This is a genomic window from Yoonia sp. (assembly GCF_017854565.1).
In the GTDB taxonomy this organism is placed as follows: domain Bacteria; phylum Pseudomonadota; class Alphaproteobacteria; order Rhodobacterales; family Rhodobacteraceae; genus Yoonia.
The window spans coordinates 1-46,369 of sequence record NZ_JAFMHJ010000027.1; the positions used below are offsets into that span (position 1 = coordinate 1).

The 46,369-nt window shown below is 60.6% G+C and carries 49 protein-coding genes; 32 read left to right on the top strand and 17 right to left on the bottom strand.

Going from position 1 to position 46,369, the window contains the following annotated elements:
- Positions 1 to 773, top strand: a 773-nt coding sequence (locus QZ196_RS11495) for a zinc ribbon domain-containing protein (RefSeq protein WP_296426542.1), incomplete at its 5' end; no start/stop codon positions are given.
- A gap of 43 nt (positions 774 to 816) precedes the next feature.
- On the opposite strand, the gene QZ196_RS11500 is transcribed toward QZ196_RS11495, so the two are convergent.
- The 5 genes from QZ196_RS11500 to QZ196_RS11520 form a co-directional block, all read right to left on the bottom strand.
- Positions 817 to 1,137 carry a hypothetical protein gene (locus QZ196_RS11500; RefSeq protein WP_296426543.1) on the bottom strand — a complete coding sequence of 107 codons (321 nt, stop codon included), beginning with the start codon at positions 1,135 to 1,137 and terminating at the stop codon, positions 817 to 819.
- Between the two features lie 52 nt (positions 1,138 to 1,189).
- Positions 1,190 to 2,545 (bottom strand): hypothetical protein, encoded by a 1,356-nt coding sequence (locus tag QZ196_RS11505; RefSeq protein ID WP_296426544.1) that lies wholly within the window; start codon positions 2,543 to 2,545, stop codon positions 1,190 to 1,192.
- An 8-nt stretch (positions 2,546 to 2,553) separates the two neighbouring features.
- Positions 2,554 to 3,702 (bottom strand): AAA family ATPase, encoded by a 1,149-nt coding sequence (locus QZ196_RS11510; RefSeq protein ID WP_296426545.1) that lies wholly within the window; start codon positions 3,700 to 3,702, stop codon positions 2,554 to 2,556.
- A gap of 2 nt (positions 3,703 to 3,704) precedes the next feature.
- Entirely contained in the window at positions 3,705 to 5,087 is a 1,383-nt protein-coding gene (locus QZ196_RS11515; protein WP_296426547.1) for a protein kinase, read from the bottom strand.
- A gap of 302 nt (positions 5,088 to 5,389) precedes the next feature.
- Positions 5,390 to 5,821 (bottom strand): hypothetical protein, encoded by a 432-nt coding sequence (locus tag QZ196_RS11520; protein WP_296426620.1) that lies wholly within the window; start codon positions 5,819 to 5,821, stop codon positions 5,390 to 5,392.
- 226 nt (positions 5,822 to 6,047) lie between these two features.
- Here QZ196_RS11520 and QZ196_RS11525 point away from each other — a divergent pair, with 226 nt between their 5' ends.
- Positions 6,048 to 7,307: a site-specific integrase gene (locus tag QZ196_RS11525; protein WP_296426549.1), complete on the top strand. Its 1,260-nt coding sequence runs from the start codon at positions 6,048 to 6,050 to the stop codon at positions 7,305 to 7,307.
- Positions 7,308 to 7,334: 27 nt separating this feature from the next.
- On the opposite strand, the gene QZ196_RS11530 is transcribed toward QZ196_RS11525, so the two are convergent.
- Positions 7,335 to 7,931, bottom strand: a complete 597-nt coding sequence (locus QZ196_RS11530; protein WP_296426551.1) for a hypothetical protein — start codon at positions 7,929 to 7,931, stop codon at positions 7,335 to 7,337.
- 443 nt (positions 7,932 to 8,374) lie between these two features.
- Between QZ196_RS11530 and QZ196_RS11535 the strand changes: the two genes are divergently transcribed.
- The 6 genes from QZ196_RS11535 (at position 8,375) to QZ196_RS11560 (ending at position 13,327) form a co-directional block, all read left to right on the top strand.
- Positions 8,375 to 8,620 carry a transcriptional regulator gene (locus tag QZ196_RS11535; RefSeq protein WP_296426553.1) on the top strand — a complete coding sequence of 82 codons (246 nt, stop codon included), beginning with the start codon at positions 8,375 to 8,377 and terminating at the stop codon, positions 8,618 to 8,620.
- A complete protein-coding gene (locus QZ196_RS11540; protein ID WP_366510972.1) occupies positions 8,617 to 8,898 on the top strand; it encodes a hypothetical protein in 282 nt (93 codons plus the stop codon). Before QZ196_RS11535 ends, QZ196_RS11540 begins: the two co-directional genes overlap by 4 nt.
- On the top strand, positions 8,895 to 9,290 hold the full coding sequence (locus tag QZ196_RS11545; RefSeq protein WP_296426555.1) for a VRR-NUC domain-containing protein: 396 nt from the start codon (positions 8,895 to 8,897) through the stop codon (positions 9,288 to 9,290). The genes QZ196_RS11540 and QZ196_RS11545 overlap by 4 nt, the downstream gene beginning before the upstream one ends.
- On the top strand, positions 9,287 to 10,303 hold the full coding sequence (locus QZ196_RS11550; protein ID WP_296426556.1) for a helix-turn-helix domain-containing protein: 1,017 nt from the start codon (positions 9,287 to 9,289) through the stop codon (positions 10,301 to 10,303). The genes QZ196_RS11545 and QZ196_RS11550 overlap by 4 nt, the downstream gene beginning before the upstream one ends.
- Positions 10,300 to 10,950 carry a hypothetical protein gene (locus QZ196_RS11555; RefSeq protein WP_296426559.1) on the top strand — a complete coding sequence of 217 codons (651 nt, stop codon included), beginning with the start codon at positions 10,300 to 10,302 and terminating at the stop codon, positions 10,948 to 10,950. Before QZ196_RS11550 ends, QZ196_RS11555 begins: the two co-directional genes overlap by 4 nt.
- Positions 10,951 to 11,245: 295 nt before the next feature.
- Entirely contained in the window at positions 11,246 to 13,327 is a 2,082-nt protein-coding gene (locus QZ196_RS11560; RefSeq protein WP_296426560.1) for an AIPR family protein, read from the top strand.
- A gap of 9 nt (positions 13,328 to 13,336) precedes the next feature.
- On the opposite strand, the gene QZ196_RS11565 is transcribed toward QZ196_RS11560, so the two are convergent.
- Genes QZ196_RS11565 through dcm form a run of 6 tightly spaced genes read right to left on the bottom strand, consistent with a single transcriptional unit; the run spans position 13,337 to position 19,566 of the window.
- Positions 13,337 to 13,768: an EcoRII N-terminal effector-binding domain-containing protein gene (locus QZ196_RS11565; protein WP_296426561.1), complete on the bottom strand. Its 432-nt coding sequence runs from the start codon at positions 13,766 to 13,768 to the stop codon at positions 13,337 to 13,339.
- Entirely contained in the window at positions 13,765 to 15,576 is a 1,812-nt protein-coding gene (locus QZ196_RS11570) for a DEAD/DEAH box helicase (protein WP_296426563.1), read from the bottom strand. Before QZ196_RS11570 ends, QZ196_RS11565 begins: the two co-directional genes overlap by 4 nt.
- On the bottom strand, positions 15,569 to 16,393 hold the full coding sequence (locus QZ196_RS11575; protein WP_296426564.1) for an HNH endonuclease: 825 nt from the start codon (positions 16,391 to 16,393) through the stop codon (positions 15,569 to 15,571). The genes QZ196_RS11570 and QZ196_RS11575 overlap by 8 nt, the downstream gene beginning before the upstream one ends.
- Positions 16,393 to 18,024 (bottom strand): ATP-binding protein, encoded by a 1,632-nt coding sequence (locus QZ196_RS11580; protein WP_296426565.1) that lies wholly within the window; start codon positions 18,022 to 18,024, stop codon positions 16,393 to 16,395. The genes QZ196_RS11575 and QZ196_RS11580 overlap by 1 nt, the downstream gene beginning before the upstream one ends.
- Positions 18,021 to 18,500 (bottom strand): very short patch repair endonuclease, encoded by a 480-nt coding sequence (locus tag QZ196_RS11585; protein ID WP_296426566.1) that lies wholly within the window; start codon positions 18,498 to 18,500, stop codon positions 18,021 to 18,023. Before QZ196_RS11585 ends, QZ196_RS11580 begins: the two co-directional genes overlap by 4 nt.
- Positions 18,493 to 19,566 (bottom strand): DNA (cytosine-5-)-methyltransferase, encoded by a 1,074-nt coding sequence (dcm, locus tag QZ196_RS11590; RefSeq protein ID WP_296426567.1) that lies wholly within the window; start codon positions 19,564 to 19,566, stop codon positions 18,493 to 18,495. Before dcm ends, QZ196_RS11585 begins: the two co-directional genes overlap by 8 nt.
- 809 nt (positions 19,567 to 20,375) lie before the next feature.
- On the opposite strand from dcm, the gene QZ196_RS11595 reads away from it, so the two are divergent.
- A complete protein-coding gene (locus tag QZ196_RS11595; protein ID WP_296426569.1) occupies positions 20,376 to 21,635 on the top strand; it encodes a site-specific DNA-methyltransferase in 1,260 nt (419 codons plus the stop codon).
- A gap of 143 nt (positions 21,636 to 21,778) precedes the next feature.
- Here the strand turns inward: QZ196_RS11595 and QZ196_RS11600 are convergent, their stop codons facing one another.
- The 4 genes from QZ196_RS11600 to QZ196_RS11615 all read right to left on the bottom strand — a co-directional run bounded on the left by QZ196_RS11600 (position 21,779) and on the right by QZ196_RS11615 (position 23,187).
- Positions 21,779 to 22,309 carry a DUF3489 domain-containing protein gene (locus QZ196_RS11600; protein WP_296426570.1) on the bottom strand — a complete coding sequence of 177 codons (531 nt, stop codon included), beginning with the start codon at positions 22,307 to 22,309 and terminating at the stop codon, positions 21,779 to 21,781.
- Between the two features lie 129 nt (positions 22,310 to 22,438).
- Positions 22,439 to 22,738: a hypothetical protein gene (locus QZ196_RS11605; RefSeq protein ID WP_296426572.1), complete on the bottom strand. Its 300-nt coding sequence runs from the start codon at positions 22,736 to 22,738 to the stop codon at positions 22,439 to 22,441.
- 9 nt (positions 22,739 to 22,747) lie between these two features.
- Positions 22,748 to 22,969: a hypothetical protein gene (locus QZ196_RS11610; protein ID WP_296426575.1), complete on the bottom strand. Its 222-nt coding sequence runs from the start codon at positions 22,967 to 22,969 to the stop codon at positions 22,748 to 22,750.
- Positions 22,970 to 22,983: 14 nt separating this feature from the next.
- Complete coding sequence (locus QZ196_RS11615) at positions 22,984 to 23,187, bottom strand: hypothetical protein (protein ID WP_296426577.1); 204 nt, start codon at positions 23,185 to 23,187, stop codon at positions 22,984 to 22,986.
- Positions 23,188 to 23,315: 128 nt separating this feature from the next.
- Between QZ196_RS11615 and QZ196_RS11620 the strand changes: the two genes are divergently transcribed.
- Genes QZ196_RS11620 through QZ196_RS11660 form a run of 9 tightly spaced genes read left to right on the top strand, consistent with a single transcriptional unit; the run spans position 23,316 to position 31,360 of the window.
- Complete coding sequence (locus tag QZ196_RS11620; protein ID WP_296426579.1) at positions 23,316 to 23,879, top strand: hypothetical protein; 564 nt, start codon at positions 23,316 to 23,318, stop codon at positions 23,877 to 23,879.
- A complete protein-coding gene (locus QZ196_RS11625; RefSeq protein WP_296426580.1) occupies positions 23,827 to 25,881 on the top strand; it encodes a phage terminase large subunit family protein in 2,055 nt (684 codons plus the stop codon). Before QZ196_RS11620 ends, QZ196_RS11625 begins: the two co-directional genes overlap by 53 nt.
- Before the next feature lies 1 nt (position 25,882).
- A complete protein-coding gene (locus QZ196_RS11630) occupies positions 25,883 to 26,098 on the top strand; it encodes a hypothetical protein (RefSeq protein WP_296426582.1) in 216 nt (71 codons plus the stop codon).
- A gap of 3 nt (positions 26,099 to 26,101) precedes the next feature.
- Positions 26,102 to 27,601, top strand: coding sequence for a phage portal protein (locus tag QZ196_RS11635; protein ID WP_296426584.1), 1,500 nt, complete (start codon positions 26,102 to 26,104; stop codon positions 27,599 to 27,601).
- Positions 27,601 to 28,932, top strand: a complete 1,332-nt coding sequence (locus tag QZ196_RS11640; protein ID WP_296426619.1) for a S49 family peptidase — start codon at positions 27,601 to 27,603, stop codon at positions 28,930 to 28,932. The genes QZ196_RS11635 and QZ196_RS11640 overlap by 1 nt, the downstream gene beginning before the upstream one ends.
- A gap of 42 nt (positions 28,933 to 28,974) precedes the next feature.
- Entirely contained in the window at positions 28,975 to 29,355 is a 381-nt protein-coding gene (locus QZ196_RS11645; protein WP_296426586.1) for a head decoration protein, read from the top strand.
- A gap of 32 nt (positions 29,356 to 29,387) precedes the next feature.
- On the top strand, positions 29,388 to 30,410 hold the full coding sequence (locus tag QZ196_RS11650) for a major capsid protein (RefSeq protein ID WP_296426588.1): 1,023 nt from the start codon (positions 29,388 to 29,390) through the stop codon (positions 30,408 to 30,410).
- A gap of 6 nt (positions 30,411 to 30,416) precedes the next feature.
- Positions 30,417 to 30,731 carry a hypothetical protein gene (locus QZ196_RS11655; protein ID WP_296426590.1) on the top strand — a complete coding sequence of 105 codons (315 nt, stop codon included), beginning with the start codon at positions 30,417 to 30,419 and terminating at the stop codon, positions 30,729 to 30,731.
- Entirely contained in the window at positions 30,728 to 31,360 is a 633-nt protein-coding gene (locus tag QZ196_RS11660) for a DUF6441 family protein (RefSeq protein WP_296426591.1), read from the top strand. Before QZ196_RS11655 ends, QZ196_RS11660 begins: the two co-directional genes overlap by 4 nt.
- A gap of 51 nt (positions 31,361 to 31,411) precedes the next feature.
- Here QZ196_RS11660 and QZ196_RS11665 read toward each other — a convergent pair whose 3' ends face one another.
- Positions 31,412 to 32,215, bottom strand: coding sequence for an abortive infection family protein (locus tag QZ196_RS11665; RefSeq protein ID WP_296426594.1), 804 nt, complete (start codon positions 32,213 to 32,215; stop codon positions 31,412 to 31,414).
- A 145-nt stretch (positions 32,216 to 32,360) separates the two neighbouring features.
- Between QZ196_RS11665 and QZ196_RS11670 the strand changes: the two genes are divergently transcribed.
- The 14 genes from QZ196_RS11670 (at position 32,361) to QZ196_RS17585 (ending at position 46,198) form a co-directional block, all read left to right on the top strand.
- A complete protein-coding gene (locus tag QZ196_RS11670; protein WP_296426596.1) occupies positions 32,361 to 32,783 on the top strand; it encodes an acyl-CoA transferase in 423 nt (140 codons plus the stop codon).
- Between the two features lie 23 nt (positions 32,784 to 32,806).
- Positions 32,807 to 33,745 (top strand): phage tail tube protein, encoded by a 939-nt coding sequence (locus tag QZ196_RS11675; RefSeq protein ID WP_296426597.1) that lies wholly within the window; start codon positions 32,807 to 32,809, stop codon positions 33,743 to 33,745.
- Positions 33,746 to 33,747: 2 nt separating this feature from the next.
- The gene (locus tag QZ196_RS11680) at positions 33,748 to 34,185 is read left to right on the top strand and encodes a hypothetical protein (RefSeq protein WP_296426599.1); all 438 of its coding nucleotides are present in this window, start codon (positions 33,748 to 33,750) and stop codon (positions 34,183 to 34,185) included.
- Between the two features lie 86 nt (positions 34,186 to 34,271).
- Positions 34,272 to 34,415, top strand: coding sequence for a hypothetical protein (locus tag QZ196_RS11685; protein ID WP_296426601.1), 144 nt, complete (start codon positions 34,272 to 34,274; stop codon positions 34,413 to 34,415).
- A complete protein-coding gene (locus QZ196_RS11690; RefSeq protein WP_296426602.1) occupies positions 34,408 to 36,855 on the top strand; it encodes a phage tail tape measure C-terminal domain-containing protein in 2,448 nt (815 codons plus the stop codon). Before QZ196_RS11685 ends, QZ196_RS11690 begins: the two co-directional genes overlap by 8 nt.
- Positions 36,855 to 37,481: a DUF2460 domain-containing protein gene (locus QZ196_RS11695; RefSeq protein WP_296426603.1), complete on the top strand. Its 627-nt coding sequence runs from the start codon at positions 36,855 to 36,857 to the stop codon at positions 37,479 to 37,481. Before QZ196_RS11690 ends, QZ196_RS11695 begins: the two co-directional genes overlap by 1 nt.
- Entirely contained in the window at positions 37,478 to 38,362 is an 885-nt protein-coding gene (locus QZ196_RS11700; protein ID WP_296426605.1) for a DUF2163 domain-containing protein, read from the top strand. The genes QZ196_RS11695 and QZ196_RS11700 overlap by 4 nt, the downstream gene beginning before the upstream one ends.
- Positions 38,359 to 38,805 (top strand): NlpC/P60 family protein, encoded by a 447-nt coding sequence (locus tag QZ196_RS11705; RefSeq protein ID WP_296426607.1) that lies wholly within the window; start codon positions 38,359 to 38,361, stop codon positions 38,803 to 38,805. Before QZ196_RS11700 ends, QZ196_RS11705 begins: the two co-directional genes overlap by 4 nt.
- Before the next feature lie 10 nt (positions 38,806 to 38,815).
- Complete coding sequence (locus QZ196_RS11710; RefSeq protein ID WP_296426609.1) at positions 38,816 to 42,787, top strand: glycoside hydrolase TIM-barrel-like domain-containing protein; 3,972 nt, start codon at positions 38,816 to 38,818, stop codon at positions 42,785 to 42,787.
- 10 nt (positions 42,788 to 42,797) lie between these two features.
- Positions 42,798 to 44,723: a DUF2793 domain-containing protein gene (locus QZ196_RS11715; RefSeq protein ID WP_296426611.1), complete on the top strand. Its 1,926-nt coding sequence runs from the start codon at positions 42,798 to 42,800 to the stop codon at positions 44,721 to 44,723.
- Between the two features lie 11 nt (positions 44,724 to 44,734).
- Positions 44,735 to 45,043, top strand: coding sequence for a hypothetical protein (locus tag QZ196_RS11720; RefSeq protein ID WP_296426612.1), 309 nt, complete (start codon positions 44,735 to 44,737; stop codon positions 45,041 to 45,043).
- Positions 45,044 to 45,118: 75 nt separating this feature from the next.
- A complete protein-coding gene (locus QZ196_RS11725; protein WP_296426613.1) occupies positions 45,119 to 45,793 on the top strand; it encodes a D-Ala-D-Ala carboxypeptidase family metallohydrolase in 675 nt (224 codons plus the stop codon).
- Entirely contained in the window at positions 45,793 to 46,044 is a 252-nt protein-coding gene (locus QZ196_RS11730; RefSeq protein WP_296426615.1) for a hypothetical protein, read from the top strand. The genes QZ196_RS11725 and QZ196_RS11730 overlap by 1 nt, the downstream gene beginning before the upstream one ends.
- A gap of 22 nt (positions 46,045 to 46,066) precedes the next feature.
- Positions 46,067 to 46,198, top strand: coding sequence for a hypothetical protein (locus QZ196_RS17585; RefSeq protein WP_366510973.1), 132 nt, complete (start codon positions 46,067 to 46,069; stop codon positions 46,196 to 46,198).
- Positions 46,199 to 46,369 lie beyond the last annotated feature (171 nt).

A 46,369-nucleotide genomic window follows, 5' to 3' on the forward strand; every position in this document is an offset into this window, starting at 1 on the left:
CAGGCCCGCGCCGCCCCGAGAACGCGCGGCGCCCGAGCTATCTGTTTTCAGGGTTGCTGAAGTGTGACTGCTGCGGGACCAGTTATACGCTGATCAACAAGACGCGCTATGGCTGCGTCGCAGCACGCAATAAAGGTGCTGCGATCTGCACCAACCGCGCCACCATCACCCGCGAGGTTGTCGAGGACCGCGTCCTGACCGGCCTGCGCGACAGCCTGCTGCATCCGGATCTGATCACCACTTTCGTCGAGGAATATCGCCGCGCCTTCAACGCCGAAGCCGCCGGTGCGGATGCCGCGCGCGAGAAAGCACGCCGCGACCTCGCACAGATTGACAAGAAGATCAGCAGCATCATGGCGGCGATCGAAGACGGCATGTATCAGCCGAGCATGAAGGAGCGGATGACAGAGCTTGAGAACGACAAGCGCAAGCTCGACGCGTTCCTCGCGCAAAGCCCCGAGCCTCCTGCGCTACGGCTGCATCCGAGCTTGTCGGAGGTCTACCGAACCAAGATCCGCAATCTGTCTTCAGCGCTGCAGGATCCGGGCCTCAAGACCGAAGCGACAGAAGCGCTGCGGGGGCTGGTTTCCGAGATCCGCATGGTGCCTGACACGGAGGCACCGAACGGCCATCATATTGAACTTGTTGGGGAATTGGCGGGGATTCTGGCATTGGGAGATGCGGAAACGACAAAACCCGCGCGATTAGCACGGGTCGGGTCGGTTACGGTGGTTGCGGGAGTAGGATTTGAACCTACGACCTTCAGGTTATGAGCCAAAACATTGGCGATTCCAATAACTTACTCATTTCAACAACTTACACGCCAAGCCTTTGATTTGGCGCGTTTTCCATTCCGGCAACGCCGGATGTTGACCTGTTTTCACCGTCACAGACCGCGCCAAAACGGCGTCTGAGGGTTGAGGTGGCGTTGATGTAGACAACTCCAATACTTCGAATAATCATGATCGCGTAGTGCCCAAAGTAGAAATTCATCTGCTCGGCCAGCGCCGCGCTGCAGCTTTCAGAAAGTGGGCTGCTTGGCTTCGCGCAGCAACTTACAGCTATCGACGTCCGATGGGCGAACACAGCGACCGTTTGCTCAAGTTGGGCCAAAGACCAGTATCGCTCGGCAGTCATTCAACTGATGGGCTGATTTATGTTATTTTCATCCAGTAAAGCTTTATATCTTTCATCTTCGTTTTGTGTATTTTGAGCTATCGTCAAACAAGTCACGCTGCGAAGACGGCTGTAAGTTTCTGAGGACTCTGTTTGCTCTATCTAGCAAGAACCTAAGCTCCTCAAACTCTTTTAAGTTGATCTTGGCTTGCTCTCTAGAGACTTGAGCATCGATCTCTTGCCTTTTCGATTTAGGATTTCTGAATGATGACGCTACAGTGCCGTATAACGCGACAGATATGACGCCGCTATGTGCTGTTCTGAAGCTATCCGCCTTAAGTGTTTCTTCCCCTAAAATCATGAGCTCTTCGAAAGATATATCGCTTTCCGGAGGCGCAAAAATTTCCACTGATTTCTTGACATCTCTAGCAACTCTGCGTCCAAGGCAGTTGCCAGCCGTCAATACGTCGGAGCGCTTTTGTAAAGACGAGATAACACCGAACCACAGTGCTGCTTTGGGAAAGTCTCGTAAGATCTCGTCGAGTAGTTTTAGCTGATCAAATGATCCGTTTCCGACCATTGATAACAGTCCGCCAACCACAAATTCCTTCAGTAAAGGATCGGTGTTCGATTGGCGCAAAGAGTTCAAAGCCATAGGTAGTGTTCTTACCCTTTCTTCGCGTGCAAGCGTCATGTTACGCACTGCTTCTCCAAGTTCGGGAATGCTATTCGTGAGTGGAAAAAACCACTTTTCCAATGATGAATTTTCAACTAGAGCACCCTTAAGTGCTGAAGAAATTTCAGCCCTTGCGTCTCGTGCTTTGCTTGCCTTCGCAGAGGTTAGAGCTCTGCCTATCGTCGTCCATACATCTAGTATCATCTCTGAACTAAGAACTAGGGATGTATCCGAAGAGCTATTTCGTATCGCAGCCCATTTTTCCGCGATGCCGTTCATATCTTTCAGGTCACCTCCGCGAATAAGAAATTCCAGCAAGGTCGCAGACAGAGTCGCTTGGATACCTTGGACAGACAGCTCGTTCAAAGACCGTATCTTGCCGCGTGATTGCGCGTAGGCCTCAGCTATAGCTACACCGATTAGCTCATCAGGTATGTTAACTGCGGGAGAGCTGCTTTCCTGTAGGCAGGCCATCGTCGCAGCGCTTTCGTACGGAACGACATGAAAAAACGCCGAGAATGGACAATAAGTAGATACGTAAGTACTTACAAAAGCGTAAAACTCTCTCAAGCCTTGCTGCTTGACTAAGATCACTGGCACTGCTGATTTCGATGGCTCCCCTTTCCATAGCAGAGCAACCTCCGCATCAAGAGGTTTGCTGAACTGCCGATCCTTAAAAGCCAGCGTTTTCGGGACATAACTACCAGCCAACCACTCTAGGAAGGCTTCTCGACTAAGCATAGAAATTTGCATAAGGGCCCCTAACCAAACAGATCATCTATTGTTGGTTCCTTTGGTGGAGAACCACAGGCTTGGATCCCGCTTTCAAAATAGCCAGGTAGATCTTGCTCATGATACACTGAAAGCGACGTTTTACACCGTGTTACGGCAGTATAACTCATCTTTCTCTGAAGTCTGAAATTCTTAACGAAGTCGGCACCCAGAACATGACCTGCTCTGAACTCTAGGCCCTTCGCGCCATGAATCGTGGTAACAATAACGCGTCTATCAAGTGTTTGCGGTTCATATTCACCATGCTGCACATGAACGTGGTCGCCAATTTCTGATTGGATAAGTGCTTGACCCACTTGGCCGAGTTCTTGAGCTCGCGGGCAAAGGACTCCGATATACTCATCTGGATACGCTTGAAGTTGGGTCTTGATCTCATCAACTGCAATCTCAACCTGTTCATTCAATGAAATGCCCGATAATACTTTAACCGTAGAGGGATAGGCATCTTCATCATAATTTGATCGCGCTTCCAGCCCGTCTTCGCTATCAATCTGGCCTTGAATACCATCCGCAACTCGGCAGATTTTTAATCCATTACGGTAGTGAAAGCTAAGAGTAGATAAAGTCACGCCTTCAGCGATCAGCCCATCCAAGACATCTTCTTCTTCGGACTGGATGCGTTGTTTGCTATCACCAACTGCGAAAAGTCTTGACGTAAAACAGCGTAAAACAGCGATTTCATCCGAAGTATAATCTTGTGCTTCATCAAGCAGAATGCAGTCCAACATATTTTCAGGAAGATTTTTGCTTGCCAGCTTCTGTAAGGCGTCGAGTAGACTTGCCCGTCTTGCAGTAAAATCATCTGAATCTTCTAAATTCACACCATTCTCAGCAAGCAATGCCATCCCCCAACGCATATAGGTCTGTATCTTATCGCTGGAGAATGAATAGTGTTCCGCTCCTGATGCCAAAAACTCCCTGAGAGTCCGTGCGAAGGTCAATACAGCAATTTTCTTGAGACCTTTTTTGTGAAGGTATGATGCCCGAAGGAGAAGCAGGTTCGTCTTACCACAACCTGGCGGGCCAATCACAAGATGATGTCCATCATCTTTAAGTGAAACGACCTGTTTCTGATCAGCATCCAGTTCTGAAGGATTTGTCCACCAAGTAGCGCCCATTACTAGTCCTCAATACAAATTTCTTTAAATGAAATCAGAGATTTATCATTATCTGGCGACCATTGCTGTGCTTGGTCAATTGCAGAGTAAATGCAATTTTCCAGCGTTGCCACGATATTGTCGCCTGCTGATATGCCTCGATACACCACATGGTCATGCGCGTCTTTGAAGTCCTGATGCTCGCAAAAGAAAGGAGATGCAACAAGCTGAATTGCACCAATTGCAGGATCAATAACTTCGATTTTTAACAGAATTTTTACGTCGCAAAGCAGAGCATGCTCGTTCGATCTCTTGAAAAATATGCAAACTGTATTGTGCTTACGCGTAATGACCACTGGTGGAACTGCTGACCTGTTGGAATTTCGAATGCTACGAACTTTAACTTTTAAGTGAGAAATGACATCTTCCAACAATGCGTTGGTGATCTCGGCGGTATCTTGATCATCAGCTTTGAGCCCTTCAACCATGTGAGACCTCGCTGCAACCCTTTTCTTCATGGCTGATAACGCCTCTCCAGAGTCTGCCGGTGGGGCGAAAGAAGCCCAACTGAGAAGCTCAACACGAACTTTTGGATCTTTGCTAAGGCATAATCTTGCGGTTTCGATAAGGTAGTTGGGCAGCGAACCGTTGTGAATTGTTGGCGTGTCATTTTGTACGGCCATAACTAGCCGCGCATATGGTTCGGCACTTTCAGAAAATATCTCCTTACGCATTATCAAGTCATGCATGACTGCCCCGATCTGATAAAATGTCAATGCACGCCAGCCCTCGACACTGTCCTCTTCGTTTCGGAGTAAGAATTCAGGAGAGCTATATTGTAGCGTTCCGACGAATGATTGGACTCCGTCACCGTCGGTTATACCTCCATCACCAACAGGTCGAAGCACGCCAAAATCCAACAAGATCAGGCGACTAAAGTCTTCAATAATAACGATATTTTCAGGTTTTATGTCTCGGTGGGTAAGACCCAAGCTCTCGAGGAATTCGCAGCAAGACGATAGTTGTGAGACCAGATCACCCACCGAGCCTATTGGAATATCGCCCAAGCATTGCTTGAGGTTAGGCCCATCTAAAAATTCCATTAGTAAGAAGTGGTTTCCTGTGATGGCGTCAACGCCGCCAGCCAGGATCTTGACCATATTTGGATGCGACTTTCCGACCAAGCTCAGTTCACGCTCGATTCTGGCTATCTGCGCATGATCACCATATTTCTCAATTAACTCATCATCAAAGACCTTTAGAGCACCAGATTCCCCTGTGGCACTCTTTTTCGCTTTAAATACAGCGGCCGACTTTCCAAAGTTGATCAGTTCCTCGACACACCAGCCGTTAATTTCTTTTCCAGATAACTTCTCGTACAACTCTTGCGCCTTAACTTTGTCCATCAAATTTCCTAGCAAAATATCAGTGTAAGAGAGTAGCGCTTTAAGTCTTTAGTTCTCAAGGGTTAGTTTGCGGATCCCGGCAGGTAGTATGGCTTCTTCCTGAACATCTCGAGTTTGATTTTGTGCCATTCTTTCATCGCCTGCAAGGGCGTCTTGCAACCCAAGGCTCATTGAGGAAACTGCTGGTTGTAGAGCCCGACATAGCGTTGGAGCGTTGTTTTCAGCTCTTCGCCAGGTCGGAAATGATGGCTTTTCTGCACTGCCCCGATGCGACCGTTGAACCGCTCAACGATGCCGTTAGTTCAGGGTGGCTTTGGTTGTGTTAGTTTATGGTCGATCCTGAAGGCCGCGCTGAGTGTTTCGAACTGTTGTTCACCAGTAGCGGCACGTTTGCGCGGGCCGATGAGCCGATCTCTGAATTCCTTGATCTTATGGGTTAAAATGGTGCGGAAAGGGACCGCGCAGACGCGATCCAGATCCCTCAAGAAGCGCCGGTCGCGAGCTGCAATCCTGGCCTTGAATGCGCGGATAAGGACCCACCGTGTGGTTGGGTCAATGGCTACGAAAGTGGATCGGCAGCGGATATCGCTGCAGAACTCTACAAGACATCGGCGGATGCCGATCAGATCGACAAACCGATCAATCGATCCTAGCAGATGATCTTGCGGGACGTGATTTTCCAGCGAGAACTCATAAGACAGCGCCGCCTGCGCTTCCTGCTTCGATCCCATCATCGCTTGTTGCCCCAATCAATATGGGAATTGAATCAGCGATATCGCCCGCGCCTAAGTCTGAGCTTTTAAACAGAATTTTGCGTTTTTTCCTATCAATGGCTGGAGGGTGGCACCCCCTCATCATATGACCGCCACCCTGCGCCACCCCGCCACCCCTTCCGGCATGCTTCACTTGCTAGCGGCGCGAATCTACGCGTCATGGGGTGACGACTGGAGGGTGAGTTGCATGGTCAACCGATTGCGATTGAATGAGAAATGCGTTCGCGATGCCGAACCGGCGGCGGGGCGTGATTACCAGATTTTTGACACGGATGTGCGGGGCTTTGCAGTCTGCATATACCGGTCGGGGAATCGGGCATTCACGATCGACTATCGCCATGCAGGGCGGCAACGGCGGATGACCATCGGGCGCTGGCCCGAATGGTCGACGACGTCCGCCCGCGACCGGGCGAAGGAATTGCGACGTGAGATCGACGCTGGTGGCGATCCATTGGGCCAGAAGGAAAGCGGGCGAGAGGCCCCAAGGTTCAAAGATCTGATCGAGCGCTACACCGAAGTTCACCTGCCGCACCTTTCCCCAACCAACGCCTCAGACCAAAAATCGATGCTGGCGAAACTTGTGGCACCGGAATGGGGCAACCGGCTGGTAACGGAGATCACGCCCTATGATGTGGAAAAACTGCTGAACAAGGTCGCTGCTGGCCGTGCCCGCCCGTCAAAGGCCAAGCCTAATAACCGGGCGCGGAAACTGCAGGGGGCCAAGCCGACCCCGGTGCGCGCCAACCGGACCGGCGAGGTCCTGCGCAAGATGTTCACCTACGCCGTGGGTTGGGGGTGGCGCGAGGATAATCCGGCTTCGAGTTTCCGCCGCCGGATCGAAAACCCGCGCGAACGTTTTTTGTGCCATGAGGAAATCCGCAAACTGGCCGAGGCGCTGGACGCGGCCGATGATCGCCGCGCGGCCGACATTATCCGGATGTGCATGTTGACGGGTGCGCGCGTTGGCGAGGTGCGTCAGGCGCGGTTTGAACATTTCAACCTGGAGCATCTGAGTTGGTCAAAGCCCGCAAGTATGACCAAGCAGCGCAAGGTTCACCGCCTGCCGATTTCTGATGAAGCGGCAGCCATCGTGCGACAGCGCCAGCTGCTGGTACCGCGGGGATGCCAATTGCTGTTTCCGGGTGATGTGCCGGGGCAGCCGGTAAAGGAAATCAGACGCTTCTGGTCCAATATCCAGAGGCAGGTTGGCATCCCGGACGTACGCATCCACGATCTGCGACACACCTTTGCGTCCCTGCTGGTCAGCGGCGGCGCATCGCTGGAAATGATCGGCAAGCTCTTGGGCCATAGCCAGATGCAGACGACCCAGCGCTATGCCCATCTCATGGACTCACCGCTGCGCGCGGGCGTCGATGCCGTGGCCATCGCCTTCAGGCCTCGGCCGAAACTGGTGCATGACGCGGACGAGGCGCAGAAGTTGGCATGAGTTTCTGCGCCTCATCGACACCGTTCGTCAGCACGTTTCTCGCAGCGCTTTCCAGATCGGGGTGAGCCGTCGGCGAATTGTGCGCTCATCGGGCACCTCGCCGCTTTCGGATTTTCTTACAAACCATTCCTGCACTTCCCCGACCCATTCGGCCTGCGTTTCAGGAACGCCGTGTTCATGAACGCGGCGAATGAGAAAAATATACATCCCATCCCAATCGTAGCGTGCTGTCGAACCGATGTGCGATGCCGGACGCCGCAGCAGATCACAATCCGTCTCGAAGCGATGAACCTCATCGGCCATGATCAACAGGTCTGCCAGTGAAACCTCAATGCGGTCGGTCGGGTCCGCGATCATGATCCAATCCTCCTGGTCCTTCGGCCTGACACGGCGCAGAAAGCTTTTTGTCGGCCCGGTTCCGCAGCGGCGGAACATCTGCAGGATGTCCGTGACCGAAACCACAACGTACCCGGACACGATCTGCGATCCGACAATAAGCGGTGCAATCGCCGTCATGATGTCAAAACGCCCGACCGACGCCCAGCCAGCAATATCTGCAAGCGTGCAATCCCAGCGGGCGGCGACTTCGTGCAGGGTAAAATAAACACGGGGTGGTAAAGCCATGCCTCAATTTCTTTTCTTGTTGTTCTGGAACAGGTCATCACACCGCGCCCCTTGTGGAGGCGGCCTTGGGCCTTGCTAACGGGAAATGGGGATCAGCCGCGCCGGAAGTCTGCGACGGCCGCAGGGCAGTGAAAGATCAAACCCAGATCGAAAATAATCTCACTCATGTCTGCCTCCTTCTCCTGCTGATTCTGCAATCCACTCTACCTGTGGATGAAGCACAGAACAAAGCACGAGCGCAATCTGAGTCGTTGCTTAACGTTGCGTGTGGGCGCTGGGGTTGAGCGGCATCAGAGACTGGAAACCTCGAAACCTCAATAAAACAAGGGGTGGCATTGGTCTGAGCAAATGAGCGCCACCCTGCGCCACCCCGCCACCCCTGTCGATCTGTTCTCGCTGTCTGACGACGTCCGCCCATGCCGGGCGGCGAATAGGAGGTAGAGATGATTCAATCACAGACTGAACCGGAGATGACCGGCGCGACCCTGCTGTCGTGCTGGATCAGCCGCAAGGAGTTGGCCGACGCGCTCAGTGTTACGGTCGACACGCTCGGGCGCTGGGAGGCGCGGCGCATCGGGCCGCCGTGTGTCCGCGCAGGACGCATGGTGCTTTATCGGCGCAAGGCGGTGCAAGACTGGCTAGCGGCGCAAGAAATGCCGCGGGCCAAGACGGCAGGAGGTCGGAAATGACCACTATCCCGTTTAACCCTGCCTGCCGCACAGCGCCCTACATTTCCGTCACAGGCGATGACAATTGGCCCCAAGACCGCCTGTCCGAGGCACGCGCCGTCATCGCCGATGTGGCGCATCATTCTGACCACCTGATCCGGCTCGCCTGCAGGGTCTTGGCCGTCCATGGCGACACCGCCGCCGAGCGTGAAGACGCGCAGAGGCTGCTGGTGGTGATCGACGCAAGGCGGCCGGTGCAGCGTGCCCAGCGCGAAGAGAACGGGAGGGCCGCAGGATGACGCGCCGCGGCACACCCGAAGCTGACCTGCAGCGATCTCTCGTGCAGGCCCTGCGCCTCGCCCTGCCCCGCACGGCAATCATCCATCACTGCGCCAATGAGGTGACCGAGCCAGGCCCCCGCGGTGCAAGGCGTCAGGCGATCCTGGTCGGCATGGGCGTCCATGCGGGCTTTGCCGATCTGGTGATCCTGTGCGATGGCCGCGTGCTGTTTCTCGAGCTGAAAGCCCCGAAAGGACGCCTGCGCCCGACACAGGAGGCCTTCCGCGATGCGGTGCTGGCGCAGGGCTTCGGCTGGGCGCTGGTGCGCAGCCTCGACGAGGCGCTGGGCGCGCTGGCCGATCACGGTTTTACGACGCGCATTGCGCCCCCTGTACGGAGGTCCGCGCCATGAGCCATGACGCCACCAACTGGGCCATCAAGCAGCGCGGGTTGAAGCCCACAACCAAGATCGTGCTCTGGCATCTCTGCGACCGGTTCAACCCGGATTACGGTTGCTTTCCCTCGCAGGTTCGGCTGGCCCACGATTGCGAAATCAGCCGCTCGACGCTGAATGACCACCTGCGCCAGTTGGAGGCCGGGGGGCTGTTGCGCCGTGTGCCACGGATTGATCCAGTGACCAAGCGACAGCAGCCGACCCGCTACATCCTGGGGTTCGAGCGCGGCTTCACACCGGCTGATGTGGTGCCGGGTCCGGAAATCGGACACGGGTACGCAGACGATCTGGAAACCACTGATGACGCGGGCACGTGCGGTCTCGATGAGCCTGACGCGACTGATCCGTGTCCGGATTTCGGACACGGGAGCCACCCCGAAGCCGTGTCCGGATTTTGCCCCGACCCGTGTCCGGAAAAGGGCCAAAGCCGTGTCCGAAATCCGGACACTAACCTTGTAAGAGAACCACTAAGTAAACCAGTAAAGGAGGAGGAGGACGCGGCTGCGCGCGAGGCCGATTTTGATCGGTTCTTTGCAAAACTTCTGAATGCGCTGGGCTTCGCCGCAAATGCCAGCCTGCCCGCCTGGTGGCAGGGCGCGCCAGCTAGAACCCATGTGCGTCAATGGATCGATGACCTCGGGCTGTCCGAGGGTCGGATCATCGAGACCGCCACCGAGACCCGGTGCGATCATCCCAATCCGCCCGATGGGCCCAAAGCCCTCGACCGGTTCATGGAACGCGCTGCACAGCGCGATGCGCAGGCGGCGGCCAGTGCTGGGAAAGCCAAGCGCAGCCGCAAGGCCCAAAGCAAGCCACGGCCCAGCCCCGATGAAACGGCGGCATTCTATGCGGCCAAGGTGAACTCAGACGAATACCTGCCCCCGAACATGATCAGCGCCGCTATGTGCGGATTGATGCTGGAACGCGGGCTCGTCACCACGGAACGCCTCCGGATGCGGGGTGTGCTATGACCTTGCAGAGATCGATTATCAATCGCGGCGGACGCACAAAACGTGCTCTGGGCGTGCAGGCGGCACTTGAATGGGCGTTTCGGATCGAGAAGGCTCAACTGGAGCTGCCGCTTCCGAAGAACGTATCGGAAGAAGGCTTCGGCTTTGGCCTCGAATATGTCCTGCTGCAACGCGCAGCACTGGGCTGTAAGGTTGACGGCGGCCAGCACAAGATGGGCAGTTACACCCACCCAGATGCCGAGGTGATCGCCGCCACCGTTGCCGGAATGCCGGCTAGCCTCGGCGGCATCCGCATGGCGATCCGCGTGGCCGAACTGGCGCGCGCTGGGCTAACGCCCGACTGGATGCCCGGCGTGGTGCCGCGCTGCGTGCCGGTCGATACCAAGCGCAATCAGCATGGCGAGCGGGCGACCACCATAGTCGTCGGCACTGAACGCGTGCTGACCCGCGGCAAATGGCGAACGGTCGAGGTTTTGGCCTGTCCGGTCACCTGGCGGCCGCACCCGGAGCAGATTGTGTCCGCTCGTCGCGGCTATGATGACTGGTGGCAGGCGCTGGACTGGATTCGCGATGGATTGGCGGTGGGCCGCATGCTTCGGGATATCGAGGTGATGGGGGCGATGCCTAGAGTGCGGCCTTGGCAGTGATAGGTTGGTTAAGATTGCGAGTACTAAACTTTTGCTGCAGATTGAACCGAGGCCCGCCGGACATTTCGACTGCCGGTCCAAGGTTGAAGGACTCTACTGGCAATGAAACCCGTCCCGGGCCCGTGGCATAGGATTGCGACCAACGAGCATTTGCAATGGCAACACCCGATGGGCTACAGATTTCAATTATATAGAAAATCAGTCGGTCAAGTGGGCCCTCCCGAGTAAATGAGCTTTTGAATTCAAGTCAGGGAATAATGCGGTGGAAGAAATAACTGAATACCACGCTGGTCTCATGGCTGAACTTGATGCAGTCGCCGAAGAAAGCTCTCTAGACGTCAAGGAGGCCTTTTTCGAGCGAATGGCCAACCGCCTAGAAATGGAGGGCGAGATCGTTACCTCCGACTGGGTCGACTTCTCGGACAGGAATTCTGGAAAGCCGGTCCGGATCGACGCAATTGGCGGCGACCCGCGGGAATCCGAAGGCGTTCTGAGCGTGATCGTCAGCGACTTTCATCCCGATGCCACTCCGGTGAAAATCAATGCTGCCGACGCGAAAAAGTCCTTTGGCAGCCTGATCAACTTTGTCGCAGCATCACGCCGCGCTGCTTTCCGTTCCGATCTGATGGAGGGATCATCAGAAGCAGGTGCAGCATCCTTGATCACATCCGCTTGGTCATCCGTCACCAAGGTGAAACTCATCCTGATTACCAACGCCATCTATAGTGCCCGGACGGACGCCGTCCTTGCTGGAAAGATAGCCGATGTACCTGTCACCTATAACGTCTGGGATCTTTCAAGATTTCACCGCTTCGAGACCTCGGGTCATGCCCGAGAGAAGATCATCGTCAATTTCCGGGATGACTTTGGCGAGGCCCTTCCTGCACTGGCCGCGTCTAGGAGTGGTGACAGGCTCGACAGCTACCTGATCGTAATGGGTGGGACTCAGCTAGCAAAGATCTATGACAAATGGGGCGCGCGGCTTCTCGAGTCGAATGTGCGGAGCTTTTTGCAGGCCCGCGGTGCAGTCAACAGGGGCATTCGGGACACCATCAAGGATGAACCGGAGATGTTCTTCAGCTACAACAACGGATTGTCCGCCACAGCAGACGAGGTCGAGGTGGTGAGGTCCGAGAACGGAATGCAGATCGTCAGGGCCACCAATCTGCAGATCGTGAACGGGGGACAGACAACGGCGTCACTGCATGCAGCCCTGTCCGCATCGCCGGAAACGCTCGATAATGTCCATGTCCAGTTGAAGCTTACAGTCGTGCCTGACGAGGTCTCCGAAGAGATTGTGCCGTTCATTTCAAAATACGCCAACAGCCAGAACAAGGTCAGTGCTGCCGATTTCTTTTCGAACCACCCCTTTCACATGCGGATGGAAGAGTTTTCACGCCGCGTCTTGGCACCCGCCGCGGAGGGCACGAACAAGGAAACGAAGTGGTTCTACGAGCGGGCAAGAGGGCAGTATCTGGTGGAGCGGGCCAAAAAATCGCCTGCAGAGCGTCGGCGGTTCGATATCGAGAACCCGAAGTCCCAATATTTCGTCAAGACCGATCTAGCCAAAGTCGAGATGAGCTTCCGGATGCAGCCTGATACCGTGAGCAAGGGTGCCCAGAAGAACTTCGGGACGTTCGCACAGACAATCGGAAGTGAATGGTCACGCAGCGATAGTAAATTTGATGAGACGTGGTTCAAGCGACTTGTGGCCAAACTGATCGTCTTTCGCCATCTGGAAAAAGTCGTGCCGAAACAACCGTGGTATCCTGGCGGTTACCGGGCCAACATCATCACTTATACGATCGCCAAGGTTGTATCAGACACCCATGAAGCCGAAAAGTTGCTGGATTTGGATTCTGTCTGGCGGACACAATCCGTTCCGAGGGCTCTGAATGACACTCTTCTTATGGCCGCCGAAGTGGCCACGACGGTCATTACCGCCCCAGAGGCGGGTGTAAACAACATTACGGAATGGGGGAAGAAGCAAGCCTGTTGGGCTGCAATTGAGCGCGCAGTCGTCGAGTATGGAGATGATTTCAAGGATTGTGTTGTAGCCCCCGAAGAAGCACGAACCACGCAGCGCGATGACCGGCGGAATACGTCGATGGACGCAGAAATAGCAGCCCAGCAAAACGTGATTGCAATCGGGGCACCATTTTGGTCTAGGCTCAGGGATTGGGGTCGGGCGAACCGGAAATTCAGCCCGACAGAGGACGGCATCCTCAGGACCTGCAGCCTGTTGCCTGGCCGCATTCCGTCGGGGCGGCAGTCAGTGATTGCTGAACAGATCATGTTGCGCGCGCGTGAGGAAGGTTATGTTGACGAGGCAGATTCGCCCCGGATCAAGATATCGGCGATCTCACGGCCCCATTGATCCATCTGGTCAATGGACTCGCCGCCATCCGGACAGGCGGATCCGAACGCCATCTTCTTCGTTCTGGTCCTCAGGATCGGGACGAATTATTCCGATTGAATAGCGCATCTTGTCAGACATCAGGGAAATCCTGAACTCATCGCCCTCACGAGCGCCGGTGTCACGGAACCATTTGGTCATATGCGTCACCCGGAATTCGTTTCGTGTCCCATTTTCGTCGTGTAACTTGTTGTTGTAATAGACAAACCTGAAACGGAGAGCCTGACCGGCATCATCCACACAATCCAGCCACGCATCCGGGTTTTTGATTTCTGGATCAAGTACGGGCAGGATTGCAAGTAGCTGCGTTTCACCCTTGGGAATCAAGATGCCGCCCTGATGTCCACCGGTCGTTCCTACATCATTGGCGCTCAGTACTTTGCTGAACACATCACCGGTCATGTTTTCACCGGAAGGATGGACAGCGCCCGCTTCAAGTCGTCCGCATCGCGTGTGGACACAGGAACCGTCTCATTTGCAAGATCACTCTTCCACGCAGATCGTTCGATCATAATTTCCTCCACAGTATCTTTGTAAAACAGGCGATATACGGTGACCGGTTGCGTTTGCCCGCGGCGGTGGGCACGGGCGCTCGCCTGTGCCTCGACAGCTGGGTTCCAGACCGGTGTGAAATGGATCACAACAGTGGCGGCCGTGATATTGAGACCGGCACCGGCTGCCTTTGGATTGAGGACGAGACATGCGGCCCCAACATTTTCGGAAAATATGTCAACGATTGGCTGCCGGTCCTCTTGAGGCGTCGACCCGTTAATGGCTCCCCAGTGGACACCGGGCATGTCGGCACAGACCTCCTTCAGAAGGTCTCCAATACGGTTGAACAACGCGAACACGATGACCTTTCGGCCATTCGCAAAAGCCTCGCGGAGCAGGGCCGCAATGCGTTCCATTTTTGGCGTAACGAGCGGCATGCTGGACGCGGGGATGATGTCGGCTTCTTCTTCAGCGTCGGAGTTTTGCCGTAGCCATGGATGTGCGCAAAGGAGTTGAAGCTGAAGCGTCGCGACAAGTGCCCCGGCAACAGGATATTTAGCGAGTGTTGTATCCCGAACTTCACGATAATGATCGATGAGACGATCATCGAGCTCAAGCGGTATGTCGATGTCAATCCGTTCTGGCAGATCTGAAGCGACATCGGCAACACGCCGTTTCAATATGATTGGGTCGGTCAGGCCACCGAGCCTCTGACCCGCTTCGACACTGTCCGGGAACTCAGCCTCGAACTCGCTCTGGGTGCCGAGAAGCCCCGGTATCGCAAAGTCGGTAAGCGACCACAGATCAAGCAGGGTATTCTCTACGGGAGTTCCCGTCATGGGAATGGAGCGCTTTCGAGGGATGGTGACGATGGCCTGACGGCGGTTGGAGGAAGGGTTCTTGATAGCCTGAGCCTCGTCGCAGATTACCCACGACCATTCCAGGCCGGAGAAGATGGAGATATCGTTTACCATCGTGTCATAGGTAGTGATCACGACCCGCGACCTTTGGAGGCCACTGGAGACGCCCGTTCGATGACTTCCGCGATGCACGTTCGTTTCGAGACTGGGGCCAAATCGTTCAATCTCCCGGACCCAGTTGGCGATCAGACTTGTTGGACAGACTATGAGCGCAGGGCTTGATTGGTCAGGCATGTCCATGAGGAGCAGCGCTATGATCTGGATCGTTTTTCCCAATCCCATCTCGTCCGCCAGAATGACCCCCCCGGTCCTTCCGACAGTGTCCCACATCCACTGGACGCCGCGGGCTTGGTAGGGAAATAGGTCGGCCCGGAGACCGCTCGGGGCAACCGGGTTGGTCTCCTGGTCTGCAGCATCCCGTCCTGCAATCAGGACACTTGTGGAAGCAGCCGTGGACATCCGCTCATCGACCGTTCGCAGCAGCCTGATCGCCACGCTGAAAGGAAGATCTTTCGGGTCCACATCCCCCAGCATAATCCGGAAGAGCTTCGGTGCATCTTTTGGAAGCGGCCGCAAAACGGTGCCGTCGACAACCCATGCGTGATCGTCGGTCGGAGCCCTGAGTTCATTTTTCTGTCCGCGGATCATCCTCATACCGCCAAGGCTGGCCGAGAGCCGGTCACCATTCCGATCCAGCAGAATTAAAGGTTCCAGCAACCGTTCGGACAAGGTGTGACCGGCGGGTACCCGTTCGCGCACTCCTTCAAATGTAATTGGCATGGCGGCGAAATCAGGCACCTGCGTCCTCCATGCACCGACGGAGTTCGGAAATATCCAGGGGAATCGGACGTCTGGTGTGAACTGCCCGATGACAGTTCGGGCATAGCGGGATCAGATCACACGCCGGATCATATGGGCGCGGTTCCGCAAGATTGGCGAGGGGTTCAAGATGATGCACTTCCACTATCCCGATCCCAGCACCGTAAACTTGGCGAGGATCGATGCCGCAAACAGCGCATTTGTCGCCATGTAACCGGATACAAAGCAGCCGGTTTCGCGGATTTCGTTCCCGGCGTGCCACGTTGGCAGGATGCACCGCGCCTTCGTAGGCGGGCATAGCTTCGGCTGTTTCGGTCTCAAGTATGTCGTATCCAATCAATTCGGCCATCGCCGCCATGACCGGAACGATGACCTCCTGACATGTGCGCCGAATGGCTTCGTCCGTATCTGGACCCTCGACATGCCTTACGACTGCCTGAAGTTGAAAGCTCCCACTGGCGACAGTCCAGTCCGCCAAGTCCTGCCCATGGATCGACACCTCATGCTCCGGGCCAATCGACGATACCAGCGCTCTTGCCAGTTGCTGATCCTCGACGGGTGCCTGTGCAATCTGGCGGATCACGGCGCCCGAAAAGTTTCCGAACGTCAGCCGCACGCGATGCGACTTCAGCCCATGGGGTTTGAGCTCGGCCACGGGCCCGTGGCGTTCATCCAAGTCGGCAAACCACAGCCGCATGCCGGAGCGGAGACCGTCCGTATCGACTGCCAATGCGATCTCGGCACCAGTGCCTGTGAGCAGTGCATTTGCAATGAGCTGTCTCTTTGCCGCGATCATTACTGGTCGTCATCCTCAGACAGCTCTTCCGGTTCCGGATCAGGAAGGTTCCGAAGAAGCTTTCGGAGATTTCCTGAAATCTCGGAGCGGATGTCCTCGAAGATCGGCTCGAGTTCTGCGTTGGTGTTGTTCTGTTCGGCGACTGCGAATGCCCAGAGGAGCAGGTCCATCCCTTCGACCGCAAACCCGTTGCCAGCGGCGCGCTGGTAGATTTTCTGGTAGAAATCATGATGCTTGTTGAGGAGGACGGACGGAACGAAACCGTCTTCCGTCGCACTTCGGAACGCCGGTTGCCAGAGGTCACCATTGTGAATGGTTTCCACTGCTTCAACGTGGACATGTCCGGCCTCTACGTTCGACTGAACAGGCGCCTTGATGCGGATCTTAGCGCCGAGGTTATTGGTCACCTCTGCCGTCTGGTCCGTAGCATCTGCAGAGTTAACGGTCGCGGTCGCGGCATTTGGAGTCGATGCGATATTCTTGTTCGAACTGCTGTGGTCAACCGTATTGGTTCCGGCGGTAGCTGAACGGTTGGTGCGGCGATATCTGTTCCCGGCCTCGCGGTAGATCGGCTGCAGCAGGGCCTTCAGCCCATCTTCAAGATCGGGATGGAAAAGTATGCGAGATTTCTTCACGTCCACCCTGAACGCATCGTCCAAGTCATGACCGAAATCAAACTCGATCCTCAGCAGTGATGTGTGCGGTTCGGGTGTTCCAAAGACGTCCATCCAGCCGCCGTCCTGTATCAAGCGACCCTCGCGATAAACATAGAAGCCCTGTGCGCGGTTGGAAATCCTCGCGAATTCACGTTCCTCGTCCTTGGACATGTCCCGACGATGTGGGAGGATCCAAGCACGGATGGACGCCGTTTCCTCACTCCCGTCAGGCATCTCGATGACGAGCTTCTGCTTTTTCTCGGGCAGGACCTGATCGGAGCGTTTTGGATAGAACGGATTCCAAGGGACGACTGGACTGTCGTTCACCATAATCTCCACGTTCCGCTCTCGAGCATCGTTCTTGTCGGTGAACCGATGGAAGATCAGAGAAAGATGTCGGCCAAGGGTATCTGCGAGACGTTTGATGGCGGCCTGTTCCTTAGTGCTTCCAGGCTCAAAATCCTTGGAAAGAATCCGATCGCAGTTTTCCCAGACAACAAGCGTCCCCGTTTCGCCACATAGTTCCTCGAACATCTCTTCCTCATCGGTCGAGACGGGTTCGCTGAGCATCTCCCATTTCTTGACACGTTCCACATGTTCGAGATCCCAAGACAATTTTGCCAAAGGCTGATCCGGCGCCTTCCGGGACACGAGTGAGAATTTTTTGCAGACGGAGCTTGAGGCGGTTTTCAGGCCGAGGCCGAATTTGCCAAGACTCTCTGGATTCTCTCGAACTGGAGCTCCATAGCGCATCGCCGTGTGCACTCCGGCCGCATCCATGCCTTCGCCATCGTCGCCGAAATAGACAACCTTGCGTCCGGTTTCATGAAGAACAATGAGGATGTTTACATGGCTAGCCCTCGCCGCAATCGAGTTGTCCACGATATCGGCCGCTGCGGTCTTTACGTTGTAGCCGGTATCGCGCAGCCCGAAAATGAGACGGGAGGCATCTGGTTCGTTGATAAGGTCGCTCATGTGGTCTCCGGTTCCATTTCTGTGGATGCGCCAGTATGTTCGGCGATCTCATCTCTTTTTTCGTTGCCGGATATCCATCCTGCGATTTTATCGGCCAGTTCTTCGGTCGGATAGTTTCGGGTAGCACACTCCCAGATCACCGAGACCCGCCAACCTTGGTCAGCAAGCTGGTCAACCTGTCTTGCGTCCCGGTCCCGGTTCTTCTGAATCTTGGTCTCCCAGAATTCGGGGTTCGACCGGGGAACCCTGAAGTACCGACACCCTTGGTGCCCGTGCCAGAAGCATCCATGGACCAAGATCACCACATTGTGCCGCGGAAGTACAATGTCAGGTTTCCCCGGCAGATCGTTACGGTGGAGACGGTAGCGAAATCCACGCCTATGAAGGCCACGCCTGATCTTCAGTTCTGGTTCGGTATTCTTGGTTCCGATCCGCGACATCATTTCGGACCGCGTCATCGGCGTCTTTTCAGGCAATGATGCTTCTCCTCGACCGAAGGGCGACCGTGTTGATGATCCACGGGGCCATGGCCTCGGCAATTGCGATCGCGACAGGTGCTGCAACTGCATTTCCAAATTGCCGATACGCCTGAGTATCTGAAACGTTAATCTTCCAAGGACGATTGGAGCCTGGCTGGTCAAACCCCATCAGCCTTGCACATTCCCTTGGCGTTAGACGCCGTGGAATGCCGTCGCCCTGCGCGATCAGGATCTCACTGCCATCCTTGTAGTAGCGCGCACTCAAAGTCCTGGCAACGCTATCCGGACCGCAGAGTCCGAACCCGAAACCATTGCCAGCAGCTTTATGCTTTGCCGCATACGCTTGGAGATACTTCCACAGGTTCGGTGTGAGCGTGTATTTAGGGGCCACAGCCGCCAACGGCCCACACGTATACGGATCCTCGGCAATCTCCGTCCCATCTCCGGGGTGAAGGACACTGGACAGACGAGGGTTCGGTCCGGGCGGTACGACAACGTCATCCAGTGAAAACCGCGTGGGAGCGTCCCGACGGAAGCCGGTGATGAAAATCCGCTCGCGATGCTGTGGAACCCAGCTTCGCGCGTCGATGACCTTGTGATCGACCTCATAGCCTAGCTCATCAAGGGCATGGAGGATCACCCTGAACGTATTTCCTTTGTCATGGGACAGCAGATTTTTGACATTCTCTAGCAGAAATGCCTTCGGACGATGGTAGCGCAGGATCCTGACAACATCGAAAAACAGTGTGCCCTGCGTTTCATCCGCGAAACCATGCGCCCGTCCAAGAGAGTTCTTCTTGCTGACTCCTGCGATGGAGAAAGGCTGACAGGGGAACCCCGCAAGCAAGACGTCATGCGCAGGAATATCGGCCTCATCGATCGCGGTGATGTCGCCATTGATTGGATGGTCGTCCTCGAAATTTGCGCGATACGTTTCCTGCGAAAACTTGTTCCACTCACTCGTGAACACACATTGCCCACCGGAGCGTTCGAACCCGATCCTCAACCCGCCAATACCGGCGAAAAGGTCGATAAAACGGAAAGCGGGGCCGCTGGCAGTCATTGGTATCGCTCCTTCAGCGCAAGTGCGCAAAACCCATATTCTTGTGGTCACAGCTGCCCATGACACTAAGGGTGGATGTTGTGCGCTCTGGTCGGAAATGTCCAGGCTCAAAACTTCGCGCCATGAACGTAAATGAACTGTTTTCTGTGCATAAGTGGTTGAGAGGTGAAAAGTGGCATGTAAGAATTTTCACGCTGGTAACGCTAACGCAATCCCTGTGGTTAGACGTCGGCCACAGCGATAGGCTTGTCTTCAGCTCAACGGCTGATCGGTGTTACAGGTCTTTGCACCGCGCCTGCACATGTGGTTAGCAGCGGACAGTACGAGACTCTGATGCGCGCCCTAGGCAACAAGCGCCCCCTTGGCATGGTTCCTCCCCGGCCCCGAATGTATGCGGGGGGGCGCAGCGCAGCATTTCGCTAGCGACAGGCACTTTCACCGGGGAAGCCACCCGGAATCCACCTGCCGAATAATTTTGGGAAAAGCGACTCATTATCAAAGGCTTGCGGAATCTCGATCTTGGCTTGCTGGATTCTTTTGCGGAATCCAAGGAATCCAGTTTGCGGAAGCCACCACGCCGGAAGCCAGCCAGCGGAAGCCACCTGCCGAGAAGCCTTTGAATCCACGTATATTTTTCATTTGACAACGCTGCCCCCCTTGACCTACCTATTAATCATCGAAGAATAGCGCCCGGAGGATAGCCCTCTCGGGCGCTTTCGTTTCCCCCACATCGCGGACCCCGATCCTGTCGCTGGCCATGTTGCCCGCGCGCATCGGCATGTCCGCCTGCCCCGAATGAGAGCTGCCCCATGGACCTCGTGTTTGCGCCGAGCCAGATCGAGACTTGGCCGCTCGACCGGCTGCGGCCCTATGCCCGTAATGCCAAGATCCACGGCACCGATCAGGTGGCGAAGATCGCTGCCAGCATGGCCAAGTTCGGCTGGACCGTGCCCTGCATGGTGGCCGACGACGGAGAGCTGATTGCGGGGCACGGCCGGGTGCTGGCGGCGGCAATGCTGGGCCTGAAGGATGTGCCGGTGATCCGGCTCAGCCATCTCGACGAGGCGGAACGCCGGGCTTACCGCATCGCCGACAATAAACTGACCGAGCTTGGCGAATGGGACGAGGCAATGTTGCGTGACGAGATCGCGGGGCTGTTGGCCGAGGATTTCGACCTGTCCCTGCTGGGGATTACCGACGAAGATCTGGATGCCCTGCTGCGCGATCCCGATCAGGTCGAGGGTGGTGCCGTCGAGGGCGAGGATGACATTCCCGAACCGCCGGTCACGCCGGTGTCGGTGCCAGGCGATCTCTGGCAGCTCGGGTCACACCGGCTGATCTGCGGCGACAGCACTGCTGCCGATGTGGTCGGGCGATTGCTCGGCGATGTAAAGCCACTGCTGATGGTGACCGACCCGCCTTACGGCGTGCAATATGACCCGTCCTGGCGCAACCAGGCGGGGGCGGCCAAGACCAAGCGCACCGGCAAAGTGCTGAATGATGACCGTGCCGACTGGCGCGAAGCGTGGGCGCTGTTCCCCGGAGACGTGGCCTATGTCTGGCACGGCGCGCTGCACGCCTCCACTGTGGCCGAGAGCCTTGTCGCGGCAGGTTTTGCCGTCCGGTCGCAGATCATCTGGGCCAAGGACCGCCTCGTTCTCAGTCGGGGCGATTACCACTGGCAGCATGAACCCTGCTGGTATGCCGTCAAGAAATCCGGCAAAGGCCACTGGGCCGGGGACCGCAAGCAGACGACCCTCTGGCACATCTCCGGCAAGGATCAGGACGCGGCGACCGTCCACGGCACCCAGAAGCCGGTCGAATGCATGCGCCGACCGATCCTGAACAACTCCAGCCCGGGCCAGGCTGTGTTCGAACCCTTCATGGGATCGGGCACCACGCTGATCGCTGCAGAAACCACCGGGAGGGTCTGCTTCGGGATCGAGTTGAACCCGGCCTATGTCGATGTCGCCGTTGAGCGCTGGCAGCAGTTCACCGGGGCCAAAGCGGTGCTGACGGAAACTGGTGAAACCTTCGCCGAGCTGAAGGCAAAGAGACTCTCGGCATAAACGCCGCCCCGTTGTCGGGTGGGATCGAGCCCTGCCCCTCGTAGGCATCAAGGAAACCTATGATCAAAGGATGCGCCAGTGGGTAATCGTCGATGTCAGCTAACCGCCAATGTCCGCTGCTGGTGGCGGTCATTGGGCCAATCCTAGTCAGGCTGGCTGATGCGATACACCTGCCCCCGCTCGTCTTCCCTCGCCGAGGTCACGGCCAACCTCAGCTTCTTCTTCAATACCCCGGAAATCAAACCCCTCGCGCTATGAGCCCTCCAGCCGGTTGCAGTGACGATCTGGTCAATGGAGGCCCCCTCAGGCCGCTGCAGCAAGGAGATCAGCATCGCCTGTTTTGTGCCGGCGCGCGGGATAGGCGGCTTTGGCATTGGTGTCTGGGCCGCGCGTGCGCGGATGGCGGCCACGGTCTTTACAATCCCGATGGCCAGCAGGCCCGCGTCGGTAACCACCAACGTGGTGCCATGGCCATCGCCGGTCTCGCGCCAGAGCGGCTCATTGCAGCGAATGTTGGCGTCGACCTCCTCGAGCCAGCCTCGCCCGATCATCATGGTGATCACCTTTTTCGCAGCGGCGCCATGCAGCCCTTTGGGCAGCGGCAGGGCGATGTTGTCGGGGCGCTGGGCGCCAGCGCGGAGGATGCTGGTCTGGGTTTCGGTGGGCTTGGTCATGTCTGGCTCCGGTGGTTCGGGCGCGCGCGATGCGCCACCCTCCTACCGAGACAAACCCCGCCATCGCGGGGCTGATCAGGGTGCGTTCACCTCACTCGCCGTGTTCTGATGACACTCTGGCCACAGATGCTACGGGCCAGCCGTTGCAGGATCTTGGGGCGCAACATGCACCCACTGGCATCCGATCCACATGTAGAGATGGGCGAATTCCCGTGTCGGGCGCGGCAAAATGCGCGGATCGAGAGGCGGGGTGAAGCAATCCAGCGCCTCGGGTGTGACCTGCCGGATCTCGCGCGCGGTGAGGATATGCTCGGGTTTCCAGCGCGCCAGCGCGGGCAGCATGTGGGCGGGATAGCCGTCGAAATGGACGTAGACATGCGCCCATTCCTCGGGGCCAATCTGGATGGCGATCTGCGCGCGGGTGCTCATGTGCTTGCCTCAGATCAGCTGCAGATCGACCAGCACGGCGCTGGCGGCTGCCAGTTGTGCGGTCGGCAGGTCGATCTTGATGTGCGAGAACAGGTCCGAACAATCGGCCCGAATGCCCGCTTCTTTGAGCGCGTCCTCGATGCCAGCGGCGACGCTGTTCAGGCGCGAACGGTCCAGATGGTCGGGCAGCGTGGCGATGTCGATGCGGATGGTGGTGGTTGCCATGGTCATGCCCCTGCCCTCCTTCAGCGCTTGGTCGCGGCGGCGTGGCCAGCGGCATAGGCCGCTTCTAGCGCGGCGCGGATCGCCCAGACCGCCACATCGTGGAAGTCGAGCCGGTCGCTGTTCTGGGTTTCCAGCGTCTCGATGCTGTGGAAATGCTTGGCTGCGATCTCCAACAGCAGGGCTTCGCTGGGGGCTTTTGCGGCGGTTGTGGTCATGGTGGTCATGGCGTCGTCTCCGGGGCTGAGTTGCATCGTTTTCCTGCACCCAGAATCGCTCTACGCGGGAGTGTAATCAACTCAATAATCTCGTTATTTACGTTTAATTCCAATATCTTGAGGACAATCAAAGCGCCATGGAAGGTATGTCTGAACGTGAGTATTCCGCCCATTCCGGCCTGTCGCGTGGGGCAATCCAGAAAGCCCGCAAAGCCAGTCGGCTGGTGGTTTACAGCGATGGTTCGATCAATGCGGCCGCCTCCGATGTGCGCCGGGCGGAGATGACGGACCCTGACCAGCAGCGCCGCAGCACCGGTCGCACTGGCGGCGATGCTGGGTTTTCGGGGCCAGCCGACAGCTCGTCCTACCTGAAGGCCCGGACCGCGCTGACCGTCTATCAGGCGCAGGAAAAACAACTGGCAATTCAGAAGCGGAAAGGCACGCTGGTTGATCGCGCCCGGGCGGAAGCGCTGGTGTTCCGACTGGCACGGCAGGAGCGCGATACTTGGGTGACCTGGCCTGCCCGCGTGGCGGCCCTGATGGCGGCCGAAGTCGCTGCGGAGGTGGAAAAACAATCCGGCAATCCGGTGCGACCGGCGCGGCCGGTGACAATCGAGGCCGCGATCCTGCAAAGGGTGCTGGAAACCCATGTCAGACAGCACCTCGACGCCCTCGCCGATCTCCGGGTCAGCCTCGGATAGTGACGGCACAGCCAACGACGATCTGACCGCCGACCTCGACCTTGGCTTTGACGGGGCCGAAGACATTCTGCGCAACTGGCGTCGCGGCATGCGCCCAGACCCGGACCTTACGGTGTCGGAATGGGCAGATCAGCATCGCAAGCTATCGTCGCGGGCCAGCGCCGAGCCCGGGCAGTACCGCACCGCCCGCACGCCCTACTTGCGCGAGATCATGGATGCGCTGTCGCCCCGCCACCCGGCGCAGCGCATCAGCTTCATGAAAGCAGCGCAGGTCGGCGCGACGGAGGCGGGTAACAACTGGATCGGCTTTGTCATCCATCACGCGCCGGGGCCAATGCTGGCGGTGCTGCCGACTGTCGAGATGGCCAAGCGCACGTCGCGGGGCCGTCTCGACCCGCTGATTTCTGAGTCCCCGGCACTGCGCGAACGCGTGCAACCGGCCCGCTCGCGCGATGCGGGCAACTCGATGCTGTCCAAGGAATTCCCCGGTGGCATCCTGGTGCTAACCGGTGCCAACAGCGCCACCGGCCTGCGCTCGATGCCCGCGCGGTATATTTTCCTCGACGAGGTCGATGCCTATCCAGCTTCCGCCGACGAGGAAGGCGATCCGGTCACCTTGGCCGAGGCGCGGACCACCACCTTCTCGCATCGGCGCAAGGTGTTCATGGTCTCGACCCCCACGATCCGGGGGTTGTCGCGCATTGAAAGGGAGTTTGAGGCATCGGACCAGCGCAGGTATTTTGTGCCCTGCCCGCACTGCGCCGCGATGCAATGGCTGCAGTTTGAACGCCTGCGCTGGGACAAGGGACGGCCCGACACCGCCGCCTATCATTGCGAAAGCTGCGAGAAGCCCATCGCCGAGCATCACAAGACTCAGATGCTGGAACGGGGCGAATGGCGGGCGACCGCTGTCTCGGCCGATCCGCACTCCATCGGCTTCCACATCTCGGCGCTTTACTCGCCGCTGGGCTGGAAAAGCTGGCAGCATATCGCGCGGGACTGGCTGGCTGCCCAAGGCTCGGAAGAGATGTTGCGCGCCGCACGCAATACCTTGCTGGGCGAGACTTGGGTTGAAAGTGGCGATGCGCCGGAATGGCAGCGGCTGGCCGAACGGCGCGAAGCCTATGCTGGCGCACAGATCCCGATGGGCGGTTTGTTCCTGACCGCGGGCGTCGATGTGCAAAAGGACCGGATCGAGGTCGATGTCTGGGCCTGGGGTCGGGACAGGACAAGCTGGCTCGTCGATCACATCGTCATTGCCGGTGGGCCAGACGATCCGGCCTGCTGGGACAAACTGACGGCATTGCTCGGTCGGACTTGGGCCTGCGCCAATGGCGCGGTGATGGTGATCGGCAAGCTGGCCATCGACACCGGCTATGAAGCCCCGGCGGTTTACGCATGGGCGCGGAAACAGGGCTTTGAACAGGCCGCCCCCATCAAGGGTCTGGAAGGCTTCAACCGTGCCACGCCGGTGTCGGGTCCAACCTTTGTCGATGCCACCATTGGCGGCAAACGCCTGCGGCGGGGTGCGCGGCTGTGGTCGGTGGCCACGGCGACGTTTAAGACCGAAACCTATCGTTTCTTGCGGTTGGAACGGCCCTCGGATGAAGAGCGGGCGCTGGGCGTCTGTGATGCCCCCGGCACCGTCCATCTGCCTGACTGGATCGACACGGAATGGCTGAAGCAGCTGGTGGCGGAACAGCTGGTTACCGTGCGCAACAAGCGCGGTTACAGCCACCCAGAATGGCAGAAAATGCGGGAACGCAACGAGGCGCTCGACTGCCGTGTCTATGCCCGCGCCGCTGCGTGGATCATGGGCGCGGATCGCTGGGACGAGGCCACATGGCGGCGACTTGAGGAACAGGCCGGGGTCGAAACCCGCCCGGCCCCGCAGCAAGCCACGACAACTGAACCGGCCAAGCCTGCCCCGCCCAAGGCCGGGACACCAACCACGCCTCGGCGCAAACGCCGGGCATACACACCGAACTTCATGAGGGACTGAGATGGATCTGGAACGGATGCGCGCCCTGTTGGCAGCACTTCAGGAGGCTCGTTACGCGGGCGTCCGCTCGGTCAGCTATGACGGCAAATCAATCAACTATGGCTCGGACGCGGAACTCGCGAATGCCATCAGCGATCTGGAAACACGGATTGCCACGGCCACGAACGGCACTCCGCGTCGTCGGCGCTGGGGCACCGTGGCCTCGAAGGGCCTGTGATCCATGGCGTTCGATGCCTTTCGCCAGCGCATTGGCTCGATCATCGGGGGCTTCGATGCGGCGCAGGCCCACCGTCGCCTACGCGGGTTCCGGGCCAGCCGCGCCCATGTGAACACGCTGATCGCTGCCTCGGGCGACACGATCACCGCCCGGGCGCGCTGGCTGGTCCGCAACAACGGCTATGCTGCGAATGCCGTGGAAAGCTTCGCCAGCAATGTGGTGGGCGACGGCATCAAGCCGTCCAGTTCCATCGCGGATGCGGCCAAGAAGGAAGAGCTGCAGGCGCTGTGGCTGGCATGGACCGATGATGCCGACGCGGAAGGCCTGACCGATTTCTACGGCTTGCAACGCCGCGCCGCCCGGGAGGTGTTCTTGTCAGGTGAGGTGTTCATTCGCATCCGGCCGCGCCGGGCAGAGGACGGTCTGACCGTGCCGCTGCAATTGCAGATGTTGCCCGCAGAAATGCTGCCCCTCGACATGAACCGCACCCTGCCCGGCGCGGGGCTGATCCGTCAGGGCATCGAGTTTGATGGCATTGGCCGCCGCGTCGCCTATCACTTCTTGCGCCGCCATCCTGGCGATCTGACCGATCCGGGACTGGCTGGGGAAACGGTGCGCGTTCCAGCTGGTGATGTGATCCATGTCCTCGACCCGGTCGAGGCTGGCCAGTTGCGCGGCGTGTCGCGGTTCGCCGCCGCCATCGTGAAACTGTTCACGCTGGACCTCTACGACGACGCAGAGCTGGAGCGGAAGAAAATCGCGGCGATGTTCGCAATGTTCATCACCTCGCCCGCTCCCGAAACGCCGCTGGACCCGACCGACGAGGATCTAGAAGTTGAGCCGGGTCAGGTGGTGCGGCTGGATCCGGGCGAGGATATCTCGACGCCCGCGACGCCAGACTCCGGTGGCACCTATGAGCCGTTCCAATATCGGACCCTGCTGCAGATCGCCGCCGCGCTGGGAGTGCCCTATGGCTATCTGACCGGCGACACGGCCAAGGGCAACTTCTCGAACACCCGCATCTCACTGATCGAATTTCGCCGTCGGATATCAGCCTGGCAGCACGGCGTGCTGGTGTTCCAGCTTTGCCGCGCCGTCTGGGTCCGCTGGATGGATGTCGCGGTGCTGTCGGGGGCGTTGGACCTGCCCGGTTATGACAGCCAGCGCCGCCAATATCAGGCCTGCGCCTGGCTGCCGACGAAATGGGACTGGATTGACCCGATGAAGGACGCGTCCGCAGAGATCCTGCAAATCGAAGCGGGCCTGAAATCGCGCACCCAAGCCTTGGCAGAGCGTGGCTACGACGCCGAACAGGTGGATCGAGAAATCGCCGCCGAGCGCAAACGCGAAGCGACGCTGGGCCTCGACTTCCGCCGTCCGGGATCCCCAGCGCAAGGGCCGGGTGGGGCCAAGGGCAAGGACGACACCGAGCAGGACGACAAATCCAATGACGACGCGCCAGAAGACTCTGACGAGAAGTCCGACCCAAAGGAGGACGCATGATGCATCACGCCCAGATCGCCCAGCGCGCCTTCAACACGCCCCTGATGGTCGATCCGGCCAAGGCACTGGCCTTCCTGTCCGGGCTGGGGCCGCGCATCACCGGGCAAGACATCACCTTCCAAGGGTTTGGTGTCGAGCAGCTCGACCAAACCACGGCCGCCCTTCCGGCCCGCGCCTCGCTCTTTGGCAATGATCTCGCCCAGCGCCACCAACGCAACGGTGGCCAGCCCTTCGCGGTGGTCGATGGTATCGCCGTCATCGAAATCTCGGGCACACTTGTGCACCGGGGTGCATGGATCGGGCAGTCCTCCGGCCTGACGTCCTATGAGGGGATCGCCGCCCAGTTGCAGGCCGCATTGGCCGATCCTGGCGTGCGCGGCATCGCGCTGGACATCGACAGCTTCGGTGGCGAGGTGGCCGGGGCTTTCGATCTGGCGGATCGCATCCGTGCCGCCCGGTCGCAGAAACCCATCCACGCTTTTGTCGCCGAACATGCCCTGTCGGCTGGCTATGTCCTCGCGTCCCAGGCCGACCGGATAATCCTCCCGCGCACCGGCGCTGTCGGCAGCATCGGGGTTGTCGCGCTGCATACCGACATGAGCGGGGCCCTCGATCAAAAGGGCATCGCCGTCACGCTGATCCATGCCGGGGCGCACAAGGTCGATGCGAACCCGTATCAGCCCCTGCCCGACGCCATCCACGACCAGATGCAACGCGAGCTGGAAGTGGCCCGCTTCCTCTTCGCTGAAACTGTCTCGGCCGGTCGCGGTGATCGGCTGACCCATGCCGCAGCTTTGGCCACCGAAGCTGCCGTGTTCCGCGGGGCCGACGCCATCGCCGCCGGTCTGGCCGACGACCTTGCCGATCCTGTCACAGCCTTCCGCACCTTCGCCGCCGCGCCTCGCGGCACAACGTCCCCCAGCAGAAAGGGTCCACAGATGACCACGCCCACAGAAACCCCGACCCCGGCGGAAGTTGCCGCTCCTCCTGCGGCAATGCCTGCGGTCGCGGTCGCACCCGTCCCGGCCGAAGCGCCCGCAAACGCGGCAGCGCTCGTCACCACCACCATGACCGCAGATGCCATTCGCGCCGAGGCGGCCGAGGTGGCGCAGGTTTGCGCGCAGGCTGCCCGGCTCGGAGTGACCATCGACGCCGCCGATGCGGTCACGAAAGGCCTGAAGCCCGAGGCCCTGCGCGCTCGGGTGCTGGCCGATCTCGCCGCCCGCAGCGATGCGGCTGGCATCATCGCCACCGCCCCGGCCGCAGCTGCCGCCAAAGACAGCCCGATCATCGCGGCCGCCAAGAAGGCCGCGACCGACGCCAAGCGCTGAACCAGCGCCCCTATCCCTCCCCCACACCATGGAGACTGACCAATGCCCGTCCTGACGGAACCGCCCAGCATGGGCGATGTCCTCAAATATGAGGTCAACCCGAACTACACCCGTGAAGTGATCACCCTGCTTGCCGGAATGCCCTATCCGGTCGGCGCGGTCCTGGGCCGCATCACCGCCAGCGGCAAATACAAGCTGGCCACCAGTGGCGGCAGCGACGGCGCGCAGACAGCGAGTGCCGTCCTGCTTTACGCCGTCGATGCCACACTGGCCGATGCCGTGGGCATTGTCGTCGCGCGCGGCCCCTCGATCGTGTCGCGCGCTGGCCTCGCTTATGACGCCACCGTCGATGACGGCGCGAAAATCACCACCAAGATCGGCCAGCTTGCCGCTGTCGGCATCATCGCCCGCGACGGCGTCTGACGTCAAACCCTCTCATTCCCCCGGAGCACCCCATGACCATCGTTCGCAATCCCTTTGACGCTGGCGGCTATTCGCTGGCCGAGATGACGCAGGCCATCAATATCCTGCCCAACCTTTACACCCGCCTTGGCCAGATCGGCCTCTTCCGCTTCGAGGGCGTCACCCAGCGGTCGGTGATCATCGAGCAATATGAGGGCGTGCTGAACCTGCTGCCCTCCGTGCCACTGGGCGGCACGGCCACCGTGGGCACCCGCGAAGGCCGCTCGATGCGGTCCTTCGTCCTGCCCTGGATCCCGCATGATGACGTGATTCTGCCCGGTGACATTCAGGGCCAACCCGCGCTGGGCGTCTTCGATGGCGCCGACCCGCTGGTCGAGGTTATGAACCGCAAGCTGCAGCTGATGCGGCGCAAGCACGCCCAGACGCGGGAATACATGGAGATGAACGCCCTGCGCGGCATCGTCAAAGACGGCGCTGGCACCACGCTTTACAACTATTTCACCGAGTTTGGTCTGGCGCAAATCTCGGTGGATTTTGTCTTGGGCACGGCAGGCACCAATGTGCAGGGCAAGGTGCGCGAGGTCTTGCGGTCGATGGAAGACAACCTGCTCGGCGAAAGCATGAGTGATGTGCATGCCCTCGTCAGCCGCGAATTCTTCGACAAACTGATCGCGCACCCCAAGACCGAGGAAGCCTACAAGTTCTACGCCGCGACCGGCGCGCAGCCCCTGCGCCAGGACGTGCGCCGCAACTTCCCCTTCGCTGGGATCGTGTTCGAAGAGTATTCTGGCACCGTCACGCTTTCCACCAAGGCGACCGAACGGCTGGTGCCCGCCAGCGAGGGCATCGCCTTCCCGCTGGGAACCATGGACACCTTCACCACTTACGGCGGCCCGGCCAACCTGCTGGAGGCAGCGAATACGATGGGTCTGCCACTCTATGCGCGCCAGCACCTCGACGAAAAGGGGCGCTGGATCGACCTTATGACCGAGGCCTCGATCCTGCCGGTGAACAAGCGGCCGCGCATCGCGATCCGCATTCACACCTCGAACTGACTCGCCATGACCGTCTTCGCCGCCGCCATGGACCGGATCTTCGCCAACCCATCCATGGCGGCGGCCGCTGTCTGGATTTCTACCACCACATCGGAGGAACGCCTCATCCGCGTCATCCGCCTCGCCCCGGACCGCATCACCGAGTTTGGCGCTGGGCGATTTGTCAGCGACACCACTATGGTAGACGTCCGCGTCTCCGACCTGCCTGAACCGCGAGCGGGCGATCTGATCGTCATCGCTACTAACAGCTTCACCATTCAGGGCGAGCCCACGCGCGACCGTGAACGGCTTGTCTGGTCACTGGACCTGCAGCCAGCATGAAGCTGAAGGTCCAGTTCAACCCAGATATCGTAGCCCTGATGCAGGCGGAGATTGCCGCCGGTGAAAAAGCTGTCTCCGCGGCAATGCGCGAGGCAGGCACTTCCCTGAAATCCGCGTGGCGCAGCCAGATCACCGGCGCTGGGCTGGGCACCCGGCTTGGCAACAGCATCCGCCTCGCCAGCTTCCCGAAATCCGGCGACAGTCTGAACGCGGCGGCGCTGGTCTGGTCAAATGCCCCGGTCATCATCGGCGCGCATGACACTGGCCCGCTGATCCGGTCCAAGGACGGGTTCTGGCTGGCGATCCCTACGCCAGCGGCAGGCAAGAGCACCAGGGGCGGTCGCATCACCCCGGGCGAATGGGAACGCCGCACCGGGTTGCGCTTGCGGTTCATCTATCGCCGCACGGGACCGAGCCTCTTGGTTGCGGAGGGGCGGCTGAATTCGAAAGGCCGGGCGGTGGCATCGAAGTCGAAAACCGGGCGCGGCGTCGCAACCGTGCCGATCTTCCTGCTGGTCCCTCAGGTCAAGCTGCGCAAGCGGCTCAATCTGGCGCGCGATGCAGATCGCGCGGTGGATGGCGTGCCGGGGCTTATCGTGGCGGGGTGGATTGACGGGAAGCTGGCCTGATGTCTGCCATGGGGACGGAGCGGACACTCAAGCCCGCGTGTGCCATCTGCATCAATCCTCAAATTTTTGAGCATCCATCGTTTTGATGAAACGTAGCAGGGCGGTCACGCTGTCATAGATGAACTTCGCTTCATCCATCGGGACAAGGGTTTCTTTGTCGTGTGCAAAGGACTTGTTGTTCCGAATGTCGTTCATCGACTCGAAAGTGGAAATGGAACTCTTGATGATCCGGTCCGACATCTCCGTGAGGTTTCGTGATGCTTTCAGCGCCTTGGCATATTTCCCCACTCTGGCGTGCAGCGCGTCATTTTCGCCGCAGGGCTCCCCGCCGTGTTTGACTACCAAAGAAGCGAAGCGCTTCATGCAATAGGTATGCAGTCGGTCCAATCCAGAATTTGGACGGCCAGCGTCTAAATCCCTACGGATCGCAGCGACTAATTCTTGAAGGGTTTCATCTGCCTCGAATGCTTCGATTCCCGTTGAATCAATTACGTGCTCTTCCCCTTCGAACTTGCCAACTATCTTGAAATAGACTTCTTTCAACCGATCCTCGCGCGGTCCGCTGCTGCCCAGGATGTTGTTCTCCCGGTACTCCCAGAGCGCACGCAGCGCACGCGCGACAAGGTGAGGTTGCGCGCTTGCTATAAACGACCGCAGGCGCTTGGCTTTCGACGTGCCATAGGCTGAAAATAACGACGATCCGGGCGGGGCATCAGGATCGACACCGACCTCAGTGCAGAAGAAATCCCCAAAAGTGCGATCTGAAAAATCCAGGACGTAGCCCGACTGCATGTTAAGCGCTTCTTCGAACACGGCGCGGTCAAGCCGCGTGATAAGCATTTCGTAACTCTGCATCTCCTCAATGCCCTTTCGCCTTGGCCATTTGGACCGCAGTATTGCCAGCTACGAGCGATTATGCCAGCGGCAGTTGCATCTGGCTTGACCGTCCGCTCAGGGCTTTAGGCCAACCTTACTTAAGCCGCAAACTTAGGGACCCCAAATGCCCACCACCCGCGAACTCGTCCTCGCCGCGCTGCACGCGCGGCTGCAGCCGCTTGCCGCGCTTACCCTGCGTGACGAGGTTCTGCCCGAGCGCATCCCAGCGGCGGGGCTTATCATCGTGCGCGACGGCCAGCCGGGCGAGCCGGAGGTGACGCTGTCGCCCTTGCGCTACCATTACCAGCACCGCGCCGAGCTGGAGGTCGTTATCCAAGCCGGAACCGGCCGGGCCAGCACCTTTGACACCCTGATCGCCGATATCGGAACGGCACTGGAAGCCGACTGCACCCTCGGTGGCCTCTGCGACTGGGTTGAACCCGAAGCCCCGGTCTCGGTCGATCTGCCCATCGAGGGTGCGGCTGCGCTGAAGGCGGCGGTGATCACCGTCGTTTTGCATTACACCACAACCGGCCCCTTGGCCTGACACCCCCACAAAAGGAGATCCCAATGGCACGTGCGCAAGGCGCGCGGGCGCAGATGGCGCTTGCGTATGAGACAGTTTACGGCACCCCGCCGGTGAGTGGGTTCCGGCTGATGCCCTTCGCCCGGGCGACGCTCGGGTCGGAACAGCCGCTGCTGGAGTCCGAACTGCTCGGATATGGCCGCGATCCCCTTGCTCCGATCAAAGATGCGGTCACCGCCGATGGCGAGGTAGTGATCCCCATCGACGTCGAGGCTTTCGGGTTCTGGCTGAAAGCGGCCTTCGGCCAGCCGGTCACGACCGGCACGACGCCGAAGACCCACACCTTCCAGTCGGGCAACTGGACCCTGCCCAGCATGGCCATCGAAACGGCGATGCCCGAGGTGCCCCGCTTCGCGATGTATTCCGGCTGTGTGCTGGATCAGCTGTCCTGGCAGATGCAGCGATCCGGCCTTCTGACCGCCACTGCACGGCTTGTCGCCCAAGGCGAAACCATCGCCGCAGCCACAGCCGCTGGCACGCCCACGGCGCTGGGCCTGCAACGCTTCGGCCATTTCAACGGCACGGTCAAACGCAACGGCACGGCCTTGGGCAACGTAGTCTCCGCCGAGATCACCTATTCCAACAACCTAGACCGGATCGAGACCATCCGTGGTGATGGCCGCATCGATGGGGCCGACCCGACAATGGCGGCGCTCACCGGCCGGATCGAGGTGCGGTTTTCCGACACAACGCTGGTGACCCAGGCCATCGATGGCAGCCCCTGCGAGCTGGAGTTCAACTACAGCCTAGGGGCCAATGCGAGTTTCACCTTCACAGCCCATGCGGTCTATCTGCCCCGCCCCCGGATCGAGATCGCCGGGCCGCAAGGCGTGCAGGCCAGCTTTGACTGGCAGGCCGCTAAGGCCACCAGCCCCGCCCGCATGTGCACCGCCGTCCTTATCAACACCCTCACAGGATACTGATCATGATCCGACTGAACCTGACCGCCACCCCTGAATGGTTGGACCTCGCCCCTGGCCTGCGTTTGCTGGTGGCGCCTCTCACCACAGCGCTGATGGTATCAGCCCGCGCCGATCCCGCCATTGAAGCTATGCCGGACACCGCCACAACCGAGGAACTGGCGCTCGCCATGGCCAAGGCCGTCGCACGGCGCGCTGTGCTGGATTGGGAGGGCGTTGGCGATGACTCTGGCAATCTGCTGCCGGTCACACCCGAAGGCATCAACGCCCTGCTGGAAATCTGGCCGGTTTTTGAGGCGTTCCAGACCCAATACGTCGCGCGCGGCTTGATCCTGGACGCGGAAAAAAACGTCTCCGCGCTCTCGCCGACTGGTCCTTCGGCGGGGGCGATCGTTACTGCGCCGCCTGCCCGGGGCCGTGCCCGGACTGCCCTACAAGACTGAACCGGCCACAAACGCAGGACGGCTGGCAGGTCTGGGATCTGGTCGGCCGCCTTGGTGGCCAGCTGCGGGTTATCCCCGGCGCTGTCTTGGGCTGGGACATGGGCGCGGCCTTGGCCCTCGCACAGGCGCTGGGCATCGACACCCTGATCGCCGCCGAACTGCTGCCCGAGATCGAGGCCGTGATGGTGCGCAAAGTAAACGAACAGATGGAAGGAAGCCGTGATGGCTGAAAAACGGGTCTCCGTCCGCCTCGTCGCCGAGGGCGGCCGCCAAGTGCGCGCCGAGCTGGAGGGCATCGGCGAGGCGGGCGCGCGGGGCTTCGGGCGTCTGTCCTCCGAGATGGACCTCGCGAATACCCGCGTTGCCGCCTTTGCCCGCCGCGCCACGCTTGCCGCCGCAGCTGCCACTGCGGCACTGGTGGCGGCAGGCGGCGCGATGATCCGTTCTGGTCTGCAGACGGTGGATGCGCAGGCCAAGCTGGCGCAGTCGCTCGGTACGACAGTCGCCTCGATCCAGACGCTGGAGCGCGCGGGTGAACTGGCTGGTGTGTCGATGTCCGGGATCGAGCAGGCCACGAAGGATCTGACGCGGCGGCTGAGCCAGGCTGCCGCTGGGACCGGCCCAGCCGCCGATGCGCTGGATCGGCTGGGGCTGTCGGCCGCCGACCTGATCGCCCTGCCGCTGGACCAGCGCGTTGGTGCGATTAACGCCGCGATTGAAGACTTCGTGCCCGCCGCCGAGCGTGCCGCCGTTGCAGGGCAGCTTTTCGGCGAGGAAGGCTCCATCGCCATGTCGCGCATCGACACGGCGACACTACGCCAGGCGACAGAGGACGTGCTTGCCTTCGGGGTGGTGGTTTCCGAGCAGGATGCTGACCAGATCGAGCGGACCAATGATGCGATTTCCCGCCTGGGGCTGATCTGGCGCGGGGTTTCGAACCAACTGGCCGTGGCGGCGGCACCCGCGCTTGAGGCTGTGGCCAATGCGCTGGCCGCCGTCGCGCGCACCACCGGGCCGGTCGGTATCGCGATCACGGCACTGTTCGACAATATCGGACGGCTGACGACCTATGCCGCCACATTCGCGGGCCTCATCGCCGGGCGCTGGGTGGCAGGCATGGCCATGGCCGCGCTGTCGGTGCGGGGCCTCGCCACAGCGCTGGTGGTCCTGCGCGGCGCGCTGATCCGCACAGGCATTGGCGCGCTGATCGTTGGCGCGGGTGAGCTGGTCTATCAGTTCACCCGGCTTGTGGCCGGTGCCGGTGGTTTTGGCAACGCGATGGGTTTGCTCTCCGACCTCGCCTCCGAGGTGTGGGGCCGCATTGGCCTCGCGCTTGATGCAGCACTGGCACGGATGGCAGCAGGTTGGGAGGGGATGAAGGCCACAACGCTGACGGCGCTCGACGGTGCAGTGACGGGCGTGTTCAGCTTTGGTGACCGCTCGGTGGCGGTCTTCCAGGGCGCATTCGATGCGATGAAGGCGATCTGGGGGCAGTTGCCCGGTGCCATTGGCGACTTCGCGTTTCAGGCAGCGAACGGGCTGATCAGCGGTGTGGAGTCGATGCTGAATGGGGTCGTCACTCGGATCAATGGCTTCATTACGACGCTGAATGCCGCACTGGACCTGCTCCCCGAATGGGCGACAGGCGAAGGCGGCGTGCGGATCGGCACCCTCGATCCGGTGACGCTCGGCGGGATCGAAAACCCTTTCGCGGGTGCGGCCGAGGCGGCCGGTGCTGCGGCAGCCGATGCGTTCTCCGCGGCTCTGGGGCGAACATACGTTGATGCGCCTGATCTGGGGCTTGGGGCGGCGGCCGACGACGCCAGCGCCCGGGCCGATGGCTACCGCGAGGCAGCAGGCATGCTGGCCGATGCGGCTGGTCGCCCTTTGGCAAGTTGGCAGGCGCTGCGCGACGCGATGACCAGCTCTGGGACTGGGGCCGAAACGGCCCTCGCTGATGCTGCCACTTCGGCGGATGCGCTCGGCCTCGAACTTGATGAAACAGCCACCGCAGCCGGTGGTGCCGGAGCCGCCGCGCGCGCAGCTGGGGCAGCAGCCGCCGAGGGTGCGGACCAAGCTTTAACCGGCTGGGCTGCCGTAACCGCGGCGCTGGCCGACTATGCCACCAAGGCTCGTAATATCAGTGGTGATATCGGCCAGACACTGGTCGGGGCGTTCCAGAGCGCAGAGAACGCGGTGGGCGACTTCATCAAAACCGGCAAGCTGGACTTCAGCAGCCTCGTCACTTCGATGATCGCTGATCTGGCCAAACTGGCCGCGCGGCGCTTTATCCTCGGCCCCATCGCCGATGCCTTGTCGGGTGCGTTTGGTGGCGCAGGTGGGTTGTTCGCGAACATCTTGCATTCCGGCGGCACCGTTGGCGTCGCAGGTAGCGGCCGGATGGTGCCTGCCATGGCTTTCGCCGGTGCCCCGCGCATGCACTCCGGGGGCTGGGCCGGGCTGAAACCCGACGAGGTCCCCGCGATCTTGCAACGGGGCGAGCGTGTTTTATCCCGCCGCGAAGCTGCTGGATATGGCCAGGGACAGAACGCAGCTCCGAATATCTCTGTTACGATCATGTCCCGCGACGCCGAAAGCTTCCGGCAATCCCGCACGCAGGTCGCGGCTGATATCGCCCGCGCCGTGTCCCTCGGTCGGAGGGGCATGTGATGGCGTTTCACGAGGTTCGGTTTCCCGACAACATCAGTCGAGGCGCGCGAGGCGGTCCTGAACGGCGCACGCAAGTGGTCGAACTAGCCTCCGGTGATGAAGAGCGCAACGCCAGCTGGGCCAACTCGCGCCGCCGCTATGACGTGGCCTATGGCATTCGTCGCGCTGATGATCTGGCGGCGGTCGTCGCCTTCTTCGAAGCCCGCAACGGCCGCCTGCACGGCTTTCGCTACAAGGACTGGGCCGATTACAAATCCGCCCTGCCGTCGCAGGCGGTCGCGCCAACCGATCAGCAGATCGGCACCGGGACCGGAAGCCTGCAGGCCTTCCAGCTTGCAAAACGCTACACGTCTGGCGCGCAGACATGGGTGCGGACCATCACCAAACCCGTGACCGGAACCGTCCGCGTCGCGCTGGGCATGGTGGAGCAGCTATCAGGCTGGACGCTGGACACGACGACTGGCGTCGTCACCTTCACCACCGCCCCAGCGGGCGGCGTGATCGTGCGCGCTGGCTTCGAATTCGATGTGCCGGTGCGCTTCGACAGCGACACCCTCGACGTCACCCTCGACTTCGAACGGCTGGGATCGATTACCTCCATCCCCCTGCTGGAGATCCGCCGATGAAAACCCTCTCCCCGGCTCTGCAGACCCATCTCGATGACGGCACCACTACCTTGTCTTGGTGCTGGAGGATCAGCCGCGCCGACGGCATGGCGCTGGGCTTTACCGATCATGACCGTACCCTCAGCTTCGATGGTACCGAGTTTGAACCCGAAAGCGGGTTCGCCGCCTCGGAAATCCGTGCTGGGTCCGATTTGGCCGTTGATGCGCAGGATGCCACCGGCGTCTTGACCTCCGACCGGATCACAGAAACCGATATTCTCGACGGGCGGTGGGACAATGCGGCGGTGGAGCTGTGGCGGGTGAACTGGGCCGACACCAGCCAGCGCGTACTCTTGCGCCGGGGCGCGGTTGGACAAATCCGGCGCGGGCGCATGGCATTTGTCGCCGAAGTGCGCAGCCTCGCGCATGTGCTGGGCCAGACTGTCGGTCGCACGTTCCAGGCTGGTTGCGATGCTGCACTTGGCGATATTCGGTGCGGCATCGACTTGGAAAACGCCATCTACAAGGGCACCGGCGTTGTCACCGACCTCTTGCGCGACAGGGCGTTCATGGCCTACGGGCTGCCCGGGTTTGATGCGGGTTGGTTCACCTCTGGCACACTGACATGGACCAGTGGTGCCAATGCCGGGCGCATCACTGAAGTTTTGGCGCATGGCATTGCTGATGCAATCGCCAGCCTGACCCTGCTGGAAGCGCCCGTGCGTGCTATCGCCGAAGGCGACAGCTTTGTCGCGCGGGCAGGCTGCGACAAGCGGATCGCTACCTGCAGCGCCAAGTTTGCGAATGTCGCCAACTTCCGGGGCTTTCCCAATATCACCGGCCAAGACGCCGTGCTGCGCTATGCCAGCCAGGACGGCGGCCATGAAGGAAATGTGCTGTGAAACGCCGCGCGGCCGTGGCCGACCCCGCCTTGGTTATTGCTACCGCCCGCAGTTGGCTCGGCACGCCCTACCACGACCAAGCCAGCCTACGCGGTGTCGGTTGCGATTGTCTTGGCCTCGCGCGCGGCGTCTGGCGCGCGGTGGTGGGCGACGAGCCATTTCCGATCCCACCGTACAGCCGGGATTGGGGCCAGACCGGGCCGCGCGAGGTGCTGGCCGAAGGCGCACGGGCGATGATGTCGGAAATTGCCCCCACGGACGTCATTCCCGGCGCGCTGGTCCTGTTCCGCATGGCCCCGCGCGCCATAGCCAAGCATGTCGGGATCCTGACCTCGCCTGACCGCTTCATCCATGCCTATGAGCGGCTGGGCGTGGTCGAGGAACAGCTGACCCCATCCTGGCGGCGACGCATCGCTTTCGCTTTCCTGTTCCCAAAAGACTGAAACCACACACATGGCGACATTAGTTCTCGGCGCGGTTGGCTCTGCAATCGGTGGGTCTATCGGGGGCACCTTGCTCGGCGTCAGCGCCTTCACGATTGGCGGCTTCATCGGCTCCACCATCGGGTCGGTGGTCGACAACTGGATCGTCTCGTCCCTCGCCCCGGCGCAACGGATCGAGGGCGCGCGGCTGGACAGCTTGCGCATCACATCCTCGACCGAAGGAGCGGTCATCCCGCGCCTGTTCGGCCGGATGCGCATCGGAGGCAATATCATCTGGGCAACGGACTTCCGCGAAGAGGTCAACACAACCAGCCAAGGCGGCGGCAAGGGCAGCGGGCCAAAGGTCACCACCACCGAATATCTGTATTACGCCAGCTTTGCTGTCGCCTTGTGCGAGGGCGAAATTACCGGTATCGGCCGCGTCTGGGCCGACGGCAAGCCGATGGACATGACGGGCGTCACCTGGCGCTGGTACCCGGGAGACGAGGCGCAGGCCCCCGATCCGTTCATCTCGGCAAAGATGGGGGCGACCAACACGCCCGCCTATCGCGGCACCGCCTATGTCGTCTTCGAGGAGTTGAACCTCAGCGCATTCGGCAACCGCCTGCCACAGATCAGCTTCGAGGTGTTCCGGCCCCTCGCGGATCCTGACACCGCAGAAGGGCTGGTCAAGGCCGTGACGATGATCCCGGCATCAGGCGAATTCACCTATGCGACTGCACCGGTCAAGAAGACCGCTGGCGCTGGTGGTGCGACCGTTGCCGAGAACCTGAACGCAATTACCGACACTGCCGACATGGTGGTGGCGCTGGATCGGCTGCAATCCTTGGCCCCTGCCGTGGAAAGCGTCAGTCTTGTGGTGGCCTGGTTTGGGGATGATCTGCGCGCGGGGAACTGCAAGGTGCGGCCGGGCGTCGAGGTGGCGGCCAAGACCACCACGCCATCCCCCTGGTCCGTGAACGGTGTCGCACGCGCGGATGCGTTTCTGGTAAGCCGCGATGCAGAGAACCGGCCGGTCTATGGCGGCACGCCTGCCGACTTCGCGGTGGTGCAGGCGATCCAAGAGATGAAAGATCGCGGACTGCGCGTAACCTTCTATCCCTTCATCCTGATGGACGTCCCGCCGGGCAATACCAAGCCGAACCCCTACAGCGCCAATGCCTCCACCTCGGGCCAGCCGACCTTCCCCTGGCGCGGGCGTATCACCTGTTCCCCGGCAGCGGGCTTTTCCGGGTCGGTGGACAAGACCGCGACCGCTGCCACGCAGGTCGCGGCGCTGTTTGGCACAGCCGCGCCCGCCAACTTTACCGTTTCCGGCGAAACCGTCGACTGGACCGGCCCTATCGGGGAATGGGGCTTGCGCCGGATGATCCTGCACTATGCGCATCTCTGCAAAGCGGCCGGGGGCGTCGACGCCTTCCTGATCGGTTCGGAGATGCCCGGTCTGACCACGATCCGCTCGGGTGGCAGCACCTATCCCGCCGTCACGGCCTTCAAGGCTCTTGCCGCCGATGTCCGAACGATCCTCGGCGCTGGGCCCAAGATCGGCTACGCGTCCGATTGGTCGGAGTATTTCGGCCATCACCCTGCCGATGGCTCGGGAGACGTCTTCTTCCATCTCGATCCCCTGTGGTCCGATGCCAACATCGATCTCATCGGCATCGACAACTACATGCCTCTGTCAGACTGGCGAGACGGGTTTGACCATGCCGACGCGGCGCTGGCGCCTGCGATCTACGACCGGGACTATCTTCAATCGAACATCACCGGCGGGGAAGGCTTCGACTGGTTCTATGCCATCGCCCTTGATCGAACCGCGCAAAACCGTACGCCGATCATGGATGGCGCGGCGGCAAAACCGTGGGTCTTCCGCTTCAAGGATCTGCGCGCATGGTGGCAAAACCCGCATTTCAACAGGCCGGGAGGCGTGGAGAGCGCGATGCCGACGGCATGGGTGCCGCAGTCAAAGCCGATCTGGTTTACCGAACTGGGCTGCCCGGCGATTGATCGTGGCACCAACCAGCCGAACGTCTTCTTCGACCCGAAGTCTTCAGAGAGCTTCACGCCGTATTTCTCGCGCGGCTGGCGCGACGATGCGATCCAGCGGGCCTATCTGGAAGCGACCTATCTATTCTGGGGTGCTGCGGCGAACAATCCGGTGTCATCGGTCTATGGCAACCAGATGGTGCATGTGCCCGAATGCGCCGCTTGGACATGGGATGCGCGCCCCTATCCGTTCTTCCCCGGGCTGACCGATGTCTGGACCGATGGCCCGAACTGGCGATTGGGCCACTGGCTGACCGGGCGGCTGGGTGCTGTGTCACTGGCGGCCCTTGTGCGCCACCTTTGCCTGCGCGCAGGAATGCCGGAAGACCAGATCGACGTCTCCGGCCTTTGGGGTGCCGTTGAAGGCTATGTGATCTCGGCACTGGAAGCCCCGCGTGCCTCGATCTCGACGCTGGCTCGGCACTTCGGCTTGGATGCCGTCGAGAGTGAAGGCCGCATCAAGTTCCTGATGCGCGGCCGGATCGCCAGCGCCATCGTCACCCCTGACAGCATGGTGGCACCATCATCTGCGCAAGGCGACGTGATGGAACTGACCCGGGCGCAGGAAACCGAACTGCCGCAGGCCCTGAAATGGCAGGTTGCCCGCGCCGACGAGGATTATGACGCAGCACAGGTCGAAGCCCGGCGCATCACCGTCGACACAACCCGGATCGCATCCGAGGCCTTCCCGATGGTGATCCCGCCCGAGGAGGCAGAACGCCGCTGCCGCCGCGCGCTAATGGAGGCATGGGTGGGCCGCGAAAGCGCGGTGTTTCGTCTGCCGCCATCACGGCTGGCGCTGGATCCCTGCGATGTGATCCTGCTCGACCACGATGGCCGCCTGACGGAAATGCGCCTCGTCTCCATCGCCGACTCCGACCTGCGCAGCATTGACGCCGTGCGCCAGGATCGAGCGGTCTACGACCTCCCGCCCGGAGAGCCTCGACCGGCGTCCTTGTCGACCCCGACCGTGTTCGGCGCACCAGACATCGTGCTAATGGACTTGCCGCAGCTGCGCGAGGATCAGCCTGCGCACCGGCCCTTTGTCGCGGCCCATGCAAAGCCATGGCCGGGTGAAATCGCCGTCTATCGCAGCGCCGCGACAGACGGATTTGCCCTGCTGACCACCTTCAGCTCGCGAGCGCGCATGGGCGTGTTGGCGGCCGACTTCTTTGCCGGGCCGGTGTCGCGGTTCGATCTGGGCAATGCGCTGGTGGTCGATCTCTATTCCGGCACGCTGGAAAGCGTCACGGACATCACCTTGCTGGGTGGGGCCAATGCGCTGGCCGTCGAGACCGGCGCAGGGCAGTGGGAGATCGTCCAAGCAGGCGTTGCAGAACTTATCGCACCGGGGCGCTATCAGCTGACCCGATTGCTGCGTGGCCAGCGCGGCACGGAAGGCGCGGTCGCTGGAATGGTGGCAAGCGGCGCCCGCGTCGTTGTTCTCGACACAACCGTGGCACCGTTGCCCATCAGCGAGGCCGATCTGGGTCTGCCATGGAACTGGCGTATCGGCCCAGCTTCCAAGCCGGTCAGTGACGAGACCTTTGTTGCCGCAACCTTCACGCCCGAGGGCGCTGGGCTGCGGCCGTTTTCGGTCGCACATGTCGAACAGCCGTGGCGCACCGCCCGCAGCGCGGGCGATCTGACGATCCGATGGACGCGTCGGTCGCGATCCCTTTCCGCCGACACCTGGGGCGCGGGCGATGTGCCCTTGGCCGAGGACTTTGAAGCTTACGCGCTCGACATTCTGGACGGGTCAGTTGTCAAGCGATCCTTGACGACTGCCACGACCAGCGTCCTCTACACCGCCGCCCAGCAGACCGCCGACTGGGGCGCGCCCCTCGGTCCCGGCCAATCTCTTGCAATCCGCATCTACCAGCTCTCGGCACTGATCGGCCGAGGCGCTGGGCGACCCGTCACGCTAACCTTCTGAAAGCAGAATCATGTCCGATTTAACCACCCACCTCCTGCTGCCCTATATCCTGGCATCGCAGGCGCAAAAGCATGTCACCCACAACGAGGCGCTGCGCCTGCTGGACGCCATGGTGCAGCTGTCAGTGCTGGACCGCACGCGCACCGCCCCATCTGCCAGCCCGACCGACGGCGACCGGCATATTGTGGCGTCTGGGGCGACAGGTCTGTGGGCTGGCTGGGACTTGAACGTGGCCTTCTGGGTCGATGGCGTCTGGATGCAGCTGGTGCCGCGCCCGGGCTGGCTGGCATGGATCGCGGCAGAACAGATGTTTCTGGTCTGGAACGGCAGCGCCTGGGATCCGGTTGGCGAACCGGTGGATGTTCCTGACAGCGTCTTCAGCCTCGTAAACACCGCCGATCCGACAAAGCGGGCGACATTCTCGCTGTCGGGGATCAGCACCGGGACAACCCGCACCTTCACGCTGCCGAACACCTCGTCGGAACTGGCGATCCTCGCTGGCACCCAGACGTTCAGCGGCAACAAGACCTTCTCCGGCACACTGACGGTGTCGGGCACCGTCACAATCTCGGCGGCCAGCGCATCGATCGGCACGGCGACGACAACCGCCACCTACGGCATGGGCACAGGAGCCACGACGACCGGCGTCACCAAAACCTTGAACCTCGGCACTGGCGGTGCGAGTGGGTCCACGACCGTGGTAAATGTCGGGTCCGCGATTGCGGGGGCAGGCGGCACCACGGTGATCAACACGCCCATAGTCACCTTCGCGAATAGCGTGGCGCAGGTCGGCATGCCCCAGGCAAACCTCACTGCGCAATTGCTGGGCCTCGGCGGGGCGACCGCTGACAGCTACAACCGTTTGTCGATGAATACCCCTGCGGTGCTGCTGAACAACGCCGGTGCCGGGATCGAGGCCACCGTCAACAAGGCCGCCGCCGGGAATGATGCGGCCTTCGCCTTCAAGACCGGGTTTTCGGCGCGGGCGCTGATCGGCCTTCTCGGCAACGACGATTTCAGTTTCAAGGTCAGCCCGAACGGATCGACCTTCTTTGATGCGATCCGGATCGACCGGACCTCGGGCCGGGTTGAACTGCCCGAACCATTGGTGATCCCCGCCCTACCCGCCGCCCCGGACCCTCCGCCTGCGGGAAAGCTTGCCGTTTATGCCCGTGACCGCGCAGGGGCCGGGTGGCTGGATGTGCAGCGGCCCTCGGGGCGGTTCTTTCCTCTGCAACCGCATTTCGGGGTCAACCGGATCGCGACTTGGGCGCCCTCGACCGGCACAACGGTCAACACCAATGGCATGCCGCGCACGGCAGTCGGCACCGTGGCTACACCGACGCTGGCGACCACCAACCTCTCCACCAGCATGCGCCGTTGGCGCGTGACCAGTGCAGCAACGGCTGACGCGGTGGCCGAAGAACGCTCCGCAGGCTGGGTCTGCTGGCGTGGCAATGCCGATGGCTTGGGCGGGTGGAACTACGTCAACCGCCTCTCGCTGACCGCGCTGCAGGCCACCGGCATGGGCTTTTTCGGGCTCTATGGGTCGACTGCGGCACTGGCCACCACGCTGACGTTAGCCGCAACGGCCAACTGCATCGGGATCGGCTTCCAGCGCGGCACCCACACCAACTGGCAGCTGGTGCATAACGATGGCACCGGTGCACCGAGCCTGATCGATCTGGGCGCGAGCTTCCCGGTCAACAGCCTGACCAACGTTCTGACGCTCTACATCGCAGCAGCCCCGAACGGATCAGACATCGGCGTGCGGGTGGTCGAGGAGGTCAGCGGCGCGGCCGCCGAGTTTACCGTCACCAGTGACATGCCCGCCGCCACCCAGCTTCTGAGCCCGCGCAATTACATGAATAACGGCGCGACGGCGGCCGCCGTCGCCTACGACTGCTCCGGCGTCTACGTCGAGACGGATTATTGAGGGATATCATCATGACAGAACGAACCACCCTGTTGCAGGAGGTCGGCGCGGCCTTCCGCGACAACGGATTGACCGCCGCCATCACCGCACTGATCGGCGGCTTCATCGCGCTCCTGGCCGCCGTCACGCGCCGCGCTTTCACCAATGACGCGATGCTTGTCCGGCTGGACCGGGAGTTGCTGGCCGAGCGTGACCGCGTGGACCGCCAGCGCGCTGAAGACCGCAAAGGCGACGCCGACCGGCTGGAGCGCATCGAGACAGACATCCGCGCGATGCGCGATCTGATGTTCGAGGCGTTCCAGCGCGGCCGCACCGACTGACGATCCCCCAAGACCACCACTGAACCTGTTCCCCACCCGCCCCAGAGGCGGGTTTTGCATTTCTGGAGACCCATCATGCCGACCACGACCTATGCCCATTTCCGCGATGTACCCGAAAGCGCGTGGCGCTGGTCCAGCTTTTCCCCGGCCGAGATCGCCTGCCGCGGCACCGGGGCGATCAAGATCAACACCGAAGCGATGGATAAGCTGCAATCCCTGCGCAACCGTCTCGGCAAGCCGCTGATCGTTCGGTCGGGCTATCGCAGCCCCAGCCACAACCGCGCCGTCGGCGGGGCCCCGGCCTCCAAGCACATGCAGGGCACGGCATTTGATATCGCCATGTCGAACCACGATCCGGTGGCGTTCGCCGAAGCCGCCCGCGCTGTCGGTTTCCTCGGCTTCGGCACCTATCCCCGCTCGAGCTTCATGCACATCGACCTCGGCCCCGCACGCAGCTGGGGCGAACCCTTCGCTCCCCGCGCCACGCCCTTTGTGCCGGAAACCCAGCCAGCTCGTGAGGTGCTCGCCGACAGCCGCACCCTGAAAGGCGGCGGGGCCGCAGGCATCGCCACGGTCGGCGCCGCCGGTGTTGAAGTGGTGCAAGACGTACTTGCGGAAACCCAAACAGCCATCCTGCCCCTGGTGCCCTATCTCGATACCCTGCGCTGGGTGTTCATCGCAGTGGCACTGATAGGCATCGCCGTCTCCATCCACGCCCGGATCGATGACTGGAAACGGGGCCAGCGCTAATGAGTTGGATCACCGCAAGCCTCGCCAGCGGCCCAGCGCGCAAAGCGTTGGGCCTTTTGCTGGCCGCCCTCACCATCGCCTTGTTCCTGCTGAACCTCCGCCGCGCCGGTGAACGCGCCGGGCGGCTGGCCGAGCGACTTTCAACATCGGAGAGAACCCATGAAGTCCAACGCCAGATGCTGGACGCTGCCAGCCGCCGCCCCGCTGATCGCGATGCTTTGGCTCAGCGCATGCGCGATGGGCAATTTTGACCCACGGCCAACTTGCCCACCCGTGGTGGAATACAGCGTGGCGGATCAAGACGTTGCTGCAGCCGAGATCGAAGCGCTGCCAGAAGGTGCGGTCGTGATCAGGATGCTCAGCGATTATGCCGTATTGCGCGACCAGGCGCGGGCGTGCCGGTGAAGCACCGCGCGGGCCATACATTGCTGGAGGTCCAACACGTCTTAACGGCCGCATGACAGACGTGAAGGGCGGACACCGGACCTTCGCTGCACCCTGCACGAACAACCGAGATGCGGACTTAGTTGCCATTCAAGTGATCCAAACCAACGTCGGCTCTAGGATCTTTCATAC

Bases quoted from the DNA above. Each gene is read 5' to 3' on its own strand.
- QZ196_RS11660 (WP_296426591.1), top strand. From the start codon at position 30,728: ATGAAGCTGAAGGTCCAGTTCAACCCAGATATCGTAGCCCTGATGCAG.
- QZ196_RS11545 (WP_296426555.1), top strand. From the start codon at position 8,895: ATGACGCGCCGCGGCACACCCGAAGCTGACCTGCAGCGATCTCTCGTG.
- QZ196_RS11630 (WP_296426582.1), top strand. From the start codon at position 25,883: ATGGATCTGGAACGGATGCGCGCCCTGTTGGCAGCACTTCAGGAGGCT.
- QZ196_RS11540 (WP_366510972.1), top strand. From the start codon at position 8,617: ATGACCACTATCCCGTTTAACCCTGCCTGCCGCACAGCGCCCTACATT.
- QZ196_RS11720 (WP_296426612.1), top strand. From the start codon at position 44,735: ATGACAGAACGAACCACCCTGTTGCAGGAGGTCGGCGCGGCCTTCCGC.
- QZ196_RS11510 (WP_296426545.1), bottom strand. From the start codon at position 3,702: ATGGGCGCTACTTGGTGGACAAATCCTTCAGAACTGGATGCTGATCAG.
- QZ196_RS11505 (WP_296426544.1), bottom strand. From the start codon at position 2,545: ATGCAAATTTCTATGCTTAGTCGAGAAGCCTTCCTAGAGTGGTTGGCT.
- QZ196_RS11665 (WP_296426594.1), bottom strand. From the start codon at position 32,215: ATGCAGAGTTACGAAATGCTTATCACGCGGCTTGACCGCGCCGTGTTC.
- QZ196_RS11610 (WP_296426575.1), bottom strand. From the start codon at position 22,969: ATGACCATGGCAACCACCACCATCCGCATCGACATCGCCACGCTGCCC.
- QZ196_RS11605 (WP_296426572.1), bottom strand. From the start codon at position 22,738: ATGAGCACCCGCGCGCAGATCGCCATCCAGATTGGCCCCGAGGAATGG.
- QZ196_RS11695 (WP_296426603.1), top strand. From the start codon at position 36,855: ATGGCGTTTCACGAGGTTCGGTTTCCCGACAACATCAGTCGAGGCGCG.
- QZ196_RS11575 (WP_296426564.1), bottom strand. From the start codon at position 16,393: ATGATCGCGGCAAAGAGACAGCTCATTGCAAATGCACTGCTCACAGGC.
- QZ196_RS11620 (WP_296426579.1), top strand. From the start codon at position 23,316: ATGGAAGGTATGTCTGAACGTGAGTATTCCGCCCATTCCGGCCTGTCG.
- QZ196_RS11670 (WP_296426596.1), top strand. From the start codon at position 32,361: ATGCCCACCACCCGCGAACTCGTCCTCGCCGCGCTGCACGCGCGGCTG.
- QZ196_RS11640 (WP_296426619.1), top strand. From the start codon at position 27,601: ATGCATCACGCCCAGATCGCCCAGCGCGCCTTCAACACGCCCCTGATG.
- QZ196_RS11530 (WP_296426551.1), bottom strand. From the start codon at position 7,931: ATGGCTTTACCACCCCGTGTTTATTTTACCCTGCACGAAGTCGCCGCC.
- QZ196_RS11600 (WP_296426570.1), bottom strand. From the start codon at position 22,309: ATGACCAAGCCCACCGAAACCCAGACCAGCATCCTCCGCGCTGGCGCC.
- QZ196_RS11560 (WP_296426560.1), top strand. From the start codon at position 11,246: ATGGCTGAACTTGATGCAGTCGCCGAAGAAAGCTCTCTAGACGTCAAG.
- QZ196_RS11635 (WP_296426584.1), top strand. From the start codon at position 26,102: ATGGCGTTCGATGCCTTTCGCCAGCGCATTGGCTCGATCATCGGGGGC.
- QZ196_RS11555 (WP_296426559.1), top strand. From the start codon at position 10,300: ATGACCTTGCAGAGATCGATTATCAATCGCGGCGGACGCACAAAACGT.
- QZ196_RS11655 (WP_296426590.1), top strand. From the start codon at position 30,417: ATGACCGTCTTCGCCGCCGCCATGGACCGGATCTTCGCCAACCCATCC.
- QZ196_RS11690 (WP_296426602.1), top strand. From the start codon at position 34,408: ATGGCTGAAAAACGGGTCTCCGTCCGCCTCGTCGCCGAGGGCGGCCGC.
- QZ196_RS11565 (WP_296426561.1), bottom strand. From the start codon at position 13,768: ATGACCGGTGATGTGTTCAGCAAAGTACTGAGCGCCAATGATGTAGGA.
- QZ196_RS11525 (WP_296426549.1), top strand. From the start codon at position 6,048: ATGGTCAACCGATTGCGATTGAATGAGAAATGCGTTCGCGATGCCGAA.
- QZ196_RS11700 (WP_296426605.1), top strand. From the start codon at position 37,478: ATGAAAACCCTCTCCCCGGCTCTGCAGACCCATCTCGATGACGGCACC.
- QZ196_RS11730 (WP_296426615.1), top strand. From the start codon at position 45,793: ATGAGTTGGATCACCGCAAGCCTCGCCAGCGGCCCAGCGCGCAAAGCG.
- QZ196_RS11515 (WP_296426547.1), bottom strand. From the start codon at position 5,087: ATGGACAAAGTTAAGGCGCAAGAGTTGTACGAGAAGTTATCTGGAAAA.
- QZ196_RS11535 (WP_296426553.1), top strand. From the start codon at position 8,375: ATGATTCAATCACAGACTGAACCGGAGATGACCGGCGCGACCCTGCTG.
- QZ196_RS11580 (WP_296426565.1), bottom strand. From the start codon at position 18,024: ATGAGCGACCTTATCAACGAACCAGATGCCTCCCGTCTCATTTTCGGG.
- QZ196_RS11680 (WP_296426599.1), top strand. From the start codon at position 33,748: ATGATCCGACTGAACCTGACCGCCACCCCTGAATGGTTGGACCTCGCC.
- QZ196_RS11650 (WP_296426588.1), top strand. From the start codon at position 29,388: ATGACCATCGTTCGCAATCCCTTTGACGCTGGCGGCTATTCGCTGGCC.
- QZ196_RS11520 (WP_296426620.1), bottom strand. From the start codon at position 5,821: ATGATGGGATCGAAGCAGGAAGCGCAGGCGGCGCTGTCTTATGAGTTC.
- QZ196_RS11615 (WP_296426577.1), bottom strand. From the start codon at position 23,187: ATGACCACCATGACCACAACCGCCGCAAAAGCCCCCAGCGAAGCCCTG.
- QZ196_RS11550 (WP_296426556.1), top strand. From the start codon at position 9,287: ATGAGCCATGACGCCACCAACTGGGCCATCAAGCAGCGCGGGTTGAAG.
- QZ196_RS11625 (WP_296426580.1), top strand. From the start codon at position 23,827: ATGTCAGACAGCACCTCGACGCCCTCGCCGATCTCCGGGTCAGCCTCG.
- dcm (WP_296426567.1), bottom strand. From the start codon at position 19,566: ATGACTGCCAGCGGCCCCGCTTTCCGTTTTATCGACCTTTTCGCCGGT.
- QZ196_RS11595 (WP_296426569.1), top strand. From the start codon at position 20,376: ATGGACCTCGTGTTTGCGCCGAGCCAGATCGAGACTTGGCCGCTCGAC.
- QZ196_RS11725 (WP_296426613.1), top strand. From the start codon at position 45,119: ATGCCGACCACGACCTATGCCCATTTCCGCGATGTACCCGAAAGCGCG.
- QZ196_RS11645 (WP_296426586.1), top strand. From the start codon at position 28,975: ATGCCCGTCCTGACGGAACCGCCCAGCATGGGCGATGTCCTCAAATAT.
- QZ196_RS11500 (WP_296426543.1), bottom strand. From the start codon at position 1,137: ATGACTGCCGAGCGATACTGGTCTTTGGCCCAACTTGAGCAAACGGTC.
- QZ196_RS11710 (WP_296426609.1), top strand. From the start codon at position 38,816: ATGGCGACATTAGTTCTCGGCGCGGTTGGCTCTGCAATCGGTGGGTCT.
- QZ196_RS11715 (WP_296426611.1), top strand. From the start codon at position 42,798: ATGTCCGATTTAACCACCCACCTCCTGCTGCCCTATATCCTGGCATCG.
- QZ196_RS11675 (WP_296426597.1), top strand. From the start codon at position 32,807: ATGGCACGTGCGCAAGGCGCGCGGGCGCAGATGGCGCTTGCGTATGAG.